The 57,671-nt window shown below is 70.7% G+C and carries 47 protein-coding genes and 1 pseudogene (2 of these 48 only partly in view); 18 read left to right on the forward strand and 30 right to left on the reverse strand.

The annotated features are described in order from the left end of the window. From ABLM29_RS06405 to ABLM29_RS06435, 7 genes are all read right to left on the reverse strand, one after another. A protein-coding gene (locus ABLM29_RS06405; protein WP_349713158.1) for an MCE family protein crosses the window boundary here: on the reverse strand, positions 1-500 show its 5' portion. 580 nt of this gene lie to the left of the window's left edge; only the first 500 of its 1,080 coding nucleotides appear in the window; its start codon is at positions 498-500; its stop codon lies beyond the left edge, outside the window. After that, the gene (locus ABLM29_RS06410) at positions 497-1,846 is read right to left on the reverse strand and encodes an MCE family protein (RefSeq protein ID WP_349713159.1); all 1,350 of its coding nucleotides are present in this window, start codon (positions 1,844-1,846) and stop codon (positions 497-499) included. Before ABLM29_RS06410 ends, ABLM29_RS06405 begins: the two co-directional genes overlap by 4 nt. After that, complete coding sequence (locus tag ABLM29_RS06415; RefSeq protein ID WP_349713161.1) at positions 1,846-2,679, reverse strand: MlaE family ABC transporter permease; 834 nt, start codon at positions 2,677-2,679, stop codon at positions 1,846-1,848. Before ABLM29_RS06415 ends, ABLM29_RS06410 begins: the two co-directional genes overlap by 1 nt. Before the next feature lie 28 nt (positions 2,680-2,707). Further along, positions 2,708-3,481, reverse strand: a complete 774-nt coding sequence (locus ABLM29_RS06420; RefSeq protein WP_502889177.1) for an MlaE family ABC transporter permease — start codon at positions 3,479-3,481, stop codon at positions 2,708-2,710. Between the two features lie 372 nt (positions 3,482-3,853). Continuing rightward, entirely contained in the window at positions 3,854-5,986 is a 2,133-nt protein-coding gene (uvrB, locus tag ABLM29_RS06425; protein WP_349713162.1) for an excinuclease ABC subunit UvrB, read from the reverse strand. 57 nt (positions 5,987-6,043) lie between these two features. Next, positions 6,044-7,315, reverse strand: coding sequence for a phospholipase D-like domain-containing protein (locus tag ABLM29_RS06430; RefSeq protein WP_349713163.1), 1,272 nt, complete (start codon positions 7,313-7,315; stop codon positions 6,044-6,046). A gap of 57 nt (positions 7,316-7,372) precedes the next feature. Further along, positions 7,373-8,299, reverse strand: a complete 927-nt coding sequence (locus ABLM29_RS06435) for a DNA-3-methyladenine glycosylase family protein (protein WP_349713164.1) — start codon at positions 8,297-8,299, stop codon at positions 7,373-7,375. Positions 8,300-8,576: 277 nt separating this feature from the next. Between ABLM29_RS06435 and ABLM29_RS06440 the strand changes: the two genes are divergently transcribed. Next, a complete protein-coding gene (locus tag ABLM29_RS06440) occupies positions 8,577-9,188 on the forward strand; it encodes a TetR/AcrR family transcriptional regulator (RefSeq protein WP_349713166.1) in 612 nt (203 codons plus the stop codon). Positions 9,189-9,210: 22 nt separating this feature from the next. After that, positions 9,211-10,734, forward strand: coding sequence for an ATP-dependent DNA ligase (locus tag ABLM29_RS06445; RefSeq protein WP_349713167.1), 1,524 nt, complete (start codon positions 9,211-9,213; stop codon positions 10,732-10,734). A gap of 34 nt (positions 10,735-10,768) precedes the next feature. Here ABLM29_RS06445 and ABLM29_RS06450 read toward each other — a convergent pair whose 3' ends face one another. Beyond that, a complete protein-coding gene (locus ABLM29_RS06450) occupies positions 10,769-11,446 on the reverse strand; it encodes a YdeI/OmpD-associated family protein (RefSeq protein ID WP_349713169.1) in 678 nt (225 codons plus the stop codon). A gap of 73 nt (positions 11,447-11,519) precedes the next feature. On the opposite strand from ABLM29_RS06450, the gene ABLM29_RS06455 reads away from it, so the two are divergent. Beyond that, a complete protein-coding gene (locus ABLM29_RS06455) occupies positions 11,520-12,233 on the forward strand; it encodes a TetR/AcrR family transcriptional regulator (RefSeq protein ID WP_349713170.1) in 714 nt (237 codons plus the stop codon). Here ABLM29_RS06455 and ABLM29_RS06460 read toward each other — a convergent pair. Then, on the reverse strand, positions 12,203-13,483 hold the full coding sequence (locus ABLM29_RS06460; RefSeq protein ID WP_349713172.1) for an acetyl-CoA C-acetyltransferase: 1,281 nt from the start codon (positions 13,481-13,483) through the stop codon (positions 12,203-12,205). The two genes, ABLM29_RS06455 and ABLM29_RS06460, sit on opposite strands and share 31 nt — an antisense overlap. Positions 13,484-13,664: 181 nt before the next feature. On the opposite strand from ABLM29_RS06460, the gene ABLM29_RS06465 reads away from it, so the two are divergent. Together ABLM29_RS06465 and ABLM29_RS06470 are read left to right on the forward strand one after the other, a co-directional pair. Continuing rightward, positions 13,665-15,017, forward strand: a complete 1,353-nt coding sequence (locus tag ABLM29_RS06465; RefSeq protein WP_349713173.1) for a 3-oxoacyl-ACP reductase — start codon at positions 13,665-13,667, stop codon at positions 15,015-15,017. 1 nt (position 15,018) lies between these two features. After that, positions 15,019-15,900, forward strand: a complete 882-nt coding sequence (locus ABLM29_RS06470) for a MaoC/PaaZ C-terminal domain-containing protein (protein WP_349713174.1) — start codon at positions 15,019-15,021, stop codon at positions 15,898-15,900. Positions 15,901-16,086: 186 nt separating this feature from the next. Here the strand turns inward: ABLM29_RS06470 and ABLM29_RS06475 are convergent, their stop codons facing one another. The 8 genes from ABLM29_RS06475 to ABLM29_RS06510 form a co-directional block, all read right to left on the reverse strand. Further along, positions 16,087-17,001, reverse strand: coding sequence for an acyl-CoA thioesterase (locus ABLM29_RS06475; RefSeq protein ID WP_349713175.1), 915 nt, complete (start codon positions 16,999-17,001; stop codon positions 16,087-16,089). Further along, entirely contained in the window at positions 16,998-17,945 is a 948-nt protein-coding gene (locus ABLM29_RS06480) for a proteasome assembly chaperone family protein (RefSeq protein WP_349713176.1), read from the reverse strand. The genes ABLM29_RS06475 and ABLM29_RS06480 overlap by 4 nt, the downstream gene beginning before the upstream one ends. A gap of 62 nt (positions 17,946-18,007) precedes the next feature. After that, the gene (locus ABLM29_RS06485; RefSeq protein WP_349713177.1) at positions 18,008-19,300 is read right to left on the reverse strand and encodes a hypothetical protein; all 1,293 of its coding nucleotides are present in this window, start codon (positions 19,298-19,300) and stop codon (positions 18,008-18,010) included. Further along, on the reverse strand, positions 19,281-21,224 hold the full coding sequence (dxs, locus tag ABLM29_RS06490; RefSeq protein WP_349713178.1) for a 1-deoxy-D-xylulose-5-phosphate synthase: 1,944 nt from the start codon (positions 21,222-21,224) through the stop codon (positions 19,281-19,283). The genes ABLM29_RS06485 and dxs overlap by 20 nt, the downstream gene beginning before the upstream one ends. A gap of 10 nt (positions 21,225-21,234) precedes the next feature. Further along, positions 21,235-22,206 carry an SMP-30/gluconolactonase/LRE family protein gene (locus ABLM29_RS06495; protein WP_349713179.1) on the reverse strand — a complete coding sequence of 324 codons (972 nt, stop codon included), beginning with the start codon at positions 22,204-22,206 and terminating at the stop codon, positions 21,235-21,237. After that, positions 22,203-22,640, reverse strand: a complete 438-nt coding sequence (locus ABLM29_RS06500) for an NUDIX domain-containing protein (RefSeq protein ID WP_349713180.1) — start codon at positions 22,638-22,640, stop codon at positions 22,203-22,205. Before ABLM29_RS06500 ends, ABLM29_RS06495 begins: the two co-directional genes overlap by 4 nt. Before the next feature lie 96 nt (positions 22,641-22,736). Then, positions 22,737-23,423, reverse strand: coding sequence for a thioredoxin-like domain-containing protein (locus ABLM29_RS06505; protein WP_349713182.1), 687 nt, complete (start codon positions 23,421-23,423; stop codon positions 22,737-22,739). Between the two features lie 71 nt (positions 23,424-23,494). Further along, on the reverse strand, positions 23,495-24,037 hold the full coding sequence (locus ABLM29_RS06510) for a hypothetical protein (RefSeq protein ID WP_349713183.1): 543 nt from the start codon (positions 24,035-24,037) through the stop codon (positions 23,495-23,497). A gap of 167 nt (positions 24,038-24,204) precedes the next feature. Here ABLM29_RS06510 and ABLM29_RS06515 point away from each other — a divergent pair, with 167 nt between their 5' ends. Next, positions 24,205-24,603 carry a VOC family protein gene (locus ABLM29_RS06515; RefSeq protein ID WP_349713185.1) on the forward strand — a complete coding sequence of 133 codons (399 nt, stop codon included), beginning with the start codon at positions 24,205-24,207 and terminating at the stop codon, positions 24,601-24,603. A 78-nt stretch (positions 24,604-24,681) separates the two neighbouring features. Here the strand turns inward: ABLM29_RS06515 and ABLM29_RS06520 are convergent, their stop codons facing one another. From ABLM29_RS06520 to acnA, 3 genes are all read right to left on the reverse strand, one after another. Then, positions 24,682-24,987: an MTH1187 family thiamine-binding protein gene (locus ABLM29_RS06520; protein WP_349713186.1), complete on the reverse strand. Its 306-nt coding sequence runs from the start codon at positions 24,985-24,987 to the stop codon at positions 24,682-24,684. A 43-nt stretch (positions 24,988-25,030) separates the two neighbouring features. Next, positions 25,031-25,711 (reverse strand): hypothetical protein, encoded by a 681-nt coding sequence (locus tag ABLM29_RS06525; RefSeq protein WP_349713188.1) that lies wholly within the window; start codon positions 25,709-25,711, stop codon positions 25,031-25,033. A 108-nt stretch (positions 25,712-25,819) separates the two neighbouring features. Then, positions 25,820-28,495, reverse strand: a complete 2,676-nt coding sequence (gene acnA, locus ABLM29_RS06530; protein WP_349713190.1) for an aconitate hydratase AcnA — start codon at positions 28,493-28,495, stop codon at positions 25,820-25,822. A gap of 237 nt (positions 28,496-28,732) precedes the next feature. On the opposite strand from acnA, the gene ABLM29_RS06535 reads away from it, so the two are divergent. From ABLM29_RS06535 to ABLM29_RS06550, 4 genes are all read left to right on the forward strand, one after another. Further along, positions 28,733-29,539, forward strand: a complete 807-nt coding sequence (locus ABLM29_RS06535) for an ABC transporter permease (protein ID WP_349713191.1) — start codon at positions 28,733-28,735, stop codon at positions 29,537-29,539. Beyond that, the gene (locus ABLM29_RS06540; RefSeq protein WP_349713193.1) at positions 29,532-30,371 is read left to right on the forward strand and encodes an ABC transporter permease; all 840 of its coding nucleotides are present in this window, start codon (positions 29,532-29,534) and stop codon (positions 30,369-30,371) included. Before ABLM29_RS06535 ends, ABLM29_RS06540 begins: the two co-directional genes overlap by 8 nt. A 29-nt stretch (positions 30,372-30,400) precedes the next feature. Next, a complete protein-coding gene (locus tag ABLM29_RS06545; protein ID WP_349713195.1) occupies positions 30,401-31,363 on the forward strand; it encodes an ABC transporter ATP-binding protein in 963 nt (320 codons plus the stop codon). A gap of 154 nt (positions 31,364-31,517) precedes the next feature. Further along, positions 31,518-32,372, forward strand: coding sequence for a sulfurtransferase (locus ABLM29_RS06550; RefSeq protein ID WP_349713196.1), 855 nt, complete (start codon positions 31,518-31,520; stop codon positions 32,370-32,372). Between the two features lie 110 nt (positions 32,373-32,482). Here ABLM29_RS06550 and ABLM29_RS06555 read toward each other — a convergent pair whose 3' ends face one another. Continuing rightward, positions 32,483-34,357, reverse strand: a complete 1,875-nt coding sequence (locus ABLM29_RS06555; protein ID WP_502889178.1) for an ABC transporter ATP-binding protein — start codon at positions 34,355-34,357, stop codon at positions 32,483-32,485. A gap of 170 nt (positions 34,358-34,527) precedes the next feature. Here ABLM29_RS06555 and ABLM29_RS06560 point away from each other — a divergent pair, with 170 nt between their 5' ends. Continuing rightward, positions 34,528-35,103 (forward strand): dihydrofolate reductase family protein, encoded by a 576-nt coding sequence (locus tag ABLM29_RS06560; RefSeq protein ID WP_349713197.1) that lies wholly within the window; start codon positions 34,528-34,530, stop codon positions 35,101-35,103. A gap of 135 nt (positions 35,104-35,238) precedes the next feature. Here ABLM29_RS06560 and ABLM29_RS06565 read toward each other — a convergent pair whose 3' ends face one another. The 6 genes from ABLM29_RS06565 to ABLM29_RS06590 all read right to left on the reverse strand — a co-directional run bounded on the left by ABLM29_RS06565 (position 35,239) and on the right by ABLM29_RS06590 (position 42,552). Further along, positions 35,239-36,159 carry an alpha/beta hydrolase gene (locus tag ABLM29_RS06565; RefSeq protein ID WP_349713198.1) on the reverse strand — a complete coding sequence of 307 codons (921 nt, stop codon included), beginning with the start codon at positions 36,157-36,159 and terminating at the stop codon, positions 35,239-35,241. Between the two features lie 94 nt (positions 36,160-36,253). Continuing rightward, positions 36,254-37,048 carry an ERCC4 domain-containing protein gene (locus ABLM29_RS06570; RefSeq protein ID WP_349713199.1) on the reverse strand — a complete coding sequence of 265 codons (795 nt, stop codon included), beginning with the start codon at positions 37,046-37,048 and terminating at the stop codon, positions 36,254-36,256. A gap of 247 nt (positions 37,049-37,295) precedes the next feature. Next, positions 37,296-38,162: an energy-coupling factor transporter transmembrane component T family protein gene (locus ABLM29_RS06575; RefSeq protein WP_349713200.1), complete on the reverse strand. Its 867-nt coding sequence runs from the start codon at positions 38,160-38,162 to the stop codon at positions 37,296-37,298. Next, positions 38,159-39,931, reverse strand: a complete 1,773-nt coding sequence (locus ABLM29_RS06580; protein WP_349713202.1) for an ABC transporter ATP-binding protein — start codon at positions 39,929-39,931, stop codon at positions 38,159-38,161. Before ABLM29_RS06580 ends, ABLM29_RS06575 begins: the two co-directional genes overlap by 4 nt. Positions 39,932-39,934: 3 nt before the next feature. Beyond that, the gene (locus ABLM29_RS06585) at positions 39,935-40,876 is read right to left on the reverse strand and encodes a DUF8171 family membrane protein (RefSeq protein WP_349713203.1); all 942 of its coding nucleotides are present in this window, start codon (positions 40,874-40,876) and stop codon (positions 39,935-39,937) included. Between the two features lie 38 nt (positions 40,877-40,914). Then, positions 40,915-42,552: an HAD family hydrolase gene (locus ABLM29_RS06590; RefSeq protein WP_349713205.1), complete on the reverse strand. Its 1,638-nt coding sequence runs from the start codon at positions 42,550-42,552 to the stop codon at positions 40,915-40,917. Between the two features lie 134 nt (positions 42,553-42,686). Between ABLM29_RS06590 and ABLM29_RS06595 the strand changes: the two genes are divergently transcribed. After that, the gene (locus ABLM29_RS06595; protein WP_349713206.1) at positions 42,687-43,706 is read left to right on the forward strand and encodes a LacI family DNA-binding transcriptional regulator; all 1,020 of its coding nucleotides are present in this window, start codon (positions 42,687-42,689) and stop codon (positions 43,704-43,706) included. 6 nt (positions 43,707-43,712) lie between these two features. Here the strand turns inward: ABLM29_RS06595 and ABLM29_RS06600 are convergent, their stop codons facing one another. From ABLM29_RS06600 to ABLM29_RS06610, 3 genes are all read right to left on the reverse strand, one after another. Next, positions 43,713-44,471 carry an inositol monophosphatase family protein gene (locus tag ABLM29_RS06600; RefSeq protein WP_349713207.1) on the reverse strand — a complete coding sequence of 253 codons (759 nt, stop codon included), beginning with the start codon at positions 44,469-44,471 and terminating at the stop codon, positions 43,713-43,715. 404 nt (positions 44,472-44,875) lie between these two features. Continuing rightward, positions 44,876-45,601 carry a hypothetical protein gene (locus tag ABLM29_RS06605; RefSeq protein ID WP_349713208.1) on the reverse strand — a complete coding sequence of 242 codons (726 nt, stop codon included), beginning with the start codon at positions 45,599-45,601 and terminating at the stop codon, positions 44,876-44,878. 5 nt (positions 45,602-45,606) lie between these two features. Beyond that, positions 45,607-46,326: a helix-turn-helix domain-containing protein gene (locus ABLM29_RS06610; protein ID WP_349713209.1), complete on the reverse strand. Its 720-nt coding sequence runs from the start codon at positions 46,324-46,326 to the stop codon at positions 45,607-45,609. 457 nt (positions 46,327-46,783) lie between these two features. Here ABLM29_RS06610 and ABLM29_RS06615 point away from each other — a divergent pair, with 457 nt between their 5' ends. From ABLM29_RS06615 to ABLM29_RS06640, 6 genes and pseudogenes are all read left to right on the forward strand, one after another. Further along, complete coding sequence (locus tag ABLM29_RS06615; RefSeq protein WP_349713210.1) at positions 46,784-47,416, forward strand: GIY-YIG nuclease family protein; 633 nt, start codon at positions 46,784-46,786, stop codon at positions 47,414-47,416. Next, positions 47,417-49,510, forward strand: coding sequence for a DNA sulfur modification protein DndB (locus tag ABLM29_RS06620; protein ID WP_349713211.1), 2,094 nt, complete (start codon positions 47,417-47,419; stop codon positions 49,508-49,510). Between the two features lie 100 nt (positions 49,511-49,610). After that, a pseudogene (locus ABLM29_RS06625) lies at positions 49,611-50,062 on the forward strand (transposase family protein); the annotation flags it as partial. A 458-nt stretch (positions 50,063-50,520) separates the two neighbouring features. After that, on the forward strand, positions 50,521-52,782 hold the full coding sequence (locus ABLM29_RS06630) for a DUF262 domain-containing protein (protein ID WP_349713212.1): 2,262 nt from the start codon (positions 50,521-50,523) through the stop codon (positions 52,780-52,782). Between the two features lie 326 nt (positions 52,783-53,108). Further along, on the forward strand, positions 53,109-56,051 hold the full coding sequence (locus tag ABLM29_RS06635) for a sigma factor-like helix-turn-helix DNA-binding protein (RefSeq protein ID WP_349713213.1): 2,943 nt from the start codon (positions 53,109-53,111) through the stop codon (positions 56,049-56,051). Further along, on the forward strand, positions 56,048-57,671 hold the 5' portion of the coding sequence (locus ABLM29_RS06640; protein ID WP_349713215.1) for a DEAD/DEAH box helicase family protein. 515 nt of this gene lie beyond the right edge of the window; only the first 1,624 of its 2,139 coding nucleotides appear in the window; the start codon lies at positions 56,048-56,050; the stop codon falls past the right edge of the window. The genes ABLM29_RS06635 and ABLM29_RS06640 overlap by 4 nt, the downstream gene beginning before the upstream one ends.

The raw sequence follows: 57,671 nt of genomic DNA on the forward strand, positions 1-57,671 counted from the left end.
ATGCTCAGCTCGTTGACCTGGTCGGGGGTGAGCGCCTGGAAGAGCGGCTTGAACCCGTCGAACAGCACCGTGAGATCGAGCGCCGGCTTCGTCTGGGAGACCGGGATCGTGCCGCCGTCGGCGAGCGGGGCGGCGCGGTCGGCCCCGGCGCCGCGCTCGAGCGCCAGGTAGCGGTCGCCGACGAGGTTGAGGAAGCGGATCTCGGCGGTCGAGGCGGAGGTCAGCCGGACGTCGTCGGCGACCCGGAACGTCACCTTCGCCATCGACCGGTCGTAGTGCTCGATCTTCCTGACCTCGCCGACGTTGACGCCCGCGACACGGACGTCGTCGCCCTTCTGGAGCATGCTCGCGTTGGTGAAGACGGCCTCGTACGTCGCGCCGCCGCCCAGGCCGACGTTGCCCATCAGCATCGCCAGCATGCCGGTGACCAGGATCGAGACCACGGTGAAGACGGCCAGCTTGACGGCGGCGGCGGTGGTGACGGCGTTGCGGCGGTTCACCGGGCCACCTCCTCGCGGGCGGGCTTCCCCTCGCGGACCACCGGACCGTAGAGCAGGCTGCCGAACGCGCCGTACGACGCCGGCTCGCGGCCGCTCTGCTCGGCGAGCAGCACGTTGACCAGCTGCTTGTCGCGCTCCGTGCCGGCGAAGCCGCTGCTCACGCCGCCGATGTCGCCGGACTCCACGCCGAACTCGTCCTGGAGCTGCACGGGGACCCAGCTGGTCGGCGGGTTCTCGTCCATGGGCGAGCCCTGGTCCAGCGGGATCCGCGTCGCCGGGGAGGAGAAGTCCGGCAGGCCGAGGCACCAGGGGCCGTGGCCGGCCTCGCCGTTGACGGGCGTGTCCCGCTCGTCGAAGTGCCGGTACTGCGGCGTGCCGAGGAACATGTACTGCTTGACCACGTTGCCCTCGAAGGTCTTGGACAGGATCGGCTCGTAGCGGGCCGCGCCCTTGATCAGGCAGCTGAACTCGGGCGAGTAGGTCTCCAGCACCGCCAGCACCGGCTCGGTCATCTGCCCCATCCGGACCAGGTTCTGCTCGTTGTCGGCGAGCACCCGGTTCGCGACGCCGGCCACGCCCGAGATGTCGGAGAAGAACGTGTCGAGGTCGCGTCGCTTCTGCACGATCGTCTTGCTGGTCACCGTCACGTTGGCGAGGGTGTCGATCAGGTCCGGCGCGGCGAGGTCGTAGATGTCGGCGACCTCGGCGAGCTCGACCAGGTCCTGGCGCAGCGTCGGCAGGTGGTCGTCGATCGCGGTCAGGTAGCCGCCCAGCTGCTCCATGGTGCGGCCGATCTGCTCACCGCGACCGCTGAGGGCGGTGGCGATCGCGTTGAGCGTCGCGTTGAGGTCGGCCGGGCGGACCGCGCGGAGCAGCGGGAAGAGCTGGGCGAGGACCTGGGAGAGCTCGACGTTGGTCTCGACCCGGCTGGCCGGGATCACCTCGCCGTCGCTGATCGGGGTGGCCGACGGCCGGGCCGGCCGGACCAGGGACACGAACTTCTGCCCGAACAGCGTCGTGGGCAGGATCTCGACCGAGACGTTGCTCGGGATCGTCGCGGCGGCCTCGGGGTCCAGCGCCAGCCGGATCACCGCCTGCTGGCCGTCCTGGCTGATCTCGCGGACCTGTCCGACCAGCACCCCGTCGACCCGCACGTCGCCGTACTTGGCGAGCTGGAGGCCGGCGCGGTCGGCCTGGACCGTCACCCAGGTGACGCGGTCGAAGGTCTTGTTGTAGATCGCGATCGAGAGGCCGATGAGGAGCGCGATCACCGTCAGGAAGACGATGCCGGCGAGGAGCAGCCGGTTGTGCTCGCGCGCGGAGTCGTGGTGGACGTTGACCAGCATCAGCCCGTGATCCTCACCGTCGTGGTGGAACCCCAGATCGCGAAGCTGAGGAAGAAGTCCGCGACCACGATGGTGACGATGCTGGTCCGGATCGCCCGACCCACCGCGCGGCCGACGCCCGCCGGTCCGCCCGAGGCGGTGTAGCCGTAGTAGCAGTGGATGAGGATCACCGCGACCGCGAGGAAGAGCAGCTTGAAGAACGACCAGAGCATGTCGATCGGCGGCAGGAACTGCAGGAAGTAGTGGTCGTAGGTGCCCGCCGACTGGCCGTAGATCAGCGTCACGATCAGGCGCGGCGAGAGGTAGGAGGCGAACAGCGCGACGATGTAGAGCGGGATCACCGCGACGAAGGCGGCCACCATCCGGGTCGTCACCAGGAACGGCAGCGACGGGATGCCCATCACCTCCAGCGCGTCGATCTCCTCCGAGATCCGCATCGCGCCCAGCCGGGCGGTGTAGCCGCAGCCCACCGTCGCCGCCAGGGCGATCGCGGAGACCAGCGGCGCCACCTCGCGGGTGTTGAAGTAGGCGGAGATGAACGCGCTGAACTTCGCGACGCCGATCTGGCTCAGCGAGGCGTAGCCCTGGATGCCGACCTCGGTACCGGCGAAGAAGGCCATGAACGCGATGACGCCCGCCGAGCCCGCGATCAGCGTCAGGCCGCCGACCCCGAACGCCACTTCGGCGAGGGTGTTGAGCACCTCGCGGGGGTAGCGGGTGATCGCGCGCGGGACCCACGCCAGCGCCTTGACGTAGAAGAGCAGCTGGTCGCCGTACTCCTCCAGCGCGTTGCGCCATCCGCGGATGACGCCGAGCGGCATGCTGACAGCCATCAGCGCACTCCCCCGTTCCCGAGCCCGTTCACAGGCCCACCGGCGGGGCGACCTGGAAGTAGATGGCGGTGATCACGGCGTTGAGGAAGAACAGCGCCATGAACGCGATGATCACCGACTCGTTGACCGCGCGGCCGACGCCGCTGGGGCCGCCGCCGGCGCCCAGGCCCTTGTAGGCGCCGATGATCGCGGCGAGCCAGCCGAAGATCACCGCCTTGATCATCGAGATGTAGAGGTCCGGCAGCGAGGCGAGCGCCGTGAAGGAGCTGAGGAAGGCGCCGGCCGAGCCACCCTGCACGATCACGGTGAAGAAGTAGCCGCCACCGATGCCGGCGCCGATCACGATGCCGTTGATCATCAGCGCGACGAACATGGTCGCGACCACGCGGGGCGCGACCAGGCGCTCCAGCGGGTCGACGCCGAGCACCTCCATCGCGTCGATCTCCTCGCGGATCTTCCGCGCGCCCATGTCCGAGCAGATCGCCGACCCGGCGGCGCCGGCGATGATCATCGCCGCGGCCATCGGGGCGGCCTCCCGCACGGTGGCCAGCACCGCGGTCGCGCCGGCGAACGACTGGGCGCCGAGCTGGCCCGTCAGGTTGCCGACCTGGAGCGAGATCACCGCGCCGAACGGGATCGAGACCAGGATCGTCGGCATCAGCGTGACGCTGGTGACGAACCAGGCCTGCTCCAGGAACTCCCGGACCTGGAACGGCCGGGTGAAGATCCGCTTGGTGACCTCCAGGACCATGAGGGCGATCTCCCCCGGTCCACGGATCACAGCCACCGCGTTGAACGCCACGGATCGCTCCTCCCGAATCGAACGCCATCGGCCGACTAGAACGTGTTCTCGTTGTGACCAACACAACAAGGCACGTCCGCGTTACGGCCCGATGTCCGCCAATTTCTTTCAGGTGGGCAACGAGGCAGGTGTGGCGTCGGTCACGGCCTGAGCGTGGGAAAGGTGCGACACCGCGTCAGCGGGCACGCGCCCGGACGGGGAGGGTGCCGGTCTCCGGGCGCGACGTCACATGGATCCTCGCCCCGAAATCAGCCTCCGAGCGACGAGGATCCATGTGACGCGGCTACTTCGTCGCCGATGCTCGCTTCGCTCGCATGCTCCCGCGCTCGCGACCAGGCTTACGAGCTCGTTCCTCGCTCGACGCCTGGTCGCTCACTTGGTCGCCTCCATCATCTGGCGGAGCTCCTTCTTGAGGTCGCCGATCTCGTCGCGCAGGCGCGCGGCGAGCTCGAACTGGAGCTCCGCGGCGGCGGCCTTCATCTGGTCCGTGAGCTCCTGGATGAGCTCCGCGAGGTCGGAGCTCGGGAGTCCGGCGAGGTCCCTGCTGTGCGTGCCGACGTCGGTCGAGCGGAGCGCGGGGGTCGGGGAGCCCTGGCGCGGCTTGACCCCGCCGGCGCGGCCCTTCTGGCCCACGTCGGCCCAGGTCTGCAGCAGCTCCTGGGTCGTCTCGTCCTCGCGCGCCAGCATCTCGGTGATGTCGGCGATCTTCTTGCGCAGCGGCTGCGGGTCGATCCCGTTCTCGGTGTTGTAGGCGATCTGCTTCGCCCGGCGGCGCTCGGTCTCCTCGATCGCCGAGGCCATCGACGGCGTCACCTTGTCGGCGTACATGTGGACCTCGCCGGAGACGTTGCGCGCGGCGCGGCCGATCGTCTGGATCAGCGACTTGTCGGAGCGGAGGAAGCCCTCCTTGTCGGCGTCCAGGATCGAGACCAGCGAGACCTCGGGCAGGTCCAGGCCCTCGCGCAGCAGGTTGATGCCGACCAGCACGTCGTACGCGCCCAGGCGCAGGTCGCGCAGCAGCTCGATGCGCTTGAGGGTGTCCACCTCGGAGTGCAGGTAGCGGGTGCGGATGCCGGCGTCGAGGAGGTAGTCGGTGAGGTCCTCCGACATCTTCTTGGTCAGCGTGGTGACCAGGACCCGCTCCTCCTTCTCCGTGCGGGCGCGGATCTCGCCGATCAGGTCGTCGATCTGGCCCTTGGTCGACTTCACCACGACGTGCGGGTCGACCAGGCCGGTCGGGCGGATGATCTGCTCGACGACGTCGCCCTGGACCCTGTCCAGCTCGTAGTTGCCCGGGGTGGCGGAGAGGTAGATGGTCTGACCGATCCGATCCACGAACTCCTCCCAGCGCAGCGGCCGGTTGTCCATCGCGCTGGGCAGCCGGAAGCCGTGCTCGACCAGGTTGCGCTTGCGGGACATGTCGCCCTCGTACATGCCGCCGACCTGCGGCACGGTGACGTGCGACTCGTCGATCACCAGCACGAAGTCCTCGGGGAAGTAGTCGAGGAGCGTGTTCGGTGCGCTGCCGCGGCTGCGGCCGTCCATGTGCATCGAGTAGTTCTCGATGCCCGAGCAGGAGCCGACCTGGCGCATCATCTCGACGTCGTACGTCGTCCGCATCCGCAGCCGCTGCGCTTCCAGCATCTTGCCCTGGCGCTCGAACGTGGCCAGCTGCTCGGCGAGCTCCGCCTCGATCCCGGTGATCGCCCGCTCCATCCGCTCCGGGCCGGCGACGTAGTGGCTGGCGGGGAAGACGTAGAGCTCGGTGTCCTCGGTGAGCACCTCGCCGGTGACCGGGTGCAGCGTCATCAGCCGCTCGATCTCGTCGCCGAAGAACTCGATCCGGACCGCCATCTCCTCGTAGACCGGGAAGATCTCCAGGGTGTCGCCGCGCACCCGGAACGTGCCGCGGGTGAATGCCAGGTCGTTGCGGGTGTACTGGATCTCCACGAGCCGCCGCAGCACCGAGTCCCGGTCGTGCTCCTCCCCCACCCGCAGCCGGATCATCCGGTCGACGTACTCCTGCGGGGTGCCCAGGCCGTAGATGCAGGAGACCGTGGACACCACGATCACGTCGCGGCGGGTGAGCAGCGAGTTGGTCGCCGAGTGGCGCAGCCGCTCGACCTCCTCGTTGATCGAGGAGTCCTTCTCGATGTAGGTGTCCGTCTGCGGGACGTAGGCCTCGGGCTGGTAGTAGTCGTAGTAGCTGACGAAGTACTCGATCGCGTTCTTCGGGAAGAGCTGGCGCAGCTCGTTGGCGAACTGCGCGGCCAGCGTCTTGTTCGGCTGCAGCACCAGCATCGGCCGCTGCACCTGCTCGGCGACCCAGGCGACGCTGGCGGTCTTGCCGGTGCCGGTGGCGCCGAGCAGCACCACGTCCTGCTCGCCGGCGTTGAGGCGGCGGGAGATCTCCTTGATGGCCGCCGGCTGGTCGCCCGACGGCTGGAAGTCCGACTCGACGTGCAGGGGCGCGACGCGGCGCTCGAGGTCGGTGACGGGACGCATGCGACGAGCCTACGAGGTGGCGCCGACAGCGCCGGTCGCGGCGCCCGGCCGGTCAGGTCACAGCAGGGGACGCAGCGGCGTGAGCACCAGCTCGGTGAACTTGCGGTGCAGGTCGCGGGCGGCCCACTCCTCGCGGGTCAGCTCCAGGCTGTTGGACTGGTCGACCTCGAAGATCGTCTCCAGCTCCCGCGCCACGGCGGCGTTGATGAACTCGACGTTGACCTCGTAGTTGCCCTGCAGGCTGAGCCGGTCGATGTTGGCGGTGCCGACGGTGCTCCAGGTGCCGTCGACGGTCGCGGTCTTGGCGTGCACCATCGCGTCGCGGAAGCGCAGGATCCGGACGCCGGCGTCGAGCAGCTGGCTGAAGTACCCGCGCGAGATCCAGTCGGCCACGATGTGGTTGGACTTCAGCGGCAGCAGCAGCCGCACGTCGACGCCCCGCCGGGCCGCCGCCTTGAGCGCGTCGACCAGGTCCTGGTCCGGCATGAAGTAGGCCTGGGTCATCCACACGTTGCGGCTGGCGCGGTTGATCGCCTCCAGGTACATGCCCCGGATCGGGAAGACCAGCAGCCGCGGCACGTTGCGGTGCACCCGGATCTGCGGCTCCCAGGTCGACGCGGTCTCCAGCAGCAGCGGCCGCTCCGAGGCGCGCAGCCGGCGGCGCCGGTTGAGGTTCCAGAAGTCGGCGAAGGTGCGCTTGAGGTCCCACACGGCGGGCCCGGTGATCCGCACGTGGGTGTCGCGCCACTCGGTCTCGTACGCCGTCCCGATGTTGTAGCCGCCGACGAACCCGACCCGGTCGTCGACGACCAGGATCTTGCGGTGGTCGCGGCCGTAGCGGCGGAAGTCGAAGAAACGCCAGCCCGCCGGGTAGACCGGGTAGCGGAGCACCTTCATGGTGTCCGGGAACCGCTGGAAGCGCGGGGAGACGACGAGGTTCGCGAACGCGTCGTAGATGACGTAGACCTCGACGCCCCGCTCGGCGGCGGCGCGCAGCGCCTCCTTGAACCGCTCGCCGACGACGTCGCCCTTCCAGATGTAGGTCTCGAAGAGGATCTGGCGCTGCGCGCCGTCGATCGCGGCGAGCATGTCCTCGTAGAGGTCCTTGCCGTAGGTGTACGTCGTCACCTCGCCCTCGCCGATGTCGGCGGGCCCCGGCGGGTGCACCGGGAACGGCTTGGGGCGCTTGCCGCGACGTCGGTAGGAGTCCACCAGCGACATCGCGATGGCGACCAGCATCGGGATGCCGAAGAAGGCGAGCAGGAAGCGGCGCAGCCACCCACGGAGCCCGACCCCGCCGGTGTCCCCGTCGACCGCCTCAGTACGCACGACCACAATCTAGTGGAGCGCCCGTCGGACCTCCTCCCCACCTGCGGAAACGCGCGGCTAACGGGAGGGCAGGTGCGACCGCGGAGCCATCCGGGGCCCGCGCCGCGGCGCGCCCAGCCCCGCCGCGGCGACCAGGAACGGCACCCGGCCCCGGTGCGGCCGCCACGGCTCCAGGAACTCGGCCAGCGCGCGGTCGTCGAACGGCGCGCCGGTGAGCGCCCAGCCGACGTCCTTGGCGATGTGGAAGTCGCCGAAGGAGACGGCGTCGGCGTCGCCGAGCGCCATCAGCCGGACCTCGGCGCTCGTCCAGACGCCCACGCCCGGGATGCTGCGGAGCGCGCGGTCCACCTCGGCCAGGGGACGCGCGGCGACCCGCTGCCAGGCGTCGCCGCGCCGCGCCACCTCGACCAGCGCCCGCGACCGCGCCGGGTCGATGTGCAACTCGAGCCACACCCAGGACGGGATGCCGGCCAGCGTCGCGGCGTCCGGCTGCACCCGCAGCCCGAGGTCGGCGGCCGGGCCGGGGGCCGCCTCGCCGTAGCGCCGGACCAGGGAGCGGAACCCGCCGAAGGCCTCCTGGCCGGTCACCTTCTGCTCGATGATCGAGGGCACCAGCGACTCCAGCAGCAGGCCGGTGCGGCCCATCCGCAGGTGCGGGTGGCGGCGGCGGACCTCGGCCAGCACCGGGTGGCGCGGCTCGAAGCCCGCCCAGTCGTCGGCCTCCCCCAGCAGGTCCGGCAGCTGCTCCAGCGCCCACTCCGCGCCCGGTCCCCACGCGGCGGCCTCGACGGCGCCGTCCGCCCCGCCGGCCTGCGGCGCGACGACGGTCGCCGCCGGCCCCTCCGGGGTCCGCGACACGCGCCACTGGCGCCCGTCCACCACGCGGTGGGTCGGGTCTCCGCCCCCGCGCCGGTGCTGCCCGACCAGCGCCGCCACAGGGACCGGGCGCCCGGGGCGCCAGGTGCGTCGCAGCGGGGCGGCCATGCCGTCGAGCCTAGGCCGTGTCTCCCAGGTCGGCGTCGTCGCGAGCGGCGTTCGCGGCCGATCTGGCAAGGCGGCGGAGCGCTGGCGTGCTGGATCGCACGTCGAGCGACGCCAACGCAGCCAGATCGAGTCGGAAACGTCGCGTAGCAGGCGCGGACTTGGGAGACACGGCCTAGGACACGGCTCGCCCTGCGGGACCGGTCCCCGTGGACGGTCTCCGCTCACCACTAGGATGTGTCACGACCCGACGAAACCCCTTCGCCCCCAGGGAGAGCACGTGACGACCGAGAGCGCCCGCGCCCGCCGCGGACGGCTGGACCAGGAGGCGGTGCTGCAGGCAGCCGAGGCCCTCGTCGACCGGGACGGGTACGACGCCCTGACGATGACCTCGCTGGCGGCCGAGCTCGACGCGCGGGTCTCCTCGCTCTACAACCACGTCGCGAACCTCGAGGAGCTGCGCGCGCTGATCCAGGTCCGCGCGATGCGGATGCTCGGCGACCACGTGCGACGGGCCGCGATGGGGCACGCCGGCGCCGACGGGCTGCGGGCGCTGAGCCACGAGCTGCGGGCGTTCGCGCAGGCCCACCCGCAGCGCTACGCCGCACTGACCCGGCCGCCGATCGACCGCGAGGCGTTCTACAGCGCGGCGATCGACGCGATCGAGGCGCTGGCCGTGATGGTGCGCTCGGCCGGCCTGCCGGAGGACCGGCTGCTGATGACCGGGACCGCCGTCTTCGCCGCGCTGCACGGCTTCGTCTCGCTGGAGGTGGCCGGCTACTTCGGCGACTTCGACGGCGTCGACGGCCAGCCCGCGCTGGACCTCAACGAGATCTTCGAGCTGGTGATCCGCGGCGCGGTGACGGCCGCGGTGCTCGAGGCCACCCACTGATCGAGGACTCGAGGGTGGGCGGGTGCTGCTGAACGACCTGGTCGCCACCTCCGCCGCGGTCGCCGCCACCCGGGCCCGGACGGAGAAGACCCGGCTGATCGCCGACGCGCTGGCGGGCGCCGACCCGGACGAGCGGCCGCTGGTCGCCCGCTACCTGGCGGGCCGGCTGCGGCAGCGCCGCACCGGGCTCGGCTGGCGCGGCCTGCGGGACCTCCCTCCCGCGGCCTCGGCTCCGACGCTGACCGTCGCGGAGGTCGACTCCGCGTTCGAGGCGATGTCGCTGCTGGCCGGCCCCGGCTCCGCGGGCGCACGGTCCGCGGCCGTCGAGGCGCTCTTCGGTCGCGCCACCCCCGACGAGCAGGCGTGGCTGCGGGCGGTGGCGCTGGGCGAGGTCCGGCAGGGGGCCTCCGACGCCCTGCTGGTCGACGCGCTCGCCGCCACCGCCGGTCAGCCGGTGGCCGCGGTGCGCCGCGCGGCGATGCTGGCCGGCGGGGTGGCCCCGGTCGTCGAGCACGCCTTCGCCGGCACCCTGGAGTCCGTGCGGCTGGAGGTGGGACGTCCGGTGCTGCCGATGCTCGCCTCCTCCGCGCCCGACCTGGCCGCGGCGTGGGCCAAGGTGGGCGGCGACGCCGGCGGCCCGGTCGCCGTCGACGCCAAGCTCGACGGCATCAGGATCCAGGCCCACCGGCGCTCCGGCGAGGTGCTGCTGGTGACCCGCAGCCTGGAGGAGATCACCGCACGACTGCCCGACGTGGTCGCCGTGGTCGGGGCGCTGCCCGGCGGCGACCTCGTGCTCGACGGCGAGGCCCTGCTCGTCGGCCCCGACGGCCGCCCGCGGCCGTTCCAGGAGACGGCGGCGCGCAGCGCGACCCACGGCGAGGGCGGCGCGCGCCTGGCACCGTACTTCTTCGACCTGTTGCACCTCGACGGCCGCGACCTGCTCGGCGCCCCCGCCCACGAGCGGTGGGCGGCGCTGGAGGCGCTGGTGCCGGAGGCGCACCGCGTCGCGCGCTGGCGTGGGGTCGATCTCGCGGAGGCCGAGGAGTTCGGCGCCCGTGTGCTCGCCGAGGGGCACGAGGGCGTTGTGGTGAAGGCCGCCGAGGCGGCGTACGACGCCGGCCGCCGCGGCGCCGCCTGGGTCAAGGTGAAGCCGGTGCACACCCTCGACCTGGTGGTGCTGGCCGTCGAGTGGGGCTCGGGCCGCCGGCGCGGGCTGCTCTCCAACATCCACCTCGGCGCGCGCGCCGACGACGGCTCCGGCTTCGTCATGCTCGGCAAGACGTTCAAGGGGATGACCGACGCGATGCTCGCCTGGCAGACCGAGCGGTTCACCGAGCTCGCCGTCTCCCCCGCCACGCTGCGCGACGACTACGTGGTCGAGGTCCGCCCCGAGCAGGTGGTCGAGGTGGCGTTCGACGGGCTGCAACGGTCCACGCGCTACCCCGGCGGCGTCGCACTGCGGTTCGCCCGGGTCGTGCGCTACCGCGACGACAAGACCGCGGACGAGGCCGACACGATCAGCGCGGTGCGGGCGCTGCGCGACTGACCCGCCCGCCGCTCGGCATCTGCTCCGGGGCCGGTCACCGCACCGCCGCGGCGGCCGCAGCGGCCCGCTCCACCCACCGCGGCGGGTCGCCGTAGCGCTGGTTCGGCACGAGCTCGCCGGCGGCGCAGCAGTCGATCAGCTGCGTCAGCCGCCGGTCGCGGGTGGCCTCCTGCTTGGCCGACGTCACCCAGGCGACGCAGACCTTGCGGTACGACGCGGTCGCAGCCTCCCAGAAGGCGGCGGCCGCCGGGGAGGCCGCCAGCCGGGCGGCGTACGGGTCGGGGAGCACGTCGGCGGCACCTTCGTGGCTGTAGGGCGCCTCGTCGCGCCGCCGCTGCTCCCAGATCGCCAGCCCGCTGGGCTGCATCCGCCCCTCGGCGCGCAGCTTCTCGACGAGGTCCAGGTTGACCTTGCTCCACACCGAGGTCCTCTTGCGAGGGGTCCACCGCTGCCGCCGGGTGTCGCCGTCGATGCGCTGGACGACGGAGTCGATCCAGCCCCAGCAGAGGGCCTCGGGCACGGCCTGCTCCCACGTCAGGCCGTGGTCGGGGAGGTGCTTCCTCCGCAGTCCCATCCAGAGCTCGGTCTCCGTGTCGTGGTGCAGCGCCAGCCACGCGCCGAACTCCTCGGGGCCGTCGAAGAAGCGCGCCGGCCGGTCGGGGGTGCCGCCCATCCGGCCCGGCATCCCATCCCCTGCCCCGTCGCGCGCCATGCCACGAGGGTGCCACCGGACGCCGACACGCGATCCTGCAACTCCGAGTTGCACACGCCGTACACTCCCCGGCATGGCGACTCCAGCACCCCCCGACGACGGGCGGCGCACGGCGGCGGCGGCCCGGCGGCGCAAGCGCGAGGCCGAGATCGTGGGCGCCACCCGGGAGATCTTCGACGCCAAGGGCGTGCGGAACGTGCAGATCGACGAGATCGCCGCCGCGGTCGGGATCAACCGGGCGATCGTCTACCGCCACTTCACCGGCAAGGAGGAGATCGTCGCGCTGACCCTCGTCGGGTACCTCGACGAGCTCGGCGCCGCGCTGCGCGACGCCGCAGCGACGACGGACCACCCGACCGAGCAGCTGGTGGCGATGGTCGACGCGTTCGTCGGGTACGGCACGGCGCACCCGGCGTTCGTCGACTGCGCACAGGCCCTGATGAACCGGCCCGGCCAGGAGCTGCTCGACGAGATCTCCGAGAGCGCGCTGTTCCGGCTCGGCCGCGCCATCAGCGGCTGCCTGACGATCCTCTCCGACAACCTGGCCGCGGGGCAGGCCGCCGGCGACTACGACACCCCCGAAGACCCGACGCTGCTGGCCAACATGCTCTACGCCACCGGAATCGGGGCGCTGCAGCTGGCCCGGCTCGGCCTCCTGGTCAGCGAGTCCGCGCCCGGCGTGCCCCGCGTCGGCCGCGTCTCCCCCGACCAGGTGCGCGCCTACCTGACCTCGGCCGCGCTCGGGCTGGTGGCTCCTCAGGCCTCCAGGATCGCCACCACACCCTGACCGCCGGCGGCGCAGACCGAGATCAGCGCGCGCCCGCCGCCGTTGGCGGCCAGCAGCTTCGCGGCGTTGGCGACGATCCGCCCGCCGGTCGCGGCGAACGGGTGCCCCGCCGCGAGCGAGGAGCCCTTCACGTTGAGCTTGTCGCGGTCGATCGAGCCCAGCGGCGCGTCCAGGCCGAGCCGCTCCTTGCAGAAGACCGGGCTCTCCCACGCGGCGAGCGTGGAGAGCACCTGCGAGGCGAACGCCTCGTGGATCTCGTAGAAGTCGAAGTCCTGGAGCGTCAGCCCCTGCCGCGCGAGCATCCGCGGGACGGCGTACGCCGGCGCCATCAGCAGCCCCTCGGCGCCGTTCACGAAGTCGACCGCGGCCACCTCGGAGTCGACGAAGAACGCCAGCGGCGCGAGGTCGTGCTCCGCCGCCCACTCCTCCGAGGCCAGCAGCACCGCGGAGGCGCCGTCGGTCAGCGGCGTGGAGTTCGCTGCGGTCATCGTCGCGGCCTCGCCCTTGCCGAAGACCGGCCTGAGCTTCGCGAGCTTCTCCAGCGAGGAGTCGGCGCGCAGGTTGTTGTCGCGCTCCAGCCCCCGGAACGGGCTGACCAGGTCGTCCTGCCACCCCTCGTCGTACGACGCCGCGAGCTTCTGGTGGGAGGCGACGGCCAGCTGGTCCTGGTCCTCGCGGGCGATCTGCCACTCCAGCGCCGTCAGCGCCTGGTGCTCGCCCATCGACAGCCGCGTGCGCGGCTCCCCGTTGGACGGGATGGCCAGCCCGATGTCGCCCGGCCGCAGCGACCCGAGCACCTTCAGCCGGTCGGCGTTGGAGCGCGCGTTGTTGAGCCGGATCAGCTTCTTGCGCAGCCGCTCCGAGAGCGCCACCGGGGCGTCGGAGGTGGTGTCGACGCCGCCGCCGACGCCGACGTCGATCTGGCCGAGCCTGATCTTGCTGGCGATGTAGTTGATCGCCTGGAGCCCGGTGCCGCAGGCCTGCTGGAGGTCCACGGCCGGCGTGGTGGGCGCCAGCCGGCTGCCCAGCACCGACTCGCGCACCAGGTTGAAGTCGCGGCTGTGCTTGAGCACCGCGCCGCCGGCCACCTCGCCGAGCCGCTCCCCCTCGAGCCCGAACCGGGCGACCAGCCCGTCCAGCGCGGCGGTGAGCATCTCCTGGTTCGACGCGGTGCCGTAGGCGCCGTTGGAGCGGGCGAAGGGGATCCGGTTGCCGCCGATCACGGCTGCGCGGCGGAGGTTCTCGGCCATGGTTCCTATCCTCGTACTGGTCGGCCCCGGAGCGCACGCCGCGCGGGGTGGATCACGAAATGTGGACTCAGAGTTACACATCTAGTTACATACGGCCAGCGAGTCCCGCGTGACGGTTCTCGCACCCCCATCGTTCCTCCCACGGACAACCCTCTCGCAGCGACCGGAAGGCACCGACGCCATGAGCGACAAGTACCAGGGGTTCGCGAGCTCCTCGATCGGCAAGTTCCTCGTCAAGAACCTCGGCCTGCCCAACCCCACCCCGCTGGAGCGATACGCCGACGGCGACCCCCTCGTGCAGGGCACCGTGCTGGTCGGCGGCACCGGCCGGCTGGCCGAGTCGCTGCCGGGCATCCTCGACCTGATCGGCGTCGCCTCCACCGCCGATCCGGCGGCCGGCCAGGCGGAGCCGGTCAAGGGCATCGTCATCGACGCGACCGGCCTCACCGACTCCGCGGCGCTGGTCGCGTTGCGCGACTTCTTCACCCCGGTGCTGCGCGGCCTCGCCCCGTGCGCCCGGGTGGTCGTCCTCGGCACCCCGCCGGAGCTGACCTCGGGCCCCGAGCGGGTCGCGCAGCGCGCGCTGGAGGGCTTCACCCGCAGCCTCGGCAAGGAGATCGGCCGCGGCGGCACCGTCCAGCTGGTCTACGTGGCCGTGGGCCAGGAGGCCGCCGCGACCAGCACGCTCGCGTTCCTCCTCTCCCCCAAGTCGGCTTACGTCTCGGGCCAGGTGGTGCGGATCGGCGCCCACGGCCCGGCGACCCACACCAACGTCGAGGACTGGACCCGGCCCCTGGACGGCAAGGTCGCCCTGGTCACCGGCGCCAGCCGCGGCATCGGTGAGGCGATCGCCCGGGTGCTGCACCGCGACGGCGCCACCGTGGTCGGGCTGGACGTGCCGCAGGCGGCGAGCGAGCTGCAGTCGCTGATGAAGGAGCTCGACGGCGACTGGCTCACCCTCGACATCACGGGCAAGGACGCGCCGCAGCGGATCGCGCACCACCTGAAGGAGAAGCACGGCGGCGTCGACGTCGTCGTGCACAACGCCGGCATCACCCGCGACCGCAAGCTGGCCAACATGGCGGCCGACGACCGCGGCGACCGCTGGACCTCGGTGCTCGACGTCAACCTGGGCGCCCCCGAGCGGATCACCCGCGAGCTGCTCGCCCAGGGCCTGGTCCACGACGGCGGCTCGATCGTCGGCGTCGCCTCCATCGCGGGCATCGCCGGCAACGTCGGCCAGACCAACTACGCCGCATCGAAGGCGGGGGTGATCGGGCTGGTGGACTCGCTGGCCGACGAGCTGACCGAGGGCATCACCATCAACGCGGTGGCGCCGGGCTTCATCATCACCCAGATGACCGACGCCGTGCCGTTCGCGACCCGCGAGGTCGGCCAGCGGCTCAACGCGATGGCCCAGGGCGGCCTCCCGGTCGACGTCGCCGAGACGATCGCCTGGTACGCCAACCCCGCCTCCTCCGGGGTCAACGGCAACGTGGTCCGCGTCTGCGGCCAGATGATGCTGGGGGCCTGAGGTGCCGGGCGCTCCCACCACGCGCGTGGTCGACGGCTCCGGCGGCACGGCCACGATGCTGAAGGCGGCGCTGCCCGCCGTCCCCGGCGTCAACCGGCTGCCCGGGGTGCGCCGGACCGGCGACACCCTGCCGGAGATCACCGTCTCGCGGCCCCCGGTCGCGGTGGATCGCGGCCACGTCGACCGGTACGCCGCCGTCTGCGGCTTCCCGACCAAGGACGTCGCCCCGCTGCCCTACCTGCACCTGCTGGCGTTCCCGCTGCACATGGCGCTGATGACCGACCCGGCGTTCCCGTTCCCGGCGATCGGCACCGTGCACCTGGAGAACACGATCATCCAGCACCGCCCGGTGGCGATCGGCGAGAGCGTCGAGGTCGCGGTCACGGCCCGCGACCTGCGCGCCTCGACGAAGGGCCGGGCGTTCGACGTCGTCGCGTCGGCCACCGTCGACGGTGGCGTCGTGTGGGAGTCGACGTCGACCTACCTGCGGGTCGGGAAGGGCGACCCGGAGCACGGCGACCCCGGTACCGCCTTCGCGCCGGTCGAGCCGACCGCGCCCGAGTGGCGGCTGCCCGCCGACCTCGGCCGGCGCTACGCCGCCGTCTCCGGGGACCGCAACCCGATCCACCTCTACCCGCTGACCGCGAAGGCGTTCGGGTTCCCGCGCCACATCGCCCACGGCATGTGGAGCCTGGCCCGGTGCGTCGCCGCCCTGGAGAACCGGCTGCCCGACGCGGTCCGGGTCGACGTCGGGTTCAAGAAGCCGCTCTTCCTGCCCGGCCGGGTCCGCCTCGGCGTACGGGAGACGGAGGCGGGGTGGGACTTCAGCCTCACCAGCGCGTCCTCGGGCGCCCCGCACCTCCTCGGCCGAACCGGGGGTTAGGGCAGCGCGAACCGGGGGTTGGGGCAGCGCGAACCGGGGGTCAGGGCGCGCCGAACCGGCACTTGGGGCAGCCCGCGCGGCGCGAGCCCCGGTTCGGCAGGGCGCGAGCCCCGGTTCGACACGGCGCGAGCCCCGGTTCGACACGGCGCGAGCCCCGGTTCGGCGCGCCCCGAGCCCCGGTTCGGGTCAGCCGTGCGGGCGCTCCACGTCGGCGTTCGGCCGGATCAGCCCCTCCTGGGCGACGGTCGCCACCAGGGTGCCGTCCTGGGCGAAGACACGGCCCATGGACAGCCCGCGGCCGCCGCTGGCCGACGGCGACCACTGGTCGTAGAGCCACCACTCGTCGGCGCGGAACGGCCGGTGGAACCAGATCGTGTGGTCCAGCGACGCCATCTGCACCTTGGCGGGGTTGGTGTCGTGCGCCGCGAGCGAGACGCCGAGCAGCGTCACGTCGGTGGCGTAGGTGAAGGTCGCGAGGTGCTCCAGCGGGTCGTCGCTCAGCTCGCCCGCGATCCGCAGCCACACCGCGGCGCGGGAGGGCCGGCTCGCGTCGTCGCCGAGGCCGCCGAAACGCGAGTTGCCGATCCATCGCACGTCCAGGGCCGCCCACTCCTGGGCCAGGCCGTCGTCGGTGCCCCGCGACTTCATCATCTCCAGCAGGTCCACGCCCTCGCTGGGCGGCTTGACCTCCGGCATCACGTCCTGGTGGTCGAAGCCCTCCTCGGGCCGCTGGTAGTTGAGCGTCTGGTAGTAGATCGGCCGGCCGTGCTGGCGCGCCACCACGCGGCGGGTCAGGAACGACCGGCCGTCGCGGATCCGCTCGACGTCGTAGATGATCGGCACCTGGTAGTCGCCGGGGCGCAGGAAGTACGAGTGCAGCGAGTGCACGGTGTACGCCGGGTCGACGGACTTGTTCGCGGCGATCAGCGCCTGCGCGGCCACCTGCCCGCCGTAGACCCGCTGCCGGGTCGTCTCGGGCTGCTTGCCACGGAACAGGTCGACGTCCAGCGACTCCAGGTCCAGGAGGCCGACCAGCTTGCGGGTCTCCTCCTGCGCCGACTCGTGGGCGTCGGGCACCTCCGGTGCGCTGGTGTCGGTCATGCGGACCCTCCTGCCTGGCCCTCGTCGGGGCCCTCGAGCCCGGCGAGGAACTGCTCGAACTGGCGACCGAGGTCCTCACCGGTCGGGAGCGGCTCGTCCTCGGCGAGGAGGCTGTTCCCCTCCTCCTCGGCGCGGGCGAACGTGTCGTACTGCTGCTCCAGCGCGGTGACGACCTCGCCGATCTCCTCGTTGGCGGCGAGGTAGCGGGCGATGTCGCCGTCGCGCTCCTCTGCCAGCTCGCCGAGCCCGGACAGGTCGATGGTCAGTCGACCGGCGCGCTCGACGTGTTCCAGCAGCCCCTGCGAGGCGCGCGGGTAGTCGAGCTGGGCCAGGTAGTGCGGCACGTGCGCGACGAAGCCCTGCGCGTCGTGCCCCCACTCGCCCAGCCGGACCTCCAGCAGGGCCTGGGCGCTGCCGGGGATCCGCAGCTCGCCGCGCCAGGGGCTGGTGCCGGTGAGCAGGTCGGGGTTGTTGGCGTGGTGGGTGATCGCGATCGGGCGGGTGTGCGGCACCGCCATCGGCACGGCGCCGATGCCGATCACCAGGCTCACTCCGAAGCGCTGGATCACCTCCAGCACGGCGCGGCAGAAGGCCTCCCAGCGGATGTCCGGCTCGGGCCCGTGCAGCAGCAGGTACGGCGTCCCGCCGACGTCCCGGAGCAGCCGGACCACCAGCCGCGGAGCCTCGTAGGACTCGTAGTGGTCCTGCACGAAGGAGAGCGGGGGTCGGCGCGCGCGGTAGTCGTGCAGCTCGTCGACGTCGAAGGTCGCCACGACCACGCCTCCGCCCGCGGCGCCGGTCTCGACCAGGTGCGCGCACGCCACGGCGCCGGCGTTGCCGGCGTCCAGGAAGCCGTCCAGGGCCACGATCAGTCGCAGGTCGGCGGCGCCCTCGAGCTCGGGGACGTCGTCGACGATGTGGACCAGTCGGGCGGGGGTGCTCACGGGCCCAGCCTATTGCGCCGGCGACCGGAGCGGCCCACGGGGCGCGCCGCCCGCGCGCCGGGTCAGCGCCGGTAGCTGCTGGCCATCAGGGCGACGCCGCGCTGCACCAGCTGGCTCTCGGTGAGGCCGAGGCGCTCCTCGAGCGCCGTCTCCTGGTCCGCGCCGGCCGCGAGCTGGTCGAGCAGCGCCCACAGGGTCGACTCGCCGCCGGTGCTCGCCACGTACTCGCAGACCCACCAGGCCACGGCGTACCAGCCGGCGGCGTCGGGACCGGAGAACTCCGCGGCGGTCGGCAGCGCGTCCGCGTCGGCGCCGACCGCGAGCGCGGACGCCGGGAGCCGGCGCTGGGCGGGCTCCTGCGGGTGCACCGAGACGTACTCGGCGACCCCCTCGGTGATCCAGAGCGGCGCGCCGCGCCCCTCCGCGCCGAGCAGCGCGTGGGTGAGCTCGTGCCGCACCAGCCGGTCCCGGACGACGTCCTCCTGACCGAGCACCCGCGGGCTGAGCGCGATCCGGTAGCCGGCGACCGGGCTGCCGGCGTCGCCGGCGTCGGTCGGGATGGCGATGGTGAGCCCGTCGGCGCGCTCGGGGTCGCCGACCGTCTGGCTGGCCAGACCCTCCACGGAGGCGGCGTCGGAGAGGACGTAGACGACGGTGCCGAGGTCGCGGGCGGACTCGTCGGCGTTGCGGCCGTCGGGCAGCAGGATGCCGACCTCGAACCGGCCGTCGGCGACCGACTCCAGGACGTCGTCGGCCGCTCGCGCGGTGTCGGCGTCGAAGATGCCGAGCGCGTCGAGCCGCTCCTCGACGACGATCGGGCCGGTGTCCCAGGGCTGCACGCCGGCCGCGTGCTCGCGCTCCCAGCCCGCGTCGGTGGTGGAGGAGAGCAGGTAGCGCCGGCCGTGCTCGCCGAGGGTGAAGCGCCACCGGTCGCGCGTGGTGATCGGCGCGGCGTCGTACCCGTCGAGCTGGAGCCGGGTGGCGACGACCGCCCACCAGCTGCGGTCGTCCTTCGGGTCGGGGCGCACCGAGCCCGGCACCACCCGGTAGCGCAGCACCTCGACGGGGAGCTGCCCGAGGTTGTCGAAGTACGTCGACTGCTCGTCCCGGATCGCGCCCCGGCCCAGGGTGCGGGTGAATCCGCGCCGGTCCTGGTCGGTGATCGCCCGGGCGCGCTGGCGCAGCGTCGCCGACAGGTCGGCCTCGACCTCGGCGTCGGTCCGCGCGATCGGTCCCGGCGGGTCCTGGGAGCAGGCGGTGAGCGGGAGCAGGGAGAGCAGCGTCAGCAGGACCGGGACACCGAACGCACGACGACGGACGGGGCCGCGGTCGTCCTCAGCGTGTCCCGTCCGCATCGAGGAGGGCCGACCCCGTGGCCCCTTGCTCGGACTCGGCGTGCCCGTTGTCCGCCGTGATCGCGTGCACCACGTCGAGTGCGATCGTCTGCGCCGAGAGGCCGATCCGGTCCAGGATCACCGCCCGCTTGGCGTGGTCGAGGAACTCCTGCGGGATGCCGTGCAGGTGCACCGGCACGTGCACGCCCGCGTCGTTGAGCGCCTGCAGGAAGACCGCGCCGACACCGCCGACCCGGCCGTTGTCCTCGATGGTGACGACCCGGCGGAAGCCGCCGGCGAGCTCGACCAGCGTGGGGTCGAGCGGCTTGACCCAGCGCGGGTCGACGACGGTCACGCCGATCCCCTGCGCCTGGAGCCGGTCGGCGACGTCCAGCGCGACGCCGGCCATGGCGCCGACGGAGACCACGAGCACGTCGCGGGCACCGTCGCGGAACAGCACGTCGATCGGGCCGTGCTCGCCCTGGATCGTGTCGATCGCCTCGACGTCGGCCGGCGGGGCGCCCTTGGGGAACCGGACCACGGTCGGCGCGTCGGAGACCTCGATGGCCTCGTCGAGCAGCTCGGTCATGCGGGGGACGTCGCGCGGTGCCGCGAGGCGCAGGCCGGGCACGACCTGGAGGATCGACATGTCCCACATGCCGTTGTGGGAGGCGCCGTCGTCGCCGGTCACGCCCGAGCGGTCCAGGACGAAGGTGACCCCGCAGTTGTGCAGGGCGACGTCCATCAGCACCTGGTCGAAGGCGCGGTTGAGGAAGGTGGCGTAGACGGCGAAGACCGGGTGCAGGCCGCCGATGGCGAGGCCGGCCGCGCTGGTGGCGGCGTGCTGCTCGGCGATGCCGACGTCGAAGGTCCGCTCGGGGAACCGGGCCTGGAACTTGTCGAGGCCGACGGGGTGCATCATCGCGGCGGTGATCGCCACCACGTCGGGTCGGCGGGCGCCGATCTGCACCATGTGGTCGGCGAAGTGGTCGGTCCAGATCGGGCCCTTGGGCTTCTCGGCGCCCGTCTGCACGTCGAACGGCCCCGGCGCGTGGAACTGGTCGGCCTCGTGCCGCTCGGCCGGGTCGTACCCGAAGCCCTTGCGGGTCATCGCGTGCACGATCACGGGGCCGCCGAACCGCTTCGCCTGCTGGAGGGCGTGCTCCATGGCGACCCGGTCGTGGCCGTCGACGGGGCCGACGTACTTGAGGCCGAGGTCCTCGAAGAGGCCCTGCGGGGCGAGCGCGTCCTTGAGCCCGCGCTTGACGGCGTGCAGCGCGTCGTACGCCGTCGGGCCGACGCCCGGCACCGCGTTGAGCCGCTTCTTGATGAGCTCGAGCACCTGCTCGTAGCGCGGGTTGGTGCGCAGCCCGGCGAGCGCCTGGGCCAGGCCGCCGATGGTCGGCGTGTAGGAGCGGCCGTTGTCGTTGACGACGATCACCAGGCGGGAGTCGTCGGCGATCGCGATGTTGTTGAGCGCCTCCCAGGCCATGCCGCCGGTGAGCGCGCCGTCACCGATGACCGCGACCGTGTGGCGGTCCTCGCCGCGGATCGCGAACGCCTTGGCGATGCCGTCCGCGTAGCTGAGCGCGGTCGAGGCGTGGGAGTTCTCCACCAGGTCGTGCTCGGACTCGGACCGGCTCGGGTAGCCGCTGAGGCCGCCCTCGCGGCGCAGCGTGCCGAAGTCGGCGGCGCGGCCGGTGACCAGCTTGTGCACGTAGGACTGGTGGCCGGTGTCGAAGACGACCTTGTCGCGCGGGGAGTCGAAGACCCGGTGGATCGCGAGCGTGAGCTCGACGACGCCCAGGTTGGGGCCGAGGTGTCCGGTGTTGGTGGCGACCGTGCGGATCAGCAGGTCCCGGATCTCGGCGGCCAGATCGGTCAGCTGGTCCTCCGACAGGTCACGCAGGTCGCGCGGGCCGGAGATCGTGTCGAGGACTGCCATGGCGCCGAGTCTAGGCGTTGGGCCCCGGCTGGGCCGGGTCGAGGTCGTAGCGGGCCACGCCGGGCTCGTGGAGGCTGCCGAACCAGACGACGCCGTCGTGCTCCCGGACCCCGGTGACCATGTGGTACGCCGCACCCGGCTGGTCCGGGTCGAGGTCGAGGTCGTGCACCAGCCGTCCGCGGACGTCGTAGGCCTGCACCCGGACGGTGCGCTTCGGGGCGGGCTGGAGCGCGGCGGGGAGCTTGGTGATGGCCCGGCGCAGCAGCATCGGCGACCGCTGGAGCCGCTCCACGACGGGGTCGCGGGGGCTGGCGATGGTCACCCAGATCAGGCCGTCGCTGCCGCGGGAGAGGTTGTCGGGATAGCCGGGCAGGTCCGAGCACAGGCGGTCGCGCATGCCGGCGCTGGGGCCGGTCAGCCAGTACCGCACGACGTCGCGGGTGCTGGTCTCGGCGACGCAGACGAAGGAGTCGTCGGCGGCCAGCGCGACGCCGTTGGCGAACGCCAGCCCGTCCAGGACGGTGGTGCGGGTCCCGTCGGGGTCGATCCGGATGAGCCGCCCGGTGCGGGTGAGCCGGATGAAGTCGTCCTTCCACTTCTCGATCCCGAACTTCGAGGAGGAGTCGGTGAACCAGATCGTGCCGTCGGCGGCGATCGCGGCGTTGTTGCAGAAGGTCAGCTCGCGGCGCCCCTCGGCGTCCGCGCTACCCACGATGGTCTCGATCGCGCTGGTCGCCGGGTCCAGCCAGAGCAGGCCCCGGCGGGCGTCGCAGACCAGCAGGCGTCCGTCGGCCGCGAACTCCAGGCCCAGCGGGCGACCGGCGGTGAAGCCGACCTTGTCGATCCGGCGGCCATCCGGGCTGAGCCGGAAGACCGACCCGTCCTCGGTGCCCGTGTAGACGGCGCCCGCTTCGGGCCCGTGGGTGGCCACGACCACGTCCTCGGCGCCGTCGGCGGGGACCCGGATCACGGAGAAGGTCACGATGCGCTCCTGCTCAGCTCGGCGTACAGGTCGGAGTCGAGGAAGCCGCCGAGCGTCGCCGCGGCGGAGTCGCTCAGCGGGAGGCTCCGCGCCCGCGTGGGGTCCACGAAGACGATCTGCCGGCCCTCGCCGAGGACGACGTCGTCGTCCGTGGCGGTGGTGGCCGCGGCGTAGAAGGCCAGGGTGTCGAGCGAGTCGGTCTCGGGGTGGAACACGTCGAACCGGCCGTGCAGCCGCAGGTCGCCCTCGGGCACGCGCAGACCGGTCTCCTCGGCGAGCTCGCGGCGCGCGGCGTCCTCGTCGGCCTCGCCCTCCTCGACGTGGCCGCCGGAGTAGCTCCACCGCTCCGGGGCGATCAGCGCGTGCTCGTCCCGCTCCTGCAGCAGCACCCAGCCGCGGCGGTCCACGAGGACGACGCAGGCGAATCGGGTCACCGGGCCACCGTAGCGAGCCGGCCCTGGCCGCGCCGGGGATCGCCCGGGGATCGTCCGGGGATCGGCCGGGGATCACCTCGCAGGCGCGCCGGTCGCTCAGGTCAGCTTGCCCCCGCCGGGGCGGATGCCGCCCGCGCAGGAGGCGAACGGCTCCGGCGAGGTGCTGCCGTCGCCGTACGCCTCGATGAACAGGCCGATCCGCTCGTCGTCCGGACCGGTCAGCGCGAGCTGGCGGCCCCACACGGTGATCACGACCGGCGACTCCTGCTCGGGCCAGGGCGTGAGGATGCCGTTGGCGGGCAGCCAGGCGGTCAGCGCGGCGACGCCGGCCGCGTCGACCTCGCCGGGCAGGTAGCTGATCACCACCGTGCCGTGCTCGAGGTCGTGGACCAGGTTCTCGGCCGGGACCTGCGCGTCGTAGGCGCCGCAGTCGAGCCACACCGGCGCGTGCGGGCCGCCGACCGGCGGCTCCTGCGGGTAGTCGATGGGACCGCTGAGGTGGTCGCGGGAGAGATCCTCGTAGACGACGACGTCGTCGAGGTCCGCCGCCGCGAACCCGGCGGCCGGGCCACCGTCCTCGTCGCCGGCGAGGGTCACGACCGGTACGACGACCGCGACCGCCAGCACCGCCAGCGCGGCCGCGACCGCCAGGACCACCGGCAGCCCGCGGCGCCGCCTCGGCGCCGGGGGCGGGACGTGGCCGGGCGGCGGGTAGGGAGGCGGCGGGTACGCCGGGTACGACCCGGGCGGTGCGGGCGGCGGGGGCGGGGGCGCCTCGCTCACTCATGCCTCCTTCGCCGCGTCGGGTCGCGACCATTCTCCCAGCGCGGCCCGCGGACCCCGAACGCGGGGCGTCAGCGGTTCCGTTCGGCGAGGTCGGCCAGGTTCAGCAGTTGACGCCGGGCCATCACCAGGTCGCCGACACACAGCGCGCGGGCGACCGGGCCCCGATGTCGGGAGACCACCTTGAGCAGCAGCCTGGTGCCGGCCCCCGAAGACTCGGACCCGGGCTCGGACGCGGGCTCGGACGCGGGCTCGGGCACCGGCTCGACGACGTAGGACATCAGGGCACCGAGGATCCGACCGGTCAGCGACCGCCCCGGCTCGACGGCGACGATGCGCCCCTGGGCCCTGCCGCCCACCGAGGTGAAGTGCTCCCCCACCCGCGGCTCGGGGAGGCGGCGCAGGTCGGGCGGCGAGCGACGACCGAGGTTGTCGATCCAGTCGTATGCGTACGGCGCGAGGCGGATCTGCCCGACCCAGGGCCAGACCCTCGACGCGGGCGCGTGCACGGTCACGCCCCGCCACGCCGCCAACGCGGGATCCGGCATCAGGTCGTCGCACGGGTAGTGGCGACGCACCTCGTCGTCGGTCACGTTCCAGCGATCGCCGATCACTCCCCGACGGTCGCACACGAACGCTCCGCGGTCAGCCCCGCCGGACGCCCAACCGGGGCACCAGCGTCATTGGATGTGGCGCGGCCATCACGCTCCAGGGTCCGACGGTCTCCATCAACGAGGGCGCGTTCCACGTGCCGTGAGGCACCGTCGCCTACGTTCGACGCATGACCGACCTGACGCCGTACCTGCACCTCCCGGGGACCGCGCGCGAGGCGCTCGAGCGCTACGCCGACGTCTTCGGCGGCACGCTGGTGCTCAACACGTACGCCGACTTCGGGCGCACCGACGGGCCCGGTGGGGCGATCGCCCACGGGATGCTCCAGGGGCCGGTCACGCTGTTCGCCTCGGACGCGGCCGAGGGCGAGGCGACGCTGCGCACCGAGGGCGTGATGTTCGCGCTGCTCGGGACCGCGGACGCGGCGACGCTGCGGGAGTGGTTCGCGGGGCTGTCGGAGGGCGGGCGGGTCGTCGACGACCTGCAGCAGCGGCCCTGGGGGGCGTGGGACGGCCAGGTGCTCGACCGGTTCGGGATGCACTGGCTGATCGGCTTCGAGACCGACTGAGCAGCCCACGTCACATGGATCCTCGTCGGGTTCCGGCCCGTAGAGCGACCAGAATCCATGTGACGCGGCGCCACCGGGTCAGTCGCGCAGCGCCTGCTCCACCCGATCGACCTTGGCGGTCAGCTGGCCGGTGTAGCCGGGCCGGATGTCGGCCTTCAGCACCAGGGAGACCCGGGGCGAGACGGCGGCGACGGCGTCGACGGCGGCCTTGACCACCGCCATCACCTCGTCCCACTCCCCCTCGACGTTGGTGAACATCGCGTTGGTCTCGTTGGGCAGGCCGGACTCGCGGACCACGCGGACGGCGGCGGCGACGGCCTCGGCCACGCTCCCCGTCTCGTCGGCGGCGGCTCCGGTCGGGGCGATGCTGAAGGCGGCGAGCATGGCGCCCACGCTAGCGGCCGCGCCGAACCGACGCGGGGGCCGCTCAGCCGAAGGTCGCGTAGTCCCCCGGCGTCAGGAAGAAGCCGGTGCGGGTGGACTCGTCGACGCAGGTGACGCCGATCCTCTCCACCGCGCAGGTGACGGCTCCCGCGGTCACCACGGCCGGCGGGGAGACGGTCGGCGCGCCGGGCTCGCGGATCGTGTCGGTGTTGCACTGGGGCAGGGCGCCCTGGTCGGTGATCTCGATCCGCCCGACGGCGTCGCCGAGCGCAGAGCCGCAGACCTCGGGGTCGGCGACGGCGCCGCTGCCCAGCTCGCAGGCGATGAACCCCTCGAGCAGGCAGTAGACGGCGTCGCCGGGGGTGGAGAAGCGGACGTCGGCGCTGAGCGTGGCCCCCGCGGTGATCTGGGCGGTGATCCGCTTCTCCGCCTCGGCGTACGTCGCCGGGCGGGCCGCGCCACCGCTGCCGGAGTCCTCGTCGGGCTCGGCGGGCCCGTCGGACCCGCCCGCCTGGGCGCTCGGCGCGGCGCCGGTGGTCTCCGGCTCCGGAGCCTCGGTGGTCGGGGCCACCGACGTCGTGGTCGGCGCCGCGCTGGTGGTCTCCTCGGCCGGCACGGTGACCGCGGTCGGCTCGGTCGACGCGTCGCACCCGGCGACCAGCACCGACCCGAGGAGGACCGCGGGGAGGAGGAACCGGGCGGGGCGGCGGGAGCGCGTGATCACCGCGCCATCCTGCCGAGGCGGTCGCGCCGATGGTGGGAGGCGCGACGGCCCGCCACCCACGAGGGGTGACGGGCCGTCGTACCGCTCCGCGGTCAGCCGATCAGGTGATCAGGCCTTCCGCAGGTTGCGCAGCACGTACTGCATGATGCCGCCGTTGCGGTAGTAGTTCGCCTCACCGGGGGTGTCGATGCGGACCACGGCGTCGAACTCGACGTCGCCGGCCTTCACCTTCACCGTCTTCGGCGTGACACCGTCGTTGAGCGCGGTGATGCCGGTGATGGAGAAGGTCTCCTCGCCGGTCAGGCCCAGGCTCTCGGCGTTCTGGCCCGCCGGGAACTGCAGCGGGATGACGCCCATGCCGATCAGGTTCGAGCGGTGGATCCGCTCGTAGGACTCGGCGATGACGGCCTTGACGCCCAGCAGCGAGGTGCCCTTGGCCGCCCAGTCGCGGGACGAGCCGGAGCCGTACTCCTTGCCGGCCAGGACGACCAGCGGAACGCCGGCGGCCTGGTAGTTCACGCTCGCGTCGTACACGAAGGTGACGGGGCCGCCCTCGATGGTGAAGTCGCGGGTGAAGCCGCCCTCGGTGCCCGGCGCGATCTGGTTGCGCAGGCGGATGTTCGCGAACGTGCCGCGGATCATGACCTCGTGGTTGCCGCGGCGCGAGCCGTAGGAGTTGAAGTCACGCTGCTCGACGCCGTTCTCGGTCAGGTACTGACCGGCCGGGCTGTCCTTCTTGATCGCGCCGGCGGGGCTGATGTGGTCGGTGGTGACCGAGTCGCCCAGCTTGAGCAGGACGCGCGCGCCGTCAATGTCGGTGACCGGCTCCGGGGTGTCCGGCATGCCGTCGAAGTACGGCGCCTTCCGGACGTAGGTGGAGCTCGGGTCCCACTCGAAGGTGTTGCCGTCCGGCGTGGGCAGCGAGCGCCACCGCTCGTCGCCGGCGAACACGTCGGCGTAGTCCTTGGTGAACATCTCGGAGTTGATCGCGCCGGCGATGGTCTCCTCGACCTCGGCCGGGGTCGGCCAGATGTCGTGCAGGAAGACGTCGTTGCCGTCGCCGTCCTGGCCGAGAGCGTCGTTGAACAGGTCGACGTTCATGTTGCCGGCGAGGGCGTAGGCGATGACCAGCGGCGGCGAGGCCAGGTAGTTCATCTTGATGTCGGGGTTGATCCGACCCTCGAAGTTCCGGTTGCCCGAGAGCACCGAGACGACGGCCATGTCGTGCTCGTTCACCGCGGCGGAGACCTCGGGGATGATCGGGCCCGAGTTGCCGATGCAGGTGACGCAGCCGTAGCCGACGAGGTTGAAGCCGAGCTTGTCCAGGTACGGCGTGAGGCCGGCCTTCTCGTAGTAGTCCGAGACGACCTTCGAGCCCGGCGCCAGCGTCGACTTGACCCACGGCTTGCGCTGCAGGCCCTTCTCGACGGCCTTCTTGGCCAGCAGGGCGGCGCCGATCATGACCGACGGGTTGGAGGTGTTGGTGCAGGAGGTGATCGAGGCGATCGTGACCGCGCCGTTCTCCAGCTCGAAGGAGGTGCCGTCCTCGAGGGTGACCGGGACCTTGACGTCCGCGTTCTCGGAGTAGGTCGGCAGCGCCTCGCCGAACGCCGTGGCGGCGTTGGAGAGCTCGATCCGGTCCTGGGGACGCTTCGGGCCGGCGATGCTCGGCACCACGGTCGAGAGGTCGAGCTCGAGCTTCTCGGAGAAGCGGGGCTCGGCGGCCGGGTCGAGCCAGAGGCCCTGCTCCTTGGCGTACGCCTCGACGAGCGCGATCTGCTCCTCGGAGCGACCGGTGAGCCGCAGGTAGTCGGTGGTCTGGCCGTCGATCGGGAAGATCGCGCAGGTGGAGCCGAACTCGGGGCTCATGTTGCCGATCGTCGCCCGGTTCGCCAGCGGCAGCGCCGAGACGCCCTCGCCGTAGAACTCGACGAACTTCCCGACCACGCCGTGCTGGCGCAGCATGTCGGTGATGGTGAGCACCAGGTCGGTGGCGGTCGAGCCGTCCGGCAGCTCGCCGGTCAGCTTGAAGCCGACGACGCGCGGGATGAGCATGGAGACCGGCTGGCCGAGCATCGCGGCCTCGGCCTCGATGCCGCCGACGCCCCAGCCCAGGACGCCGATGCCGTTGACCATGGTGGTGTGGGAGTCGGTGCCGACGCAGGTGTCGGGGTAGGCCTGCAGCACGCCGTCGACCTCGCGGGTGAACGCGACGCGGGCGAGGTGCTCGATGTTGACCTGGTGGACGATGCCGGTGCCCGGCGGGACGACCTTGAAGTCCTCGAAGGCGCCCTGGCCCCAGCGCAGGAACTGGTAGCGCTCGCCGTTGCGCTGGTACTCGATCTCGACGTTGCGCTCGAACGCCTCGGGGGTGCCGAAGACGTCGGCGATGACGGAGTGGTCGATGACCATCTCGGCCGGCGCGAGCGGGTTGATCTTGGTGGCGTCGCCGCCCAGGTCGGCCATCGCCTCGCGCATGGTGGCGAGGTCGACGACGCACGGGACGCCGGTGAAGTCCTGCATGATCACGCGGGCGGGCGTGAACTGGATCTCCTTGTCGGGCTGCGCGGTCTCGTCCCAGCCCGCCAGCGCCTTGATGTCGTCGGCGGTGATGTCCGCGCCGTCCTCGGTCCGCAGGAGGTTCTCCAGCAGCACCTTGAGGGAGTACGGCAGCGAGGCGACGTCGAGCCCCTCGCCCTTGACGGCGTCGAGGCGGAAGATCTCGTAGGCCTTCCCCTCGACGTCGAGGGTGCTCTTCGCACCGAAGCTGTTCACGCTGGCCATAGCGTCTCCGTCCTGATTCGTTGATCCGGCTCGAGGTTCTCCCGGGGCCGGTCCGGTCGCCTCCGACCATCCTGCCGCCGCCCGCAACCGCGCCGGTAGTGAGGCAGACCTAACCGTCCGGCGGAGCGGGGCGCTCCGGGATATCTTGACATCAAGATACCGCACCTCGTGGCGCGAGCCAACCAAGGGTCCGGCGTGCCGCGTCCGAAGGGCCCGGCTCCGGTAGCGTCGCCCCTCGTGCGCGCGACGGTCCGGGTCTACTGGCGGATCCTCGTCGCCGGCTTCCGGCGCCAGTCCACCTACCGGCTCGCGGCGCTCGGCGGCCTGGTCGCCAACGTGACCTTCGGGCTGCTCAAGGTCTCGATCCTGTTCGCCACCGTCGAGGCCGCCGGCGGCGAGCTCGCCGGGTACGACGTCGCGACGATGAGCACCTACATCTGGCTCTCCCAGGGGCTGCTCGGCTCGGTCAACCTGTTCGGTCGCTCCGACCTCGCCGAGCGGATCAAGGACGGGCAGGTCGCGGTCGACTTCCTGCGCCCGGTCGACGTGCACGCCGCGTCGGTGGTCAACGAGGTCGGCCAGGCGCTCTTCGCCCTGATCCCCCGCGGCCTCCCCTCGGTGCTGATCGGGGCGCTGCTCGTCGGGATGGCCGGACCGCCCAGCCTGTCGGCGTACCTGCTCGGGGCGGTGAGCCTCCTGCTCGGGATCGTCGTCTCGGCGGCGACGGTCTACCTGGTCGGCGTCTCCGGCTTCTGGCTGGTCGAGACCCGCGGGGTGCAGGTGCTCTACATGGTCGTCTCCGGGTTCCTGGCCGGGCTGTACGTGCCGATCTATCTCTTCCCCGCCTGGCTGCAGGCGCTGGCCCAGGCGACGCCGTTCCCGGCGATGATGATGTACCCGGTCGACGTGCTGTCCGGGCGCGTCACCGGCCTCGACGCCGTCGGGCTGGTCGCCGCCCAGGTCGCCTGGCTCGTCGCGGTCGCGCTGGTCGGTCAACTGCTCACCCGCGGCGGGCGGCGCCGGCTGGAGGTGCAGGGTGGCTGACGCGCTCCCCCACGCGGGTCCTGCGGGCGTCGGCGACCGGCTGCGGCCGTACCGCGCGGTGCTCGCGTCACGCGCACGCTCGCAGCGCAGCTACCGCGCCAACTTCGCCACCGACCTGCTCAGCTCGCTCCTCGTGGGGATCATCGAGCTGGCCGAGGTGTGGGTGATCTTCCACAACGTGGTCAGCCTCGGCGGCCTGCAGTTCCCCCAGATGCTGCTGGTCTTCGGGATCGCCGACCTCTGCTTCTCCCTCGCCGACCTCTCCTTCGGCCACTGCGACAACCTGCCGACCTACCTGCGCGCCGGGACCCTCGACGTCTTCTACCTGCGCCCCCAGCCGCTGCTGCTGCAGCTGATCACCTCCGACATCAGCCTGCGCCGCCTCGCCCGGGCCTGCGTCGGCCTGACGGCCCTGGTCGCCGGGATCGCGATCAACGACATCGACTGGACGGCCGGCCACGTGGCGCTGCTGGCGCTGGCCCTGGTCAGCGCCTACGCGACGTTCTGCGCGATGTTCGTCTGGGCCGCCGGCTGCCAGTTCTTCCTGGTCGACGGCGCGGAGGCCACCAACGCGTTCGTCTACGGCGGCCGGTACGCCGCCACCCAGCCCGCGTCCGTCTGGTCCAAGCCGCTGAAGGTGCTGTTCGGCTTCGTCTTCCCGATGGCGTTCACCGGCTTCCTGCCGGTCGTCACGCTGCTCGGGCTGCCCGGGCCGGAGTGGATGCCGGGGTGGCTGGGCTGGTGCGCTCCGCTGGCCGCGGTGTGGACGTGGCTCATCGCGCTGCTGGCCTGGCGGGCCGGCGTGCGGCACTACCGCGGAGCGGGAGGATGACGGAGCCGCGGAGCGGGAGGATGACGGGGATGGGTGTGGACGGGACGATCATCGAGACCGACGGGCTGACCCGGGAGTTCTCGGTCCGCGCCGGCGTACGACGGCGACGGATCACCGCGGTCGACGACCTGTCGGTGCGGATCGCGGCGGGCGAGTCGGTCGGCTACATCGGCGCCAACGGTGCCGGGAAGTCGACCACGATCAAGATGCTCACCGGGATCCTGGTGCCGACCGCGGGGTCCGTGACCACCTGCGGCCTGCGGCCGGTCCCCGACCGGCGGCGCCTGGCCCGGGAGGTCGGCGTCGTCTTCGGGCAGCGCTCCCAGCTCTGGTGGGACCTGCCGGTGCGCGAGTCGTTCCGGATCCTGGCCGCGATCCACCATCTCTCGGCAGCCGAGGAGCGCGAGCGGTTCGACGAGCTGGTCGAGCACCTGGAGCTGGCTGACTTCCTCGGTACTCCGGTGCGCCAGCTCTCCCTCGGCCAGCGGATGCGGGCGGAGGTGGCCGCCGCGCTGCAGCACGCCCCGCGGCTGGTGATCCTCGACGAGCCGACGATCGGCCTCGACGTGCTCTCCAAGCAGCGGCTGCGGGAGTTCCTCGTCGCCGAGCGCGCCCGGCACGGCACCACCCTGCTGCTCACCACCCACGACATGGGCGACATCGAGCGGCTCTGCGAGCGGGTGCTGGTGATCGACCGCGGGCGCCTCGCGTACGACGGCGACCTGCCGGGACTGTCCCGGACCGTCGGCGCGGAGCGGGTGCTGGTGGTCGACCTCGTCGCGCCCATCGCGGACCTGCTCGGCATCCCCGCCACCCGGCACCTCGGCAGCGAGGGGAACGGGCTGCGCCAACGGCTGTCGTTCGACCCGGAGTCGACCACGGCCGCACGGGTGCTGGCCGCGATCGCGGAGCGGGTCGAGGTGCGCGACCTGGCGATCGAGGAGCCCGACATCGAGGACGTGGTGCGGCGGATCTACGCCGCGCAGCGGTGAGGGCGGCGGCTGTCCTGGCGGTTGTCCCGGCGGTTGTCCCGGCGGTTGTCCCGGCGGCTGGGCGGGGTCGTGTGCCTGAGACCCCGCTATGGGGAGGCGTCAGGCACACGACCCGACCACCGGGGGGGGCGCGCCGACGGTGCAGACTGCCGCCATGGATGCTGACGTCGACGCACTGGTCTCGGCCCCGTGGCTGCACGAACAGCTGGAGGCCGGCCGCCCCGACCTCGTCGTGCTCGACGCCAGCATCGACCCGTACCGCGGCCACACCGACGGCATCCCCGGGGCCCGGGTGTTCGACATCGACGGCGAGTTCTCGCGGGCGGACGTGCCGATCCCACACACCATGATCCCGGCGGCCCAGTTCCAGGCCCAGGTCCGCAGGCTCGGCGTCGACGCCGGCGCCCTCGTGGTCGTGTACGACGCCGCCGGGATCTACTCCAGCCCCCGGGCCTGGTGGATGTTCCGCGCGATGGGGCACGACCGGGTCGCGGTCCTCGACGGCGGGCTCCCCGGCTGGAGGTCGCACGGCTACCCCGTGGAGGCCCTCGGCGCGCCCGCCTCCGGGACCGACGACGAGCCCGACCGCCAGGGCGACTTCGTCGCGCACCCCGACCCGGGCGCCTTCGTCGACCGGGAGCAGGTGCTCGCGCTCCTCGCCGATCCCGGCGTCGCGGTGCTCGACGCCCGGTCCCGCGAGCGGTTCGAGGGCACCGCGCCGGAGCCGCGACCGGGGCTGCGCGGCGGCCACATGCCCGGCTCCCGGTCCCTGCCGCTGACCGACCTGCTCGTCGACGGGCACCTGCGCGCTCCCGGCGAGCTGGCGGCGCTCGTCGGTGAGGCTCGGGCCGACGCACAACGCATCGTCACGACGTGCGGCTCCGGCGTCACCGCCTGCGGCATCGCCCTCGCCGCGCACCTGAGCGGCGTCTCCGACCTCACCGTCTACGACGGGTCCTGGAGCGAGTGGGGGCGCCCCGACGGGCCCCCGGTCGCGTCGTGTGCCTGACAACGACCTATAGGTAGGTGTCAGGCACACGACCCGACAGACGGCGCCCACCCGACCACCGACCACCCGAGCCCGAGCCGGAGCCCGAGCCCGAGCCCGAGCCCGAGCCTTCAGCCGACGGCCGCGTCCTCGGCGAACTGGGTCCGGTACAGCTCCGCGTAGCGCCCGCCCGCGGCCAGCAGCTCCCCGTGCGTCCCGCGCTCGACGATCACGCCCGCCTCGATCACCAGGATCAGGTCGGCGGCACGGACGGTGGAGAGCCGGTGCGCGATCACCAGCGCGGTGCGGCCGTCCAGCGCCTCCCCGAGCGCCGCGGTCACGGCTGCCTCGGAGGTGGAGTCGAGCGAGGCGGTCGCCTCGTCCAGGATCACCACGCGGGGCCGCTTGAGCAGCAGCCGGGCGATGGTCAGGCGCTGCCGCTCGCCGCCGGAGAGCCGGTACCCGCGCTCCCCCACCACGGTCTCCAGGCCGTCGGGCAGCGAGCGGATCAGGTCGGCGAGGCGCGAGCGCTCCAGCGCCTCCCAGAGCTCGGCGTCGGTCGCCTCGGGCCGGGCCAGCGCCAGGTTGCCGCGGATGCTGTCGTGAAAGAGGTGGCCGTCCTGGGTGACCACGCCGACCGCGCCGCGCAGGTCGGCCGCCGTCAGGTCGCGCACGTCCACACCGGAGAGGCGTACGGCGCCGGCGTCGACGTCGTACAGGCGCGGGACGAGCTGGGCGATGGTCGACTTGCCGGCACCCGAGGAGCCGACCATGGCCACCATCTGGCCGGGCTCGGCGGTGAACGAGATGCCGTGCAGCACCGTCTCGCCTCCGCGGGTGTCGAGCACGGCGACGTCCTCCAGGGAGGCGAGCGAGACCTTGTCGGCGGCCGGGTAGGCGAAGCGGACGTCGTCGAACTCGATGGTCAGCGCGCCCTCGGGCAGGGTGCGGGGCTCGTCGGGCTCGGCGATCATCGGCTCGAGGTCGAGCACCTCGAAGACCCGCTCGAAGCTGACCAGCGCGGACATCACCTCGACGCGGGCGTTGGCCAGCGCGGTCAGCGGGGCGTAGAGGCGGGCCAGCAGCAGGGAGAGAGTCACCACGGCACCGGCCTCGAGCGAGCCGCGCAGCGCGCCGACGCCGCCGACGCCGTACACGACCGCGACGGCGAGCGCGGAGACCAGCGTCAGCGAGGTGACGAAGGTCGTCTGGACCATCGCGGTCTTCACGCCGATGTCGGCGACCCGGCGCGCCCGGCCGGCGAACTCCGCCGACTCCTGGTCGGGGCGGCCGAACAGCTTGACCAGGGTCGCGCCGGGCGCGGAGAACCGCTCGGTCATCTGGTTGCCCATGGCGGCGTTGTGGTCGGCCGCTTCGCGCTGGATGCCGGCGAGGCGGGTGCCCATCCGGCGGGCGGGGATCACGAAGACCGGCAGCATCGCCAGCGCGAGCACGGTGACCAGCCAGGAGATCCGCAGCATCACGCCGAGGGTCAGCACCAGCATCACCAGGTTGCCGACCACGCCCGAGAGGGTGTCGCTGAACGCGCGCTGGGCGCCGATCACGTCGTTGTTGAGGCGGCTGACGAGGGCGCCGGTGCGGGTGCGGGTGAAGAACGCCACCGGCATCCGCTGGACGTGGTCGAAGACCGTGGTGCGCAGGTCGAGGATCAGCCCCTCACCGATCCGGGAGGAGAACCAGCGCATCAGCAGGCCGGCCCCGGCGTCGACCACGGCGACGACGGCGATCGCTCCGGCCAGCAGCGCGACGGTCCGGCTGGACGAGCCCGCCACGATCTCGTCGACCACCCGGCCGGCGAGGACCGGGGTGGCGACGGCGAGCACCGCGGTCGCCACGCTCAGCGCCAGGAACCCGGCCAGCTCGCGGCGGTGCGGCCGCGCGAACGCCAGCACCCGCCGCGCGGTCGCCCACGAGAACGCACCGCCCTGCTCCGTACCGTGGGACCGGCGGAACATCTGCTGCCGGGCCACCATCTCCATGCTCATGGGCGCAACGCTAGGACTTCACGTGGACATGAGGTCCAGCGGAGGGCACCCGGTGGTTGAGGTGCGAGCGAAGCGAGCCTCGAAACCACCACCGGAAGAGGAGTCGTAGCGGCCCTCGCCCGTTCGTGGAGAGGATGAGCCGGATCCGCGAACCTCCCGAGGAGAAACCCATGCGCACCCTGATCAGCACCGCCTTCGTCTCGCTCGACGGCGTCGTCGAGGCCCCCGGCGGCGAGCCCGGCCACCGCAGCAGCGGCTGGACGTTCCAGGATCTCGACTTCGTCCCCGAGGCCTACGAGATCAAGGGCCGGGAGCAGGAGGAGGCGACCGCGATGCTGATGGGCCGCGTCAGCTACCAGGCGTTCTCGCCGGTCTGGCCGTCGATGACCGAGGAGTTCCCCCGCTACAACGCGATGCCGAAGTACGTCGTCTCCACCACCCTCGAGGAGTCCGACCTCGTCGACGGCTGGGGCGAGACCACGATCCTCCGCTCCGTCGACGACGTGGCGGCGCTGAAGGAGACCGACGGCGACCCGATCTCGATGCACGGCAGCGCCGCCCTCGGGCGGTCGCTGTCGGACGCCGGCCTGATCGACCGGTACCACCTGCTGGTCTTCCCGCTCCTCCTCGGGGCCGGCAAGCGGATCTTCAGCGACACCGACAAGGACAAGCAGATGCTGCGACTGGTCGAGAGCGAGTCGTACGCGAACGGGATCCAGAAGCTGGTCTACGACGTGGTGCGCTGATCCCACCGGTGGTTGAGGTGCGAGCCGGCCGGTGGTTGAGGTGCGAGCGAAGCGAGCCCTGCCGGTGGTTGAGGTGCGAGCGAAGCGAGCCCTGCCGGTGGTTGAGGTGCGAGCGAAGCGAGCCTCGAAACCACCTCACGCGAGCGCGCGCCCCAGGTGCTCCAGCGCGTACGGCGCAATCCGCCGCCAGTAGCCGACGGTGTGGCCGCCGGGCTCGAACCCACCGGCCGGAGGGTCGGCGAAGCCGGCGACGTACTCGCGGTCGGCCGCGTAGAACGGGTCGCTCACCCCGCAGTCGACGCGCAGCGGGATGTCCGCGAACGTTGCCTGCTGGCGCATCACGGTGACCCGGTCGAAGTCCGCCGCGCCGTCGTAGGAACCCGGTGTGGTGTCGGCGTACGCCCGGAACAGCGCGGGGCTCATCACCGCCACCCCGGCGACCCGGTCGGCCCCGAGGACGTGGGTCAGGTGGAGCGACCCGAACCCACCCATGGACCACCCGAAGAAGCCGATCCGCCGGATATCGAGGCCCTGCTCGTCCAGGAGCGGGAGGAACTCCTCCAGCACCATCGCCTCGCAGCGGTCCCCGTCGGCCCGGTCGTGCCAGTACGCGTCGCCGCCGTCGACGCTCGCCAGCGCGAACGGCGGTACGCCGTCGGCGACCGCCGCGGCGAGGAACCGGTCCAGCGCCAGGTGGCCGGCGCGGAACGGCGTCGCGTGGGTGCCACCGCGCCCGTGCAGCACCACCACCACCGGCAGCCGCCGCGGCGCGCCCGGCGGCCGGGCGATGGTCCACCCGACCGTGGTGCCGCGGGCGGCCGAGGCGAACGAGCCCGTGACCGACGGGCCGGGCGTGACGTCGGGGACGACGCCGTCCGTGCCGTCGTGCTGGAGCGTCCGGTAGAGCAGCGACCGCCCAGGCAGCACCTCGCGGTCGACCGCCACCAGCCCGGCGGCGCCGAGCCCCAGCGCCGCGCCGGTGCCCAGCAGCAACCTCCGGCGAGTGACGCCCCGCCGGCGCTGCTCCTCGACCGCCCCTGCCTCCGGGTCGCCCACCTGTGTCCTCTCCCCTGGCGTGCTCGCGGCCGATGATGCCGCAGGGACGACCTCGGAGGTCGGCTCTTGCGGGTACGACAGGTGAACCCTCGGATCAGGTCTCGCCTCGGGCGCGGGCGTCGAGGTACTGATCCATGACGGCGGCCGGGATCCTGCCCTTGTCGGAGACGAGGACGCCGTTCCTCCTCGCCCAGGCCCGTACGTCAGCAGGCGTCGGCGGCGCCGGCGCTAGCGGCGGCGCGCCTTCGAGGCCTCGGACGGCGAGGTCGCCGACCAGCTCCTCGGAGAGGCCGGCCCGAGCGGCCGCGAGGAAGCGGTACGTCCACTCCTGCGCGAGCTTGCGGGTGTCGCAGAAGACGATCGCAACGCCCGGGAACCGGATGTGGCACTCGGCGATCCCGTCGGCCACGACGCTGGGCCGGACACGGTCGAGCTTGAAGACCTGTGAGTAGCGCTCCTCGACGACGACCGCGGCGCGCGGGATCGCGGACAGCTCCGTGAGCTGGAACTTGAGCTTCCCGGAGGTCAGCGACGCGACGAGGTCGGCCAGCGACTTGCGCTCCACCGCCGCCTGCAGCACCCCGTCGACGACGAGTCCGTAGTCGCCGGCGGCGAGCGGCTCGCGCCGAGTGGTGGCCTGCCGGTCCGCGAAGGTGAACGGATAGCGCTCGCGGATGTCGACCGCGATCTCCAGGTCCGCGACCCCGCTGGCCCGAGCGCCGGGCAGGGTCACCGCCGGACGTGCCTGCTTGGAGGTGCGAGAGGTCTGCCAGAAGATCATCTGCCGACCGCGGGCGTTCGTCACCACCAGCTGGGAGCGGTTCTCCCGGCCCCGGTCGAGCACCAGGTCGATCGCGGCGCCTCGACGTACGCAGGAGCGCACCTTCACCCGCTCGACGATCTCGGCGTCGGCCGGCCACTCCTCTACCCGGTGGCAGTAGACCTGGCCGGTACGCGGCCAGGTGTCCTTCGCCTTCAGGATGATCCCGTCCCCGAGCGGGATGCGGAGGAGGTACGGCAGCGTCTACCCGGGCTCGGTGTTGCGGGCGATGACGAAGTCCTCCAGCACGCCGCCCACGGTAGCGGCGGTTCCGGCGCTCCTGGCGGACGCGGCCTTCCGGTCGGTGCGCGGCCCCTCAGCCGAGGACGCGACCCGCCACGAAGGCGAGGACGACCACGGCCAGGGTGAGCACCAGCAGGAGGCCGTCGGCCCAGGTGAACCGCAGCCCGGCCAGCCGCAGCCTGCGCCCCTCCGGGCTGGCGCCGCCGGTGAGGGTGAAGCCGCGGGTCTCCAGCGCCTCGACCGTGGTCCGGGTGCGCTTGGCGGTGTTGAGGAACAACGGGTAGAAGGACTGCACAGCGACCAGGCCGACGCGGCGCATCGTCCGCCAGCCGAGGAACCCGTGCCCGGCGGGCGGCGCGCCGCGCAGCCGATGGCCGTCGATGATCGTCTGCAGCTCGTCGATGAGCAGCGGAACCATGCGGTAGGCGTAGGACACCGCGAAGCCCAGCACGGCCGGCGCCCGGAGCGCAGCCAGGCCGTCGGCGAGCTTCTCGGGATCGAGCGAGACGAAGGCCGCCATGCTGGCCAGCGAGATGATGGCGAGCTTGAGCGAGACCTCCAGCAGCCCCTCGACGGCGCTGGCGTTGCCGCCGAAGACGAGCACCATCACGCCCAGGTAGGCGAGCTGACCCAGGATGCCGAGCAGGAACAGCCCCAGCAGGAGGGGGCCGATGCGGGCGGCGAGCGCGCTGGCCAGCGCCACGACGCCGAGGATGGCGAGGGTCGGCTCGGAGTAGGTGAGCCAGGGCGCGACGGCGAGGATGACGTACCACCCGAGCACGGCGCGCGGATCGCGGCGGGCCAGGAAGCCACCGCGGGTGGCATAGGCGACCCGCATCAGCTCGACCTTGACCCACTCCACGGAGGCGCGGTCGCGACCCGTACGGCGGCGGCCGCCCTCGATGGCGGCGGCCGGCGCTCCGTCGACGATCGTGGTCATGCGGACTCCTCGGAGGCGGGGCGGAGGCGGTCGACGAGGTCGGCGACGCTGAGCGGGACGGGCGAGAGGCCGAGCGCGGCGCCGAGCTGGGCGACCTGCGGCGGCACCAGACGCGCCTGCCGGAGCGTCTCGGAGCAGGCGAAGAGGCTCGCCGGGTCGGTGTCGGCGATGATCGCGCCCTCGTCGAGCACGATCACCCGGTCGGCCCACTCGGCGACCAGGTGCATGTCGTGGGTGGCCACGACGGTGCAGCGGATGTGCTCCGAGAGCGCGGTGAGCAGGCCGATGACGTCGTCGCGCGCGCGCAGGTCCAACGACGACGTCGGCTCGTCGAGGAGCAGCAGACGTGGCCGCATCGCCAGCGCCACTGCCAGGGTGGCGCGACGCTGCTGGCCCCCGGAGAGCATCCGGCCGTCCCGCTCCTGCAGGTCGGTCAGGTTCATCCGCGCCAGGACCCGGTCGACCAGCTCCTCGGTGTCGGCGAGGCCGCGCCCGGCGGGGAACATCGCGATGTCGCCGCGGATCGAGTCCTGGAGGAACATCTCCTCCGGTCGCTGCACCAGGTAGCACACGCTGTCGGCCAGCTCGGCGGCCGTGATCGCACGGGTGTCGTTGCCGTCGACGACGACGCTGCCGGCGGAGGGGACGGCGAGCCCGGCCATGACCGACAGCAGCGTCGACTTGCCGGCGCCGTTGGTGCCGACGAGGGCGACCCGCTCCCCGTCGTGCAGGCGGAGCGAGAGGCCGTCGATCACCTTCGACCGGCCACCGTCGACGGCGATGTAGCCGTGGGTCACCCCGTCCAGCTCGGCGACGACCCCACGATCGGGCGACGGCGCGGCGGCGGGAGGGCGGGTGCCCGCCACCGCCGCGGCCGGGCGCCCACCGAGCATCGAGGCGGCGGCCTCGACCGTGAGCGGGACCTGCCGCGCTCCGCGCGCGACCTCCGGCAGCAGGGCACGGGCCGCGGCGACGACCTGGGGTGCCGGGATGTCGGCGGCCTCCAGGTCCTCGGTGCGCGAGAGTGCCTCCCCGACCGGCAGGTGCCACCGGACCAGTCCGTCGGCCATCAGGACGACGGACTTCGCATAGCGGGCGACCAGCTCCGCGTGGTGCTCGATCACGATGACGGTGATCCCGAGCTCGGCGTTGAGCCGGGCGAGGTGGTCGTAGATGGCGGTGGCCCGCAGCGGGTCGACCTCCGCAGCGGGCTCGTCGACGACCAGGATCGACGGGCTGAGCGCCAGGGCGCCCGCCAGCGCCGTGAGGTGCTGCTGTCCACCGGAGAGCTGCCAGGTGTAGTGCCCGGCGAGGTGGGAGATGCCGAGCGCGGCGAGCGCGCCGTCGGCGCGTCGCTCCCAGTCGGCGTGGCCGAAGTTGATCGGCGCGAACGCGACGTCGTCGCGCACCCGGGGCCGGACCAGCTGGTTGCCGAAGTCCTGGAAGACGTAGCCGACCTGGTTGGCGATCTCGCCGACGGTGCGGTCCGCCGTCGGCCGGCCCTGGATCCGCACGGTCCCGGAGATGTCGCCGTTCCAGAAGTGCGGGATCAGCCCGTTGAAGGTCTTGCAGAGGGTGGTCTTGCCCGATCCGTTGCCGCCGACCACGGCCACGAAGTCGCCGCTCCTGATCGTGAGGTCGACCCCGCGCAGCGACTCGGCGTCGGCGCCGGGATAGCTGAACCGGAGGTTGCGGATCTCGATCGCAGGCAGGTCCGTGGCCTCGTCCGCGCGGCGGTCCTCGATGGTCATGGTCGACGACGTCGGCATCGCTCAGGCCTCGTCGCCGGGACCGGCGGTCGCCGAGCCCTTGCCGTGGAGCACCTTGATCACGATGAAGGCGCCGAAGCCGACGGCCGCCGCGATCAGGACGGCGAGCCACAGGTAGAAGTCGCCGAACTGGTCGAGGTAGTCGGGCTCGAAGGCGCCGAGGGTCCCGATGCCCTCGCGACCGACGTACTCCTCCCACTGCGCGAACATCGTGATCGCACCGGCCACCAGGAAGACGAGGGCGCCGACGATCCAGATGTTCACGCCGGCCGGGCCCTCCATCTTCGGCGGGTTCTGCGGGTCGCGCGGGCGCAGGCCCATGATCGGCTCGAGCTTGCCGTAGAGGCGCGGGGCGAGCCACATGGCGGGGAGCGCGCCGAACAGGATGCCCGAGAAGATCACGGTGATGACGATGTCGGCGCCCTCGACGAACAGCAGGGTGGAGTAGAGTCCGTCGGCGTCCTCCAGGGTCTCGGGGTCGATGCCCACGACGACCTTGAGGATGTCGACGACACCGCCGGTGAGCTTGTCGACGAGCACCAGGACCACCGAGGCGATGGCCAGCTGCTTGCGGTTGAGGGGGTTCTTCACGATCGTCCCGGCGACGAAGATCGCCAGCGCGGTCTGCAGGAAGCCCTCGAGCTCGCTGAAGCCGCCGAAGTCGCCGAGCAGCATGTCGGAGAAGACCAGCTCGCCCAGGGGCGCGCCCAGCGCCACCCAGAAGGGGTTGAGCAGGGCGGCGAGCACGACGGCGATGAACGCGAAGTAGGACACCCCGATCTCGAACGGCCCGGCCTCCAGCGTGGGCACGATCTGGCAGACGAGGTCGCCGACGCCGTACAGCGTCATCGACAGGACGAGGATCATCAGCTTCTGCGAGGCGGACAGCTGGTCGCCGCCGGCGAGCCGGCCGCGGAAGTCGTTCGCGGTGTCGGGGAGGGACACGGTTCGTGCCTTTCGGGTGGGGTGCAGTGGGTGGGTGTTCACGGACGCAGGTGGAGCGCGTCGATCAGTTCGCCCATCTCCTCGACCACGAGGTCGGGGCGCTGGGGCGAGTCGGGGTCGGCGAGGATCGCGTCGAGCTCGGCGTCGGCGAGGCTGCCCCCGCGGACGATCACCGCCGTTCCGACGCCGGCGCCGCGGGCCGAGACGACGTCGTTGGCGGGCTTGTCGCCGACGAGGACCGCGCGCGCCGGGTCGACACCGAGCGCGCGGCACGCGGTGAGGGCGACGAGGGCGTCGGGCTTGCGGCGGCCGAGCTCGTCGGAGTAGACGCTGGCGCCGACCAGGTGGTCGAGGCCGTGGGCGGCGAGCTTCTCGCGCACGCTGCGCCCGCTGACGGTGTTGGACACGATCGCGATCGGTACGCCGGCCGAACGGGCGGCCACGCAGAGCTCGCGCACGCCGGGGCGCAGCGTCGAGACGGACTTGATCCGGCCCCACGCGACGCTGAGGGCGTGCGCCTCGGCGCGGAGCCAGGCACGCACGCCGGCGTGGTCGCCGACGACGCGCGCCTCGACCAGCGGCGCCGCCAGGCCGACCCAGTAGGTCGTCGGGTCGATCTCTGGCACGGCCCCGTCCTCGGCGTCGAGGCGGCGGTCCTTCTTCCACTGCTTGTGCGCGGCGACCGTCTCCCGCACCACGGCCTCGGCGTCCGCGTCGGACAGGTGCCAGCCGGCGCGGCGCAGGCCGGCGGCCAGGTCGTGGGCGAAGCCGCGCCGTCCCGCGGGGTCCTGCGTGGACGTCGAGATCACGCCACCGTGGTCGAGCAGGAGGGCGCTCGGCAGCTTGCTGTCCTCGACCGGTGCCGGCGCCGCCGGCGGGGCGAAGGCGCCGGGCCGGGTGGCGCGCAGGAGCGGGACGAGTCCCTCCGGCGTGGCGAACTCGCGGTCGGGGACGTCCGCGATCGCGAACGGGACCCGGTCGGTGGAGTGGTGCCGGGTGAGGATGACCGCCGCGGCGCCGGCACGGCGGGCGCAGGCGACGTCGCGGTCGAAGGTGTCGCCGACGTACCACGAGCGCGCGGCCGTGGTGCCCAGCGCGGCGGCGGCGAGCTCGATGATGTCGGGGTTCGGCTTGCGGATGCCGACCTCGTCGGAATAGACCTGCACACCGAAGTGCTCGGCGAGGCCGTGGCGCTCCATCAGCCGGCGGTGCGCGCGGCCGCCGTGGGCGTTCGAGACGATGCCGACCGGGATGTCGATCTCGGCGGCGAGGGCGAGCAGCTCGCGGATGCCGGGGCGTACGACGTGCTCGGAGACGGCGAGCGTGATCCACTCCTGCAGCTCCCCCGCCTCGCCGACGAGCACCTCGCGCTCGGCCGGCGGGAGCGGGGAGGCGTAGAAGTCCCGCCAGATCTCGCGGTGGGTCAGCTCGCGCGGGTGCGGGCGGCGGCTGGCGGCGTTCTTCCAGTCGCTGAGGGCCTTCTTGCCGCCCTGCAGCACGGGGACGAGCGCCTCCGGGTCGACGGCGTGTCCGGCGCGGGCCAGCACCTGCGCGACGTGCGCCGCGAACTCCGCCATCGCCTCCGGACGCTTGCGGGTCTCGAAGACGACGCCACCGAAGTCGAGGAGGAGGGCCTCGGGTCGGACGGTCAGGTCGGGCGCGGAAGTGGCGGTCACGGGCGATGAAGTTAGGAACGCGTCCGTACGCCGCGGGGCCTGTTGCGCATCGGGAAGGTGAACGGGAGACGAGCATCTGGAACGTTCCAGATCGCGGTAGGGCGACGCCTTGCGATCAGGAGTAGGAAAGGGGGGTGACCGCCTCCGACAGACCAGCCGCGCCGGCCAGGCGGCGACCGACGATCCTCGACGTCGCCGAGCGCGCCGGGGTCTCGAAGTCGCTCGTGTCGCTCGCACTGCGCGACGACCCCGGCGTCGGGGCGCGGACACGGGAGCGGATCCTGCGGGTGGCCGAGGAGATCGGCTACCGGCCGGACGTCCTCGCCCGCGCGCTGCGGGAGCGGCGCACGATGCGGCTCGGGGTGGCGCTGACCAGCCTCGACAACCCTTACCACACCGAGGTCGTGGGGGCCGTGGAGGAAGCCGCGGAGACGGCCGGCCTCAGCGTGCTCCTGGCGCACGGCAACCGCACGGGAGGACAGCTCAAGGAGCGGATCGACGCGCTCCTCGACCTCAACCTGGACGGCATCGTGGTGATCTCGTCGTGGGCCGACCCGGCCATGCTGCAGGCCGCCTCACGGCGCGCCCACGTCGTGATGATCGGCCGCTCCCTGGAGCCCGTGGAGGGCATCGACTCGGTCAACAACGACGACGAGGCGGGGGCGGCGCTGGCCGTCGGCCACCTCGCCGCGCGCGGGCACACGCGGATCCTCCATGTCACCTCGTCGGTGCGACCGGCCGGCCTCGCCCGGCGCCGCGGCTACGAGGACGCGATGCGCGCGCACGGGCTCGGGCCCCACACCCGCGTGCTCACCCGCGAGCGCGACGGCTCCCTCGACCCGGCGCTCGGGGACGCGCTGGCGGAGGGGTACGACGCGGTCTTCGCGCGCAACGACGTCGAGGCCTCCGACGTGCTCGACCACGCGTGGGACCACGGGATCGGCGTACCCGCCCAGCTCGCGGTGGTCGGCTACGACGACTCGATGCTGGCCCGCCGCGCCCGGCCACGGCTGACCAGCGTCCACCAGCCGCGCACGGCCATGGGCGCCCGCGCCGTCGAGATGCTCACCGAGCGCATCGGTGGCCGCACCGAGGACCGCCACGACGTGCTGTCCCCGCACCTGGTCGTGCGGGAGAGCGCTCCCGACGCCTGATAGATCTCAGGCCGACCGCAGGAGGTCGGCGGCCTCCCGCACCGCGGTCGGCGGACCCGCCAGCGACCAGGTGATCCCCCGGGCCTCGACGTGGGCGACGGCTCCCCCGGCCCCCTCGACGAGGGCGAAGCCCGGCATCCAGTCCCACTCCGCCGCGTCGTGCTGGCACCACAGGTCCAGGCGTCCGTCGGCGACCGCCGCCAGGTCCATCGACCCCGACCCGCCCGCGCGGACCACCTTGGCGGCGGCGGCCACCGAGCCGAACGGCTCGGCCACGTCGGCCGAGGCGAAGTAGCTGCGGTGCAGGTACGTCGTCAGCGAGCAGTCGGCCAGGCTGCGGTCCGCCAACCGGGCCACCGCCTCGCCGTTGCGGGCGGTCGGCAGGTCGCGCCCGCCCACCCAGACCTGGTCGTCGTGCGGGTGGTAGACCGCGCCGAGCACGACCTCCCCGCTCTCCTGGAGCGCCAGCGCGGAGCACCACCAGGTCAACCCGTTGACGAAGTTGTAGGTGCCGTCGACCGGGTCGACGAACCAGGTCCGACCGGTCGTCGCCTCACTCGCGGCCCCCTCCTCGCCCACCACGCCGTCACCGGGGCGGGCCTCGGCGAGCGCCGCGGCGACCAGCTCCTCCGCGGCGTGGTCCGCCGCGGTCACCAGGTCCCCGGCCGACGACTTCCGCCATCCCTCGACCCCGGCCTGCAGCATCTCGTGGGCCGTGCGGCCGGCCCGGCGGGCCAGCGTCGCGGCGAGGTCAACGTCGTTCATCGAAGGGTGCACGGGGTCAATGTAGGGGCGCCGGCCGCACCGACCCTTGGCCCGGGCGCGCAATGCCGCCGACTGCGCACGAGCTCAGGCGGTGGGGGTGATCAGGGCGACGCACTCGACGTGGTGCGTCATCGCAACAGCATCTGGGCTCCTGAGCGTGGGAGAAAATGTCTGGATCGCGTTGCTTGATCCGGCACAAAACCGCGGTTGACCTGCGGGTTCATGAGTGTCGGCGAGTTCGTCTGCAATTTCACCCGTGATGCGATTCGCGATTCGAACCGCGCCCAAAGTGCGCCCTCATTCGGGTGCTTCAGATGGCTTCATTCGACCGATCTCTCGGTCTTCCGCGAGCGCGGGTCCCGGGGATCGACGCCCTCCAGGACAACGCCCATGCTACCGCCGAATCAACCGTGAAGCACCCCGTAGGCGATCTGCCCCGCACTCCTGATCGGGGCGGGAACGAGCAGCCAGGCGGGGTGCCCGTCGTCAAGAAGACTGCTTGCCAGCCGGAGCCGCTGCTGGTCCTTGCGGGTCATCTGCTCGGCCAGCTCGAACGGGTCCGGGGCGAGTGCGCAGAGCAGTGCGAGGTCGCGGTAGTGACGCTCCGGGCCGGGTAGCGCCGTCGCTGCCGCCTTCCCGACGATCGCGGCCAGCAGTGAGGGCCTCGGGATCGTGCCGCGGCGCCCTTCATGAACGACGGTGACCAGCTCGGTGCGCCGGAGCGCCTGGGTGCCGCCGGGCACCTCGATGGTCCGTCCCGGCGGTGTCGTGGTCAGATCGGCCCGCTCCCCCAGCCCCTCGGGCGCAAGGACGTCGATCACCACCGGTCGCGGCTCGGCGGCCCGGATGTACCGGTGCGCGAGCCCGTCGGCGCTGATCGTCTGCAGCTCAAGACCCAATGCCTCGAGTCCGGCCACGACGCGGGTCAAGGCGTGGGGCGCAGCCCGGACGTCCGCGATCACGTCGCCGTCCTGGCTGATCTGCGGCGGCACCTGACCGTTCTCGATCGCATGGAGCAACACCATCTGACCGCCAATCAGCGCCCACGGGACGTCGAGCTCGTCGCCGAGGTCGAGGAGCGTGTGCCACAACTGGTCGACCGGCGGCGGCAAGGCGGGCAGCTCGACCACCGCGGTCATCCGAGGGCTCGATCGCGTTGCCATTCGGCGAGCAGCTCATCCAGCCGCGCAGCACCCGCGGCGACGGCCCGCGGCTCCGCCGCATCGAGGAGATCGGCCGCCAACACGGCGTCGCCGACTTCCCCCTGTTCGGAGGCGGCGTCGACGAAGGGCCAGACCTCGTTCGGGAGGCGGATCCTCAGATTGGCCTCCGGCCCCTCCCTCAGCGCCAGGGATCTCTCGAGGTCGGGCCACCGTTCCTCAGCGACGTAGAACTCCGGAACCGGCTCCGCAAGAGCGACGAGATCGAACCCGCGATCGACCGCCGCGAGCGGCCCGACGGCAAGCACGCCGTTGACGCGGCCCAGCCGGTCGATGGCTGCCGGGTGGGCGACAACATCGAGCACCCGACTCCGCGCTCGCAGCGCCGCCCGCCAGTTGTCCACTTTCGGCGCGACCAGGTCGGCGAGATACCGGCGTACCTGCGACCGCGCGGAGTCCGAAAGCCACGCCGCCCGTCCACCATCGAGAAGGTCGAGAACCGCCCACGCCCGCTTCGGCGCCAGCGGCCGGCCTGGGCCACGGCGATTGCCCACGAGCCGCGCCACATCCTCGGCCGGAATCAGCCACTGGTTCCCAAGGCGACGGCCCCGCAGATCGCCCGAGCGAAGCAACTGCCGGACCCGAGAGGCGTTGATCCCGAGGCGGCGTGCTGCCTCCTTGACGTCGACCTCCACCGGCACAACCTCCTTTCGGAAAACCTATCGTTCTCGATAGGTTTCGCGCCAGGACTGACGGCGTTTCGGCCGCGCCTGGCCAGCCGCGACAATCACCTACACGGGTCATTCGCGACGCCTCGAGGTTCCCGCCGCTGACCCGGCAAATGCGACCACGGCATTGCCGCTCTCCCACGGGGCGATGCCCCCGCGCCGGTTCGGCGGGCGACCGCCAAGCTCATCGCCAGTGGCGCGGTAGACAGATCCGTCGCATGTTCGCGCATAAGGTCCGACCTCCGAACCACCGGGGACGCGTCCACCACTGACGCAACACGTCGCGAGCGGCCTGTCCGGACGACCCACCTGCCATGATGTACGCGTGGGTGCGAACAGGAGCCACTTGCAGGGAGGTCTCTGGCGTGGAGGTAGTCCGAGAAAATGCGTCTCATGGAACGCTGAGTTGGGCCGACGATAGCGCGTGACGTCCTTCTTCTCTCAAGTCCGACTGCACCTGGTCGATGGTCGTCGAGCGGGCCAAGGCTCAATAGCAGTATTGAAGGAATCACTGCCGGAGGCCTCGGGCATCTATGTCTGGACTCGGCGCGTCGATGACGACACGACCGGACTAACTCCTCAACAGCGCCTTCGAGCCATGCAGGCACGCTTGCAGACGACCAGGGACAAGCGTCCAGAGGCAGGGCGCTTGGGACGCTACCGGCGAGTGCAAATCTTCGACGATCCATCGCCGCTTACATCAAGTAGCCACGCACGCCTGGACAAACTGGTGTCTGCAGGAGCCTCAGAGTTGAGCTGGATCTTACTTGCCACATCGCTCTTTCAACGCCCACTTTATGTTGGGAAGGCGCTCAACTTCAAGAACCGCATACCAGCTCATTTCAATTATGAGACGCGATTTGCAAAGGATCTCCAGGCGGACGGCTTCGACATCAATGACTGCTTGGTCACACTTCTTGCAATCATGCATCCACCAGACGGCTTGACACTGCACCCGCCGGGTACGAAGGGCGATGAAACGGACCTTCAGATCAGCCTTGCCGAATCGCTCGTCATTCGAGCGGCGCAACCGGTTTACAACGTAAGGATGGACTAGATGTCGGACCTGAAGCTCATGGCTGGTACCCCTGGCGTCACATGGACCCGACCATTTGTTTACACGGCCGGACATTACAACTTCGCAGGCCAGCTCATTCCCTACTACTCGGCAACAATGACTGTGACCGAGGCACTTCGAGACCTGGTACTCGCCCACCAGTTGCCCGTCAATGCAGACGATCCCGTCCGGCTCGATGAGTTGATGCAGCGGGTACTTGACGACGAACGCGCTGGCGCAGACATCGTCGACTACCTTAGACGACCCGGACGCATCAAGTTCTTCAACAGCCTGACTGTGGTACTACTTCCAACTTCTACCGACGGGCGCCCGCAGGATGAATTCGGTCCACCCCTTGAGGCGCCGTCAAGCTTCGACCTAGAGGACGACAGCTATATCGTTCGGCGCGCCGGCGGTGTGATCATCCGTGAACTAAAGGGTGGCGGAGTCGGGCACATGCTCTGGCAACCCGACACTGTCAGAGCGGTAATCATTGATGGGCAGCACCGTTTCGCTGCGATGCGCAACCTCCATGGCAGGGCCCCGCAGATCCTTGAGGCCGACCAGAGTCGAATTCCAGTGTTAATTGTTGCACCGACCGAGGAGTTGGGATTTCGCGCGCCGGGCGGCGCACCAAAGTCCATAATTGCAACCAGCCGGTCCATCTTTACCGACATTAACAAGAATGCAAAGCGTGTAGGTAGCGAGCGGCAATACCTTCTGGATGACGTCAGCTTTTCGGCAGTCGCTATGAGACGTGTCTTGACCGACGGCATCGGCGGCTCGTTCTCGTCCGCGGCACACTCCAATCCCTCGCGAATCCCACTGGCCTCCATCGACTGGACACGCTCAGAACGTTCTCGGTTCGACGACCTGGAATGGCCCGCAATCTCGACGGTCCGAGCCCTGCATCAACTCGTCGTTCAAAGTATGGAAAAGGTCCCCGGGGAACAAGACTGGAACCGATGGCGGACCTGGATAAACTGGGTCGATGATGAACTCGCACCTTCGGCACCGTGGATCCGGCGGAACCTCATCGAGCGGCTGTCCGGCGCGGAGGATCGTGAGGACGCCTTCGTGCTCACCTCCGACGAGTTCGAAGCAGCAGTTGCTGCGTTCCCGGACACGCGCGGGCAGATTGTCGCCCTGCCCCTGACCCGACTTGCCCCCTACGCTCAAATGATCAGCGACCTGGAAGAAGACGGGCTCCTCGGCGCGCAGGACGAACTCTGGCTGGGGCAGGACGACCGAGGACGCCAGGCCTACATATCTCGATATGGCAACGACAACCTCGCCGAGCGCGCGGCTTCGGTCGCGCGCGAGGTCAAGTCGTCCTATCGGCTGGCCTATCAAGTGGTCTTCCAACGCGGATTTGTGATCGCCGCGAGAGAGATCTACGACGCCCGAGTCGGTCTCGCGGAACATTGGGGCCTCGGGGACCCGTCGGGCGCTGACGTGCTGCTGCATTGGATTGAACTCTTCAATGAACGAGTAGCGCCGCTCCTCAACGACGAGGACTTCTGGCGGGGAACGGCGATCGCGGCCGATGGTTCTCTCGACTATGTCCAGATTCCTATGCACGGCGTCGCCGGGCTGGTTCTTCTACTGACCGTGCACGAATGGACCAGCGTGTATGAACGCCCAGATGACCCTCGTGAGCCCGGCGAGGAAGCGCGCGGTTTCGAGCGGTATCTTCGGCGTCAGCCGGACGCAGATCCGTTCGCCGGTACAGAAGTTCACGAGACCGACGGAGACGGCGACGACGACGGCTTTGATGCCTACCCAGACAGCGATCGCGGACTGCGCCTTCTCGACGATGATCCGTACCGATCGCCGGACGATGACCTGGGGGTCCTTGCGGCAGCCGCATGGGGAGACCTTCTAAATATCCGCCGCGGACCCGCCCCTGGGATTGTGCCGGCGCTTCTTCGCCTTGCTACGAGGTGGTACCGCGACTCGCTTCGTCGGTACGCCGGGGCCGTCCACCAGGCTGCAGCCGGGACCGATCCGGACTCCGACACGGTTGCGGAAATGGTCCTGGCGCTCGGTGCTCGACGGCTCGGCGGCGCTACCCGACCCACGGAAGACGCTTAACCTCTTGGGTCCCGGATGTGGGCACCCGCGCGCGTGAGCACCTCGCACACTACGAACCGTGGCGCTGAGGAATCTGGCAGCACACTCGCGGGAGACCATGCGGCTCTCACACATCGACCGGGTCACCGGCGAGCCTGCGCCGCTACGAGCACCCGCCCCCGGGGGCGCTGATCCACGTCAACGTCACCAAGTTCGCCAACATCCCCGATGGCGGCGGCCACCGTTTCGTGGGCCGCCAGCACGGACGAGCCAACGGCATCGCCACCGCACATCGGACCGGCGCCGTAGGCAGGCTCTCACGGCCCGTGATCGGCACCAGCTTCGTGCACACGGTGATCGATGACCACTCCCGGACGGCCTACGCCGAGATCTGCGTCGACGAGAGCGCCGCGACCGCGATCGGGGGCCCGCAACGAGCTGTGGCTTGGTTCGCCGACCTCGGCGTACCGGTCCTGCGCTTGGCGCGACGCGTGCGCAGAATTTGCGATCACACCGAAGCGGACTCGGCCCTACCGGCCGCAATCCAACGGGAAGATCGAACGCTTCCACCGCGCTTCGCGCTGACCCGGACGAGGATCGGCGGGAACTCGCGCAACTGGCTGTTGGTGAAGGTCGACGACGACGCAGCCGACCGACAGCATGACCTAACGTCCACTCGAAACGAGTCGGTGATTTCAGGCAAGAGGAACGACGACTTCGCGGCGGACCCAGAGTAGTCAAGTCACCACCGATCGCCCCTCCGGCCGGCGGTGGTTCGGGCAAGACAATCGCGAACTCCGCAACGGCGGTGACGGGCCGCAACCTGTGGGCGGCTCACCTAGAACAACGACCGGGCAAGTCTGGCTGCGCACACTCTGTCCGTCAGGTACTCGGGCACCCGCAATGCGGTTGCCGCCTTCGAGCGTCAGGCGCTGGCCACAGGCGCGGCGAGCCATCAGGATCCCTTCTCGCGCAACCAAACATCGGCACCAGCTCCTCAAGAGCCCAGAAGGAACTGATACACATTGGCCATGCCAGCACGAGCGAACCGCAAGTGGTCGCGCGAAGAGACCGTCATCGCCTTCGATGTCTTCCAGCAGCACGGACCTGCAAACAAAGCAAGTAGCGAGGTCGTCGAGTTGAGCAACACGCTTCGCACCTTGGCAGAGGACCGGGGCGAGGAGATCACGGACAACTTCCGCAATCCGGCGGGCTGCGCAATGAAGTTGGGTCACTTCCTGTTTGTGACAACGGACGGGAAGCAAGGACTGTCAGGGCACGGCGCCATGGACCGCGAGGTGGTGTTCCGGTTCCGACACGATCCTCTCGGTCTCGAACTCGCTGCTGCTGCCGCGAAGGGCGGGGAGGCGCTTGCGCCGCAGGAACTGCCGGTCGAGCTTCCCGCGGGTTACTGCACCGACGATCTGGCAGCTACACCAGACACGACTCTCAAACTGGTCTCCACGCCACAGATCGCCGGGACACCGATCGTTCAGCCAGCCCTCAAGCCGTTGGGCGAGATGTTGAAGAACGATGCTCCGTTCACAATTCCGCGATACCAAAGGTCGTATTCATGGACCGAAGACGAGGTCATTGATCTCGCCAGGGACGTCCGGTCACTTGCTGTCGGCGTGAGCAAGGGGGAGACCCCACAGCACTTTTTCGGCGGCGTCGTACTCGTCCAAGACCCTGCGATGGGTGGCTGGAATGTTATCGACGGTCAACAGCGGCTAACGACCTTTCTGATCACCACCGCGCTGCTCGCCGCAGCCTTCGACGAGCTCGCCTACCGCGCGAAGGCGGCTGGAGACAATGCCACCAGCACGGCAGCGACACGCAACGGCGCGCGCTTGCGCGAAGACTTCGTTTGGATCAACAAGTCAGATCCGCTAACTGGCGCGCTGGACGAGTGGCCGCGCCTCTCGCCAACCCCGATCGACCACGTCGTCTTCCAGAAGCTCCTCAAGGGTGAGGCGTTCAGGCCCACTCGCGACAGCCACGAACTCCTCCACACGGCGCGCGAGCTCCTCTGGAAGGAACTGTTCAGCCCAGTCTTCGCGGAGGGAGCGAGCGAATCGTCGCGACTGCGGGCACTTCTCACTATCCAGTACGCCCTCTTCAACTCCTCCATCGTTATCCAGTTAACGGCGTCGAGCCTGCAGACGGCGTACAAGTTGTTCATGGTCCTAAACGACCGAGGGATGCAGCTTTCGGAAGGCGACCTACTTCGAGCCGAATCGCTAGAGGCTCTCGAAGGCCACCCGCCCGAGCAGACCCTGGCGGCTGCGGCGTGGGACGAGATCTTAAGTTTCCGGGCTTCTACAGTGCAGGGGTTCCTCCGCGCCTTCTACCCAAGCGTGGTCGGCGACCGAGCCGACATCTGGGAGCTCGTTCGGGATTACCGCGTCAATGTGCTGAAGTTGACGTCCACCGCCCTCAACGCAGCACAAGCCGCCGACCTTCGCAACCTGGTTGAGCAGATGCGCGACGAGATCGTCCTCTTCGATCGAATCAATCGCGCTGAGTGGCCCTACGCATCAAGTTCGCTGAGTATCGGACAGACGGTCCGAATCCGACGCCTGGTCAAGACGCTCAAGCACGAGCTCGCGCACCCACTGCTTCTCGCGGGGGCAGCGAAGATGAGCGAGAAGCAGTTCCTTGACTTGGTGATCACGTTGGAGCGGTTCGCGTTCCGTTTCAAGAACGTCGGTGGCGGGCATCCCGACGCAGCCGCCCGTGTCTACTACCCCGCGGCGCGCGGCATACGAACGGATGCGAAGTGGAAACTCGACGCGTTGCGGAGCAAGCTCCATGATCTTGCCCACTCGACGCTCCCAGATAGCGAACTCGAGGAGGCACTCGCCCGGCAACTTCGCTACGACAAGGCGGGCCAGCGGAACAACGTGCGCTGGTTCCTAGCCGGTCTGGAAGACTTCCACGGCTGGCTGACGACAAAGGGAAAGCGAGACACCGTGCCATCCCCTGACACGACCTCAGTTGTCGACGCCGATGCCGCAACCATCGACCACATCTATCCGCAGAACGCGGACAAGGCTGACGTCGATGACGCCTTGGAGCCGTTGAAGCATCGGGTCGGAAATCTCGCGCTGCTCGAGGCGAAGGACAACTCAATCGCGGGAAACACGATGTTCAACAAGAAGAAGCTCATTTACGAGAAATCCGCCGTCCGAGAGACGTCAGCGCTCGCCAGCAAGAAGAGTTGGACCGCCGTCCACGTTGTCAAACGCGAATCCGACCTGATCACCAAGGCGCTCTCCCTGCTAGATCTGTAAAGCGCGCGTCAGGCGCGCGGATCATTGTGTCCCGCCATTGACACGGCGGGCGCACAAGGTCCATAGGAGCCGCCCCCTTGGAGCGATCTCGAGACCACTCGCCTCGACCGTCTTCACCTCGTGGACGCGTGGTCGCGGTGTCGTAGCCCCTGACTTCAGCTCCGTGGTGTCCGCTGTTCTGCGGGACTCGCGGCGCCTCCGCAGGTACATGAAACCCCGTCGAACCGACGGACAGGATCCTGCAAGAAACCGATCCCGCCGGGCCGAGCGTCGAGCATGTCGGGGGTATCCGATACACAATCGCTGACTCACAGGGAGGGTGAACAGTGGCTACCACCGGCTACATCGAGTTTGAAGACCGCGCACCTCAGACCTGGGGTGATGCCTTTCCGTGGCTCGCCGGCGCCGCCGGCAGCGGCGCCGCGCCATGGTGGAGGCTGCCAATCGGCGATGCAACACCGGCTCAGCGGGGGCAGTTTCTGGCGCAGATCGCCGAATTGGCGATGCAGCGATTGACCCGATGGTCCATCGGCCAGATCTTCCCGGGTCTCCCAGCGGAGCTTGACCTTCAAACCCTGGATGGCTTGCCCCGACGCGCCGCGCTGGTCCTCCGTCGCAACCGATGCGAGTCGACCGCGGACCTGATGGGTGTGCAGCTCGATGACCTGCTGGGCTGGTGGCAGATGGGCGTCGGCACGACGGACGCCCTGCTCCAACTGTTGGCGGGACTCTCGACCTCGGCACCGACCCCTCGCGTGACGAGCGGTCCGAGGCGGTCGGTCGATGCGAACCCGACACCGGACGACGCATCACAGGGCAGCGACCAGCCCGACCAGACAGACGAGACGCCACCCTCCGATGGACAGAGGTCTCCCGCAGATCTCGCCGAGGGCGACGGACTGCCGCAAACATTCGATTCCGACGAACTGCATCAAGCGTTCGATGACTTCCTCAGCCGGATCGATGACCCCACTCCGTCGAGCGAACCGCTGACCGGTGAATCGTCCGCGCCAGCGTGGCGGGCGGAGGGCGGGTTCGGGAAGGCGAAGGAGACGGTCAAGTCCGACCGGTCAGGCGAGACAGACGCTTTGCCCCGTTGGTGCGACGTCTTTCCGTGGATCCCCGAAGCGTCCCAGATCACAACGTTGCCGTGGTGGGATCTCCCCATTGGCCACCCCACCTCCCGGGAGCGCCGTGAGGGCACTGGCCGAATCGCCAAGATGGCGATGGAACGGCTGGATCACTGGACAGTCGCGCAGCTCTATCCGAGCATTCCGGCGGACCTCGATCTCACCGAGGTAGGGAGCCTTCCTACGCGGGCAGTCAACGCGCTCACACGGCACCATTGCGCTCGCTCGAGCAGCCTCGCTCACGTCACCGTCCGGGAGATGCTCGAGTGGCGTGCAGTGGGTGTCGGCACCGTCGAGGCGATCCTTCGGGTACTGGTCGAACTTGCGGTCGAGCCCCCAACTTCGGATGCCCTGACATTGCACGTTGCGACGCAGACCCCCATCGGCGGCCACACCGACGCCGTTCGGTTGCCCAACTGGGTGGCTTCTCTCGTTGAGGACTTGGGGATCATCGCGACCTGGTTCGGAACCGTCGGGCACCCGAGTCAGCCGCTGCTGGGGAATGAGCTTCCTCCATCGACACCAGCCGACGTCGTGAAGGCGCACCTGCGAGTTCGCGAGCTCACGCCTGGTGACATCCTCACAACGGCCGAGGTTGAACTCGATATCGCAGCCCATTTCGACGCTGCCCTCGAACTCCTGGAGCCGCGTGCCTGCGAGGTCCTCAGGGCACGGCTGTTCGCGGACGAGCCCGCGACGCTAGACGAGATCGGGCGCCGGCAAGGAGTGACGAGGGAACGAATCCGCCAGATCGAGGGCAAAGCACGCGGGACCTTGTTGTCGTCCATGACCGAGGAAGGACCGATCGCCGCGGTCGCGGAAGCGGCGCGAAGCATCATCGGTACGATCCGTCCTCTCGACGACCTGCTCACGCTGATTCCAGCACTGGGTCGCACCGTGGAGTTGGCTGGCCAGCCTGCGTGGCGAGTGCTGGACCGCCTGGACGATGTCTACGAGATTGAAGAGGGGTGGTGCGTCGTGCCCACCCTCACGGCTGCTGCGGAGGCGACCGCAGCCCAGCTTCAGGAACGGGCCGACCAGTACGGCGTTGTGCGCCTAGAGGAACTCGACCTCGTCGAGGGCGCCGACCCCGCCGCGCGCGCCTCTTCAACGCTGCGCTGGATCACCGAACGTGGCTATTTGGTCGACCGCGGACACGTCCTGACCCGCACGGGGTCGGTGAATGACTATGCCGCGGCGATCCTGTCCATGCAGGGCGAACCTATGAGCGCTCAGCAGATCGTCGATCGATTCCAGGTTGAGCGCTCGACCAATTCATTGAAGAACGCCCTCAGCATCGACGATCGCTTCGAGCGAGTCGATCGTGACAGCTGGGCCCTCCGCGAGTGGGGCATGGAGGCGTACGGGAGCATTCGGTCCGTGATCCGCAGGGAGCTAGCTCAGGCTGGCGGCGCCATCGGAATCGATGCGCTGGTGGAGCGCATTACGGGCAGGTACTCCGTGTCGGCAAGCAGCGTGATCGCGTATGCCAGCAACGCGCCGTTCGAACTCCGTGGTGGGACCGTGCGCGCGGCCGGCACGTCCCGTGAAGCACGGAAGACTCCCGAGCAGACTTCACGCTTGTACCGCCGCCCGAACGCGTGGATCTATCGTGTTCGAGTGACCCACGACCACCTACGAGGCAGTGGATCGACGGCACCTGTTGCAGTCACCAGCCTTCTCGGGATGGAACAGGGCGACAAGGCGCTACTGCGCTCGCGGCTGGGCGACCAGGCCATCCACTGGAGCGGGTTCCAGCCGGCGTTCGGCACGATCCGCCGCTTCCTCGTGGACGCCGACGTCGCAGCAGGAACCGAGGTCTTCCTGGTGATCGGTGATGATCGAACCTTCGACGTCGAGGTGATCGAGGGCCCGGATGGCAATGCACTTCAGTCGGCGCTGAGGTTGGTGGGCGCTCCGGAAGAGACGTCGAGTGAGGCTGCTCGCGCTTCCCTGGCTACTGCCATCCGGCTTCCCACCGCCACGCCCATCGTGAGCATCATCGGGGCATACCGTGACCGTGGAGATAGCGATGTGGCCGAGCTGCTGACGGGCGTTCGCCGAAGTCTTGCCGCAGCGGACGGGACACCAGCGGCCGTGGAAGAGCCCGCGGTCAACGACATCATGGATCTCCTGTGACCGATCAGCCGGTACCCACGGGGCTACGCGGGCTCCCGATCAGATCGCGCTATCGATCAAGTGTTGGAGACGTCGTTCAGGACTTCTACGTCCCGATGTTCCAGGTTGCCACCAGCTATAGCCGCGCTGTGGGGTACTTCACCTCGACCAGCCTGGCACTCTACGCCCGCGGGCTCGAGACCTTCGCCGAGCGCGGCGGGACCATGCGATTGATCGCATCACCTCAGCTCACTGAGGACGACTTGCTCGACATCGAGCGCGGCTATGACCTGCGGGCGGTCCTCTCTCGAGCCACCGAGCGCGTGCTTGAGGCCGAAGAGCACCCGGCTGTGCTGGACGGCCTGGGCCTGCTGGGCCGGCTCATCGCCGAGGGCCGGCTCGACATCAAGCTCGCATTCGTCAACCGGCAAGGACATATCGGGATCTACCACGAGAAGCTCGGCATCTTTCGCGATGCGGTGGGCGACCTCGTGGCATTCACCGGCAGCAGCAACGAAACCCACGGCGGGCTCGCGGCCAACTTCGAGTCAGTCGAGGTCTACCGCGGTTGGATCGATGGTGATGGCGTTCGAGCGATCAACCTCGAAGAGGACTTCGAGCAGCTGTGGACAGACCAGACGCCTGGGCTCAGCATCGAGGACTTCCCCGACGTCGCTCGGGAGCGCCTCATCAATCTCGGCCAAGAGCGAACGAATGTCCTGTCCGCCCAGGACGACGCGCTAGCCACATCAGCGACCCCTGCGGACGAGGCTGCGCGCCTGGCTATCCCCGATTGGCTGACCGTACGCGGCTATCAGCGCGACGCCATCGAAGCGTGGCTGGGAAACCGAGGGCGCGGCATCCTCAAGATGGCGACTGGCACCGGAAAGACCAAGACATCGATGGTCGCAGCTACCAAGCTGGCTGGGGTGCTTCAGCAACGCGAGGAGCCATTGGTGATCCTCATTCTGGCGCCGCTCCAGCACCTGGTCGACCAGTGGCTGTCCGAAGTCGAAGGCTTCGGCCTCCGACCGATTCCGGTATACGAGTCCAGCCAGCGGTGGCTTCCGATGGTCGAGGAACAACTTGCACAGAGTCGCCTTGGACAACGCCCAGTGGTCGCGATGGTCGCTACGAATGCGTCGTTCGCCGGCGCAAAGTTCCAGGCAATCCTGTCCCGCATCACTCAGCCAATGCTGGTCATCGCGGACGAGGCACACAATCTAGGGTCCTCACGCTACCGGTCCGCCCTACCAGCGAATGCGACGTACCGGTTGGCGCTCTCCGCCACACCGGAGCGATGGTTTGACGACGAGGGCACCGACTCGCTCATCGAGTACTTCGGCCCCATCATGTACGAACTCGGCCTCGGTACCGCAATCGAAATGGGAGCGCTCTGCCGATACGTTTACCGTCCCCGCCTCGTCGAACTCAATGATGGCGAGACCCAGTTGTACGTCGACCTGTCCGCGCAGATCGCGGCGTGCATCGCGAACGGCGAGGAGCTCAAGGACGCAGATCCAAACTCTCCGCTCGGACAGCTACTACGAAAGCGATCCGGAGTACTCGGGCACGCCGCTGGCAAGCTGGGGATGCTTCGCGACGACCTCGCAAACCGTTCGGACGCCTGGTTCCAGCTGG

The sequence above is a fragment of the Nocardioides sp. YIM 152588 genome (genome assembly GCF_040191335.1).
GTDB lineage: Bacteria > Actinomycetota > Actinomycetes > Propionibacteriales > Nocardioidaceae > Nocardioides.

Excerpts from the sequence above, each read along its gene's own strand:
- ABLM29_RS06410 (WP_349713159.1), bottom strand. The coding sequence starts at position 1,846 with ATGCTGGTCAACGTCCACCACGACTCCGCGCGCGAGCACAACCGGCTG.
- ABLM29_RS06415 (WP_349713161.1), bottom strand. The coding sequence starts at position 2,679 with ATGGCTGTCAGCATGCCGCTCGGCGTCATCCGCGGATGGCGCAACGCG.
- uvrB (WP_349713162.1), bottom strand. The coding sequence starts at position 5,986 with ATGCGTCCCGTCACCGACCTCGAGCGCCGCGTCGCGCCCCTGCACGTC.
- ABLM29_RS06435 (WP_349713164.1), bottom strand. The coding sequence starts at position 8,299 with ATGGCCGCCCCGCTGCGACGCACCTGGCGCCCCGGGCGCCCGGTCCCT.
- ABLM29_RS06450 (WP_349713169.1), bottom strand. The coding sequence starts at position 11,446 with ATGGCGCGCGACGGGGCAGGGGATGGGATGCCGGGCCGGATGGGCGGC.
- ABLM29_RS06455 (WP_349713170.1), top strand. The coding sequence starts at position 11,520 with ATGGCGACTCCAGCACCCCCCGACGACGGGCGGCGCACGGCGGCGGCG.
- ABLM29_RS06460 (WP_349713172.1), bottom strand. The coding sequence starts at position 13,483 with ATGGCCGAGAACCTCCGCCGCGCAGCCGTGATCGGCGGCAACCGGATC.
- ABLM29_RS06465 (WP_349713173.1), top strand. The coding sequence starts at position 13,665 with ATGAGCGACAAGTACCAGGGGTTCGCGAGCTCCTCGATCGGCAAGTTC.
- ABLM29_RS06475 (WP_349713175.1), bottom strand. The coding sequence starts at position 17,001 with ATGACCGACACCAGCGCACCGGAGGTGCCCGACGCCCACGAGTCGGCG.
- ABLM29_RS06485 (WP_349713177.1), bottom strand. The coding sequence starts at position 19,300 with ATGCGGACGGGACACGCTGAGGACGACCGCGGCCCCGTCCGTCGTCGT.
- dxs (WP_349713178.1), bottom strand. The coding sequence starts at position 21,224 with ATGGCAGTCCTCGACACGATCTCCGGCCCGCGCGACCTGCGTGACCTG.
- ABLM29_RS06515 (WP_349713185.1), top strand. The coding sequence starts at position 24,205 with ATGACCGACCTGACGCCGTACCTGCACCTCCCGGGGACCGCGCGCGAG.
- ABLM29_RS06520 (WP_349713186.1), bottom strand. The coding sequence starts at position 24,987 with ATGCTCGCCGCCTTCAGCATCGCCCCGACCGGAGCCGCCGCCGACGAG.
- acnA (WP_349713190.1), bottom strand. The coding sequence starts at position 28,495 with ATGGCCAGCGTGAACAGCTTCGGTGCGAAGAGCACCCTCGACGTCGAG.
- ABLM29_RS06545 (WP_349713195.1), top strand. The coding sequence starts at position 30,401 with ATGGGTGTGGACGGGACGATCATCGAGACCGACGGGCTGACCCGGGAG.
- ABLM29_RS06550 (WP_349713196.1), top strand. The coding sequence starts at position 31,518 with ATGGATGCTGACGTCGACGCACTGGTCTCGGCCCCGTGGCTGCACGAA.
- ABLM29_RS06555 (WP_502889178.1), bottom strand. The coding sequence starts at position 34,357 with ATGAGCATGGAGATGGTGGCCCGGCAGCAGATGTTCCGCCGGTCCCAC.
- ABLM29_RS06560 (WP_349713197.1), top strand. The coding sequence starts at position 34,528 with ATGCGCACCCTGATCAGCACCGCCTTCGTCTCGCTCGACGGCGTCGTC.
- ABLM29_RS06575 (WP_349713200.1), bottom strand. The coding sequence starts at position 38,162 with ATGACCACGATCGTCGACGGAGCGCCGGCCGCCGCCATCGAGGGCGGC.
- ABLM29_RS06580 (WP_349713202.1), bottom strand. The coding sequence starts at position 39,931 with ATGCCGACGTCGTCGACCATGACCATCGAGGACCGCCGCGCGGACGAG.
- ABLM29_RS06600 (WP_349713207.1), bottom strand. The coding sequence starts at position 44,471 with ATGAACGACGTTGACCTCGCCGCGACGCTGGCCCGCCGGGCCGGCCGC.
- ABLM29_RS06620 (WP_349713211.1), top strand. The coding sequence starts at position 47,417 with ATGTCGGACCTGAAGCTCATGGCTGGTACCCCTGGCGTCACATGGACC.
- ABLM29_RS06630 (WP_349713212.1), top strand. The coding sequence starts at position 50,521 with ATGCCAGCACGAGCGAACCGCAAGTGGTCGCGCGAAGAGACCGTCATC.